Origin of the sequence: Serratia sp. BNK-17 (assembly GCF_048684935.1) — a bacterium.
GTDB lineage: Bacteria > Pseudomonadota > Gammaproteobacteria > Enterobacterales > Enterobacteriaceae > Serratia > Serratia nematodiphila.
On record NZ_JBLQTR010000001.1, the window covers coordinates 3,350,465 to 3,406,316 of the forward strand.

Annotated in this window: 51 protein-coding genes and 1 tRNA gene (2 of these 52 cut by a window edge); 34 read left to right on the top strand and 18 right to left on the bottom strand. The window is 62.1% G+C overall.

All coding sequences use genetic code 11. From position 1 onward, the window contains the following. The 4 genes in view from ACMGF7_RS15905 to ACMGF7_RS15920 are tightly spaced (at most 10 nt apart) and all read left to right on the top strand, a layout consistent with a single transcriptional unit that may run on beyond the window. Positions 1 to 343, top strand: partial view of an ABC transporter permease subunit gene (locus ACMGF7_RS15905; RefSeq protein ID WP_004928592.1) — the final stretch only. The gene continues 572 nt to the left of window position 1, outside the view; only the last 343 of its 915 coding nucleotides appear in the window; the start codon falls outside the window, past its left edge; the stop codon is at positions 341 to 343. 10 nt (positions 344 to 353) lie between these two features. Further along, positions 354 to 1,640: a high-affinity branched-chain amino acid ABC transporter permease LivM gene (gene livM, locus ACMGF7_RS15910; RefSeq protein ID WP_015378468.1), complete on the top strand. Its 1,287-nt coding sequence runs from the start codon at positions 354 to 356 to the stop codon at positions 1,638 to 1,640. Next, positions 1,637 to 2,512, top strand: coding sequence for an ABC transporter ATP-binding protein (locus tag ACMGF7_RS15915; protein WP_004928596.1), 876 nt, complete (start codon positions 1,637 to 1,639; stop codon positions 2,510 to 2,512). Before livM ends, ACMGF7_RS15915 begins: the two co-directional genes overlap by 4 nt. Next, positions 2,509 to 3,225: an ABC transporter ATP-binding protein gene (locus ACMGF7_RS15920; protein WP_004928599.1), complete on the top strand. Its 717-nt coding sequence runs from the start codon at positions 2,509 to 2,511 to the stop codon at positions 3,223 to 3,225. The genes ACMGF7_RS15915 and ACMGF7_RS15920 overlap by 4 nt, the downstream gene beginning before the upstream one ends. A gap of 30 nt (positions 3,226 to 3,255) precedes the next feature. Here ACMGF7_RS15920 and ACMGF7_RS15925 read toward each other — a convergent pair whose 3' ends face one another. Continuing rightward, positions 3,256 to 3,678, bottom strand: coding sequence for a winged helix-turn-helix transcriptional regulator (locus tag ACMGF7_RS15925; protein WP_049242462.1), 423 nt, complete (start codon positions 3,676 to 3,678; stop codon positions 3,256 to 3,258). Positions 3,679 to 3,764: 86 nt separating this feature from the next. Here ACMGF7_RS15925 and ACMGF7_RS15930 point away from each other — a divergent pair, with 86 nt between their 5' ends. Further along, positions 3,765 to 4,697 carry an aromatic alcohol reductase gene (locus tag ACMGF7_RS15930; protein WP_197763391.1) on the top strand — a complete coding sequence of 311 codons (933 nt, stop codon included), beginning with the start codon at positions 3,765 to 3,767 and terminating at the stop codon, positions 4,695 to 4,697. 17 nt (positions 4,698 to 4,714) lie between these two features. On the opposite strand, the gene ACMGF7_RS15935 is transcribed toward ACMGF7_RS15930, so the two are convergent. After that, entirely contained in the window at positions 4,715 to 5,401 is a 687-nt protein-coding gene (locus tag ACMGF7_RS15935; protein ID WP_197763393.1) for an aspartyl/asparaginyl beta-hydroxylase domain-containing protein, read from the bottom strand. 260 nt (positions 5,402 to 5,661) lie between these two features. Between ACMGF7_RS15935 and ACMGF7_RS15940 the strand changes: the two genes are divergently transcribed. The 6 genes from ACMGF7_RS15940 (at position 5,662) to ACMGF7_RS15965 (ending at position 12,581) form a co-directional block, all read left to right on the top strand. Beyond that, on the top strand, positions 5,662 to 6,852 hold the full coding sequence (locus ACMGF7_RS15940) for a sugar transporter (protein ID WP_004928615.1): 1,191 nt from the start codon (positions 5,662 to 5,664) through the stop codon (positions 6,850 to 6,852). Positions 6,853 to 7,023: 171 nt separating this feature from the next. Continuing rightward, positions 7,024 to 8,421, top strand: coding sequence for an MFS transporter (locus ACMGF7_RS15945; protein ID WP_004928618.1), 1,398 nt, complete (start codon positions 7,024 to 7,026; stop codon positions 8,419 to 8,421). Between the two features lie 142 nt (positions 8,422 to 8,563). Further along, positions 8,564 to 9,394: an alpha/beta fold hydrolase gene (locus tag ACMGF7_RS15950; protein WP_420286512.1), complete on the top strand. Its 831-nt coding sequence runs from the start codon at positions 8,564 to 8,566 to the stop codon at positions 9,392 to 9,394. A 9-nt stretch (positions 9,395 to 9,403) separates the two neighbouring features. Beyond that, positions 9,404 to 9,829: a DoxX family protein gene (locus tag ACMGF7_RS15955; protein WP_049242458.1), complete on the top strand. Its 426-nt coding sequence runs from the start codon at positions 9,404 to 9,406 to the stop codon at positions 9,827 to 9,829. Then, entirely contained in the window at positions 9,822 to 11,432 is a 1,611-nt protein-coding gene (locus ACMGF7_RS15960; RefSeq protein ID WP_273874366.1) for an MFS transporter, read from the top strand. The genes ACMGF7_RS15955 and ACMGF7_RS15960 overlap by 8 nt, the downstream gene beginning before the upstream one ends. Positions 11,433 to 11,528: 96 nt before the next feature. Further along, complete coding sequence (locus ACMGF7_RS15965; RefSeq protein ID WP_332069953.1) at positions 11,529 to 12,581, top strand: NAD(P)H-dependent flavin oxidoreductase; 1,053 nt, start codon at positions 11,529 to 11,531, stop codon at positions 12,579 to 12,581. A gap of 167 nt (positions 12,582 to 12,748) precedes the next feature. Here the strand turns inward: ACMGF7_RS15965 and ACMGF7_RS15970 are convergent, their stop codons facing one another. From ACMGF7_RS15970 to ACMGF7_RS16005, 8 genes are all read right to left on the bottom strand, one after another. Further along, complete coding sequence (locus ACMGF7_RS15970; protein ID WP_072265420.1) at positions 12,749 to 13,024, bottom strand: hypothetical protein; 276 nt, start codon at positions 13,022 to 13,024, stop codon at positions 12,749 to 12,751. 15 nt (positions 13,025 to 13,039) lie between these two features. Continuing rightward, complete coding sequence (locus tag ACMGF7_RS15975) at positions 13,040 to 15,070, bottom strand: S-type pyocin domain-containing protein (RefSeq protein WP_239504334.1); 2,031 nt, start codon at positions 15,068 to 15,070, stop codon at positions 13,040 to 13,042. Positions 15,071 to 15,313: 243 nt separating this feature from the next. Beyond that, positions 15,314 to 16,456, bottom strand: a complete 1,143-nt coding sequence (locus ACMGF7_RS15980; RefSeq protein ID WP_049242452.1) for a tail fiber domain-containing protein — start codon at positions 16,454 to 16,456, stop codon at positions 15,314 to 15,316. 424 nt (positions 16,457 to 16,880) lie between these two features. Next, the gene (locus ACMGF7_RS15985) at positions 16,881 to 18,263 is read right to left on the bottom strand and encodes a serralysin family metalloprotease (RefSeq protein ID WP_273890010.1); all 1,383 of its coding nucleotides are present in this window, start codon (positions 18,261 to 18,263) and stop codon (positions 16,881 to 16,883) included. A 501-nt stretch (positions 18,264 to 18,764) separates the two neighbouring features. After that, positions 18,765 to 20,054 carry an alginate export family protein gene (locus ACMGF7_RS15990; protein WP_049242447.1) on the bottom strand — a complete coding sequence of 430 codons (1,290 nt, stop codon included), beginning with the start codon at positions 20,052 to 20,054 and terminating at the stop codon, positions 18,765 to 18,767. Positions 20,055 to 20,095: 41 nt separating this feature from the next. After that, on the bottom strand, positions 20,096 to 20,995 hold the full coding sequence (locus ACMGF7_RS15995) for a VOC family protein (protein WP_420286513.1): 900 nt from the start codon (positions 20,993 to 20,995) through the stop codon (positions 20,096 to 20,098). 524 nt (positions 20,996 to 21,519) lie between these two features. Further along, entirely contained in the window at positions 21,520 to 23,715 is a 2,196-nt protein-coding gene (gene katG / locus ACMGF7_RS16000; protein WP_049242443.1) for a catalase/peroxidase HPI, read from the bottom strand. A gap of 259 nt (positions 23,716 to 23,974) precedes the next feature. Next, on the bottom strand, positions 23,975 to 25,399 hold the full coding sequence (locus ACMGF7_RS16005) for a coniferyl aldehyde dehydrogenase (RefSeq protein ID WP_420286514.1): 1,425 nt from the start codon (positions 25,397 to 25,399) through the stop codon (positions 23,975 to 23,977). Between the two features lie 199 nt (positions 25,400 to 25,598). Here ACMGF7_RS16005 and ACMGF7_RS16010 point away from each other — a divergent pair, with 199 nt between their 5' ends. The 3 genes from ACMGF7_RS16010 (at position 25,599) to ACMGF7_RS16020 (ending at position 28,149) form a co-directional block, all read left to right on the top strand. After that, positions 25,599 to 26,429 carry an alpha/beta fold hydrolase gene (locus ACMGF7_RS16010; RefSeq protein WP_049242437.1) on the top strand — a complete coding sequence of 277 codons (831 nt, stop codon included), beginning with the start codon at positions 25,599 to 25,601 and terminating at the stop codon, positions 26,427 to 26,429. Between the two features lie 119 nt (positions 26,430 to 26,548). Beyond that, positions 26,549 to 27,424 (top strand): glyoxalase III HchA, encoded by an 876-nt coding sequence (gene hchA / locus ACMGF7_RS16015; RefSeq protein ID WP_197798987.1) that lies wholly within the window; start codon positions 26,549 to 26,551, stop codon positions 27,422 to 27,424. Next, positions 27,421 to 28,149 (top strand): PA1136 family autoinducer-binding transcriptional regulator, encoded by a 729-nt coding sequence (locus ACMGF7_RS16020; protein WP_197763400.1) that lies wholly within the window; start codon positions 27,421 to 27,423, stop codon positions 28,147 to 28,149. Before hchA ends, ACMGF7_RS16020 begins: the two co-directional genes overlap by 4 nt. Here ACMGF7_RS16020 and ACMGF7_RS16025 read toward each other — a convergent pair. Further along, positions 28,146 to 29,036, bottom strand: coding sequence for a LysR substrate-binding domain-containing protein (locus ACMGF7_RS16025; protein WP_197763402.1), 891 nt, complete (start codon positions 29,034 to 29,036; stop codon positions 28,146 to 28,148). The two genes, ACMGF7_RS16020 and ACMGF7_RS16025, sit on opposite strands and share 4 nt — an antisense overlap. Positions 29,037 to 29,164: 128 nt before the next feature. Here ACMGF7_RS16025 and ACMGF7_RS16030 point away from each other — a divergent pair, with 128 nt between their 5' ends. Beyond that, positions 29,165 to 29,737 (top strand): hypothetical protein, encoded by a 573-nt coding sequence (locus ACMGF7_RS16030; protein ID WP_049242427.1) that lies wholly within the window; start codon positions 29,165 to 29,167, stop codon positions 29,735 to 29,737. A 50-nt stretch (positions 29,738 to 29,787) separates the two neighbouring features. On the opposite strand, the gene ACMGF7_RS16035 is transcribed toward ACMGF7_RS16030, so the two are convergent. Next, a complete protein-coding gene (locus ACMGF7_RS16035; RefSeq protein WP_004928658.1) occupies positions 29,788 to 31,494 on the bottom strand; it encodes a hypothetical protein in 1,707 nt (568 codons plus the stop codon). Between the two features lie 453 nt (positions 31,495 to 31,947). Here ACMGF7_RS16035 and ACMGF7_RS16040 point away from each other — a divergent pair, with 453 nt between their 5' ends. Next, positions 31,948 to 32,838 (top strand): oxidoreductase, encoded by an 891-nt coding sequence (locus ACMGF7_RS16040; RefSeq protein ID WP_273874372.1) that lies wholly within the window; start codon positions 31,948 to 31,950, stop codon positions 32,836 to 32,838. Positions 32,839 to 32,983: 145 nt separating this feature from the next. On the opposite strand, the gene ACMGF7_RS16045 is transcribed toward ACMGF7_RS16040, so the two are convergent. From ACMGF7_RS16045 to dpiA, 3 genes are all read right to left on the bottom strand, one after another. Next, positions 32,984 to 33,059: transfer RNA gene (locus tag ACMGF7_RS16045), tRNA-Asn, on the bottom strand. Between the two features lie 114 nt (positions 33,060 to 33,173). Further along, on the bottom strand, positions 33,174 to 36,263 hold the full coding sequence (locus ACMGF7_RS16050) for a beta-galactosidase (protein WP_420286516.1): 3,090 nt from the start codon (positions 36,261 to 36,263) through the stop codon (positions 33,174 to 33,176). Positions 36,264 to 36,365: 102 nt separating this feature from the next. Further along, positions 36,366 to 37,052 carry a two-component response regulator DpiA gene (gene dpiA, locus ACMGF7_RS16055; protein ID WP_004940807.1) on the bottom strand — a complete coding sequence of 229 codons (687 nt, stop codon included), beginning with the start codon at positions 37,050 to 37,052 and terminating at the stop codon, positions 36,366 to 36,368. A gap of 313 nt (positions 37,053 to 37,365) precedes the next feature. On the opposite strand from dpiA, the gene citC reads away from it, so the two are divergent. From citC to dhbA, 13 genes are all read left to right on the top strand, one after another. Next, positions 37,366 to 38,436 (top strand): [citrate (pro-3S)-lyase] ligase, encoded by a 1,071-nt coding sequence (citC, locus tag ACMGF7_RS16060; protein WP_028127715.1) that lies wholly within the window; start codon positions 37,366 to 37,368, stop codon positions 38,434 to 38,436. Continuing rightward, positions 38,436 to 38,744 carry a citrate lyase acyl carrier protein gene (citD, locus tag ACMGF7_RS16065; RefSeq protein WP_004940811.1) on the top strand — a complete coding sequence of 103 codons (309 nt, stop codon included), beginning with the start codon at positions 38,436 to 38,438 and terminating at the stop codon, positions 38,742 to 38,744. Before citC ends, citD begins: the two co-directional genes overlap by 1 nt. After that, positions 38,728 to 39,648: a citrate (pro-3S)-lyase subunit beta gene (gene citE, locus ACMGF7_RS16070; protein ID WP_049242419.1), complete on the top strand. Its 921-nt coding sequence runs from the start codon at positions 38,728 to 38,730 to the stop codon at positions 39,646 to 39,648. Before citD ends, citE begins: the two co-directional genes overlap by 17 nt. Next, a complete protein-coding gene (gene citF / locus ACMGF7_RS16075; RefSeq protein WP_028130661.1) occupies positions 39,648 to 41,153 on the top strand; it encodes a citrate lyase subunit alpha in 1,506 nt (501 codons plus the stop codon). Before citE ends, citF begins: the two co-directional genes overlap by 1 nt. Positions 41,154 to 41,156: 3 nt before the next feature. Then, positions 41,157 to 41,705, top strand: coding sequence for a citrate lyase holo-[acyl-carrier protein] synthase (citX, locus tag ACMGF7_RS16080; protein ID WP_049242416.1), 549 nt, complete (start codon positions 41,157 to 41,159; stop codon positions 41,703 to 41,705). Then, a complete protein-coding gene (citG, locus tag ACMGF7_RS16085; RefSeq protein WP_049242413.1) occupies positions 41,686 to 42,570 on the top strand; it encodes a triphosphoribosyl-dephospho-CoA synthase CitG in 885 nt (294 codons plus the stop codon). The genes citX and citG overlap by 20 nt, the downstream gene beginning before the upstream one ends. Positions 42,571 to 42,595: 25 nt before the next feature. Beyond that, entirely contained in the window at positions 42,596 to 44,059 is a 1,464-nt protein-coding gene (locus ACMGF7_RS16090) for an anion permease (protein ID WP_004940821.1), read from the top strand. Between the two features lie 146 nt (positions 44,060 to 44,205). After that, positions 44,206 to 45,435, top strand: a complete 1,230-nt coding sequence (gene agp / locus ACMGF7_RS16095; protein ID WP_176062935.1) for a bifunctional glucose-1-phosphatase/inositol phosphatase — start codon at positions 44,206 to 44,208, stop codon at positions 45,433 to 45,435. Positions 45,436 to 45,554: 119 nt separating this feature from the next. After that, positions 45,555 to 45,845, top strand: a complete 291-nt coding sequence (locus tag ACMGF7_RS16100; protein ID WP_049242409.1) for a nucleotidyltransferase family protein — start codon at positions 45,555 to 45,557, stop codon at positions 45,843 to 45,845. Beyond that, positions 45,842 to 46,213, top strand: coding sequence for a DUF86 domain-containing protein (locus ACMGF7_RS16105; protein WP_049242408.1), 372 nt, complete (start codon positions 45,842 to 45,844; stop codon positions 46,211 to 46,213). Before ACMGF7_RS16100 ends, ACMGF7_RS16105 begins: the two co-directional genes overlap by 4 nt. Continuing rightward, positions 46,206 to 46,940, top strand: a complete 735-nt coding sequence (locus ACMGF7_RS16110) for a 4'-phosphopantetheinyl transferase family protein (RefSeq protein ID WP_197842715.1) — start codon at positions 46,206 to 46,208, stop codon at positions 46,938 to 46,940. The genes ACMGF7_RS16105 and ACMGF7_RS16110 overlap by 8 nt, the downstream gene beginning before the upstream one ends. A gap of 189 nt (positions 46,941 to 47,129) precedes the next feature. Next, positions 47,130 to 48,320, top strand: coding sequence for an isochorismate synthase (locus tag ACMGF7_RS16115; RefSeq protein ID WP_044030878.1), 1,191 nt, complete (start codon positions 47,130 to 47,132; stop codon positions 48,318 to 48,320). Positions 48,321 to 48,420: 100 nt separating this feature from the next. After that, complete coding sequence (gene dhbA / locus ACMGF7_RS16120) at positions 48,421 to 49,179, top strand: 2,3-dihydro-2,3-dihydroxybenzoate dehydrogenase (protein WP_031300685.1); 759 nt, start codon at positions 48,421 to 48,423, stop codon at positions 49,177 to 49,179. A gap of 1 nt (position 49,180) precedes the next feature. Here the strand turns inward: dhbA and rarD are convergent, their stop codons facing one another. Further along, the gene (gene rarD, locus ACMGF7_RS16125) at positions 49,181 to 50,059 is read right to left on the bottom strand and encodes an EamA family transporter RarD (RefSeq protein ID WP_049242401.1); all 879 of its coding nucleotides are present in this window, start codon (positions 50,057 to 50,059) and stop codon (positions 49,181 to 49,183) included. 139 nt (positions 50,060 to 50,198) lie between these two features. On the opposite strand from rarD, the gene alkB reads away from it, so the two are divergent. Continuing rightward, a complete protein-coding gene (gene alkB / locus ACMGF7_RS16130) occupies positions 50,199 to 50,846 on the top strand; it encodes a DNA oxidative demethylase AlkB (RefSeq protein WP_016927095.1) in 648 nt (215 codons plus the stop codon). Here alkB and ACMGF7_RS16135 read toward each other — a convergent pair. Beyond that, positions 50,829 to 51,764, bottom strand: coding sequence for a LysR family transcriptional regulator (locus tag ACMGF7_RS16135; RefSeq protein ID WP_197799982.1), 936 nt, complete (start codon positions 51,762 to 51,764; stop codon positions 50,829 to 50,831). The two genes, alkB and ACMGF7_RS16135, sit on opposite strands and share 18 nt — an antisense overlap. Positions 51,765 to 51,850: 86 nt before the next feature. Between ACMGF7_RS16135 and ACMGF7_RS16140 the strand changes: the two genes are divergently transcribed. Continuing rightward, on the top strand, positions 51,851 to 52,480 hold the full coding sequence (locus ACMGF7_RS16140; RefSeq protein WP_197800078.1) for an alanyl-tRNA editing protein: 630 nt from the start codon (positions 51,851 to 51,853) through the stop codon (positions 52,478 to 52,480). A 13-nt stretch (positions 52,481 to 52,493) separates the two neighbouring features. Here the strand turns inward: ACMGF7_RS16140 and ACMGF7_RS16145 are convergent, their stop codons facing one another. Next, positions 52,494 to 52,736, bottom strand: coding sequence for a hypothetical protein (locus ACMGF7_RS16145; protein WP_004940831.1), 243 nt, complete (start codon positions 52,734 to 52,736; stop codon positions 52,494 to 52,496). 241 nt (positions 52,737 to 52,977) lie between these two features. Between ACMGF7_RS16145 and ACMGF7_RS16150 the strand changes: the two genes are divergently transcribed. The 3 genes in view from ACMGF7_RS16150 to ACMGF7_RS16160 are tightly spaced (at most 9 nt apart) and all read left to right on the top strand, a layout consistent with a single transcriptional unit that may run on beyond the window. Next, the gene (locus ACMGF7_RS16150; RefSeq protein WP_228009830.1) at positions 52,978 to 54,537 is read left to right on the top strand and encodes a TIGR04028 family ABC transporter substrate-binding protein; all 1,560 of its coding nucleotides are present in this window, start codon (positions 52,978 to 52,980) and stop codon (positions 54,535 to 54,537) included. A 9-nt stretch (positions 54,538 to 54,546) separates the two neighbouring features. Continuing rightward, positions 54,547 to 55,491 carry an ABC transporter permease gene (locus ACMGF7_RS16155; RefSeq protein ID WP_004940833.1) on the top strand — a complete coding sequence of 315 codons (945 nt, stop codon included), beginning with the start codon at positions 54,547 to 54,549 and terminating at the stop codon, positions 55,489 to 55,491. Continuing rightward, positions 55,488 to 55,852: the start of an ABC transporter permease gene (locus tag ACMGF7_RS16160; protein ID WP_049242395.1), read on the top strand. 526 nt of this gene lie beyond the right edge of the window; only the first 365 of its 891 coding nucleotides appear in the window; the start codon lies at positions 55,488 to 55,490; its stop codon lies off the right edge, out of view. Before ACMGF7_RS16155 ends, ACMGF7_RS16160 begins: the two co-directional genes overlap by 4 nt.

A 55,852-nucleotide genomic window follows, 5' to 3' on the forward strand; every position in this document is an offset into this window, starting at 1 on the left:
GATTCTCGGCATCAATACCGATCGGGTGATCTCGCTGGTGTTCGTGATCGGCGCCGCCATGGCCGGGTTGGCCGGGGTGCTGATCACCATGAACTACGGCACCTTCGATTTTTACGTCGGCTTTATCATCGGCATCAAGGCCTTCACCGCCGCGGTGCTGGGCGGCATCGGATCGCTGCCGGGCGCGATGCTGGGCGGGCTGCTGCTCGGCGTGGCGGAGGCGCAGTTTGCCGGCATGGTGAATTCGGATTACAAGGACGTGTTCTCCTTCGGGTTGCTGGTGGCGATCCTGATCTTCCGTCCGCAGGGCCTGCTCGGCCGGCCCCTGATCGCCAAGGTTTAAGGAGAACGCCATGTCGCAATCCGTAATCAACGGCGGGCTGAACGTCAAACGCAGCCTGCTGGACGCTGTCTTGGCCGGGCTGATCGCCCTGATCGTGTTCGGGCCGATCGTCGGCATCGTGCTGAACGGCTACAGCTTCAACTTCGAGCCGCACCGGCTGGTGTGGATCATCGTCGCGGTGATGGCCGGGCGGCTGCTGCTGAGCCTGTTCCTGCAAACCGCGCCGGGGCGCAGGGTGTTGGCGCGCTTCGACGGCGGCAACGACGGCGTTTACGTGCGGCCGCTGGGCTATAAATCCAACCTGCGCTGGATCCTGCCGCTGATGGCGGCGATCGCGCTGCTGTTCCCGTTTGTCGCCACCAAATACCTGCTGACGGTGGCGATCCTCGGCCTGATCTACGTGCTGCTCGGCCTGGGGCTGAACATTGTGGTCGGGCTGGCGGGGCTGCTCGATCTGGGGTACGTGGCGTTTTACGCCATCGGCGCCTACGGGCTGGCGCTGGGCTACCAGTATCTCGGGCTGGGGTTCTGGGCGATGCTGCCGCTGGGCGCGCTGATGGCGGCGCTGGCCGGCGCATTGCTGGGCTTCCCGGTGCTGCGCATGCACGGCGACTACCTGGCGATCGTTACGCTGGGGTTCGGCGAGATCATTCGGCTGGTGCTGAACAACTGGATGTCGCTCACCGGCGGGCCGAACGGCGTCTCGGTGCCGGCGCCGACGGTGTTCGGCCTGGAGTTCGGCCGGCGCGCCAAAGACGGCGGGGTGCCGATCCACGAGTTTTTCGGCATCGATTACAACCCGAATCTCAAGTTCATTTTCATCTACGCGGTGCTGTTTTTGGTGGTGCTGCTGGTGCTGTATATCAAGCACCGGCTGACGCGCATGCCGATCGGCCGCGCCTGGGAGGCACTGCGCGAGGATGAGATCGCCTGTCGTTCTCTCGGGCTCAATCACGTGCTGGTGAAGCTGTCGGCGTTTATGCTCGGCGCTTCCACCGCCGGGCTGGCGGGGGTGTTTTTCGCCACCTACCAGGGCTTCGTCAACCCGACTTCGTTCACCTTCTTCGAGTCGGCGCTGATCCTGGCGATCGTGGTGCTGGGCGGCATGGGCTCCACCCTCGGCGTGGTGCTGGCGGCCTTCGTGCTGACGGTGGCGCCGGAGCTGCTGCGCAGCTTCGCCGAATACCGGGTGCTGCTGTTCGGCGTGCTGATGGTGGCGATGATGATCTGGCGGCCGCGCGGGCTGGTGCGCATCAGCCGATCCAGCTTCGCCGAACGCAAGGGGGTGGCGCCATGAGCGACGCCATTTTGCGGGTGGAACACCTGATGATGCACTTTGGCGGCATCAAAGCGCTGAACGACGTCAATCTGGAGGTGGAACGCGGTTCCATCACCGCGCTGATTGGCCCCAACGGCGCCGGCAAGACCACGGTATTCAACTGCCTGACCGGCTTTTACCGCGCCAGCGGCGGCGCGATCCTGCTCAATACCCACAAGCGGCCGACCGACGTGATCCAGGTGCTGGGGCAGAAGTTCCGCGCCGGCGACTGGATACGCCCAAAGCGGCTTGGTTCGCGCCTCTACTACAAGATGTTCGGCGGCACCCACCTGGTGAACCGCGCCGGGCTGGCGCGCACCTTCCAAAATATCCGTCTGTTCCGCGAAATGTCGGTGGTGGAGAACCTGCTGGTGGCGCAGCACATGCAGAGCAACCGTAACCTGATCGCCGGGGTGCTGAATACGCCGGGCTACCGCCGGGCGGAGAGCGCCGCGCTCGATCATGCCTTCTACTGGCTGGAGGTGGTGGACCTGGTGAGCTGCGCCAACCGGCTGGCGGGAGAGATGTCTTACGGCCAGCAGCGGCGGCTGGAGATCGCGCGCGCCATGTGCACCGCGCCGGAGATGATCTGCCTCGATGAGCCGGCCGCCGGGCTGAACCCGGTGGAAACGGCCACGCTGAGCCGCATCATTCGCTTCCTGCGGCAGCATCACGGCATCACGGTGCTGTTGATCGAGCATGACATGGGCATGGTAATGGAGATCTCCGATCGGGTGATCGTGCTCGATCACGGCGATGTGATCGCCCGCGGCACGCCGCAGGAGATCCAGCACAACGAGGCGGTGATCGCCGCCTACCTGGGTGCGGACGAAGAGGAGCTGGCGGGATGAGCGAAGCGATGTTGGAATTTCGCGAAGTGGATGTGTTTTACGGGCCGATCCAGGCGCTGCGCCAGGTGTCGCTGCAGGTGAACGCCGGGGAGACGGTGGCGCTGATCGGCGCCAACGGCGCGGGCAAGTCCACGCTGTTGATGTCGATCTTCGGCCAGCCGCGCATCGCCGGCGGGCAGATCCTGTTTGGCGGCGAGGACATCAGCCGTCGCTCCACGCACTTTGTTGCCAGCAGCGGCATCGCGCAGGCGCCGGAGGGGCGGCGCATCTTTCCGGACATGAGCGTGGAGGAGAACCTGCTGATGGGCACCATCACCGTCGGCAATCGCTACCTGGAGGAGGATTTGCCGCGCATGTTCGAGCTGTTTCCGCGCCTCAAGGAGCGGCGCAATCAGCGGGCGATGACCATGTCCGGCGGCGAGCAGCAGATGCTGGCGATCGCCCGCGCGCTGATGAGCCGGCCGAAGCTGTTGCTGTTGGACGAGCCGAGCCTGGGGCTGGCGCCGATCGTGGTGCGGCAGATCTTCGGCGTACTGCGCGAGCTGACCCGCAGCGGCATGACGCTGTTTCTGGTGGAGCAGAACGCCAACCACGCGCTGAAACTGTCCGATCGCGGCTATGTGATGGTCAATGGCCAGATCCGCCTCACCGGCAGCGGCCAGGAGCTGTTGAACGATCCGGAGGTGAGAAAGGCCTATCTGGGCGGCGGCTGAGCGCCGCCCCACGGGCAGGGATGCCCGCGTTCATTTTTCAGCGTCGTTGCGCTCTTGGCCATCGTAGTGTGAACGGGCCGCTCTGAAGGCGTCGGCGGAGGCGATAATCCACGACCAGAGCGGCAGCATGTTGAGCAGCATCTCTTCCCCCGCGTCGGTGATGGTGTAAACCACGCGGGGCAGTTTCTCCTGATAATCGCAGCGCGATATCAGCCCGTCCCGCTCGAGATGGCGCAGCGTCCGCGTCAGCATTCTCTGCGTCACGCCCGCCAGTTGGCGGCTTATCTCGCCGTGGCGCAGCGGCCCGTGAGTGCCCAGGATATGCAATACCCCCAGCGACCAACGGTTGCCCGCATGCGCGAGGATCTCACGCTTCAATCCTTCATCGTCGTTGCTCAGTTCTTCACAGAACGCCTGCGAAAATTGCAGCAGCGCTTCCCGATCGCTCGTCATATTCCTCTCCGGTATCACGCGTGTACCTAATTGAACCCGTTTTTGTCAGCTGTCAGGATGACGCAGTGTCAAGACAGGAGGCAAGCATGAAATCCACAAATCCATCGATCAATACCGTGCTCATACTCGGCGCCGGTGAACTGGGGTTGCCGGTACTGCGAGCGATGAGCCGGCAGGCTCGGTTATCTCCATCTTTAAAAATCAGCGTGCTGCTCCGGCCGGAGGCTGCACGCGCCGTCAGCGGCCCGCTCCGGGCGCGGCGGGATGCGCTGGCGCGGCTCGGCATCGCCGTGGTGGAAGGCGATCTGCAGCAAAACGGCGTGGAGGCGCTGAGCGCGCTATTCCGTTCCTTCGACGCGGTGATCAACTGCAGCGGCTTTGTCGGCGGGGCGGGCACGCAGATAAAGATCACCCAGGCCGTCTTGCTGGCGGGCGTGGCGCGCTACTTCCCGTGGCAGTTCGGCGTGGACTACGATGTCGTGGGTAAAGGCAGCGGGCAACAGGTGTGGGATGAACAGCTTGAGGTGCGCCACCTGCTGCGTGCGCAGAAGGCGACGGAGTGGGTGATTGTTTCCACGGGCATTTTCACCAGCTACCTGTTTGACCCCGGCTTTGGCGTGGTGGACGCGGTAAGCAAAACGGTGCGCGCGCTGGGCGACTGGCGCTACGCGGTGACGCTGACCACCCCTGAGGACATTGGCCGGCTGACGGCCGCGATTTTTTTCCATCGGCCCGCGTTTCGCAACCAGGCGGTTTATATCGCCGGCGACACGCTGACCTACCGCGAGCTTGCCGATCTTATGCAGGCGTACTGGGGCGTGGAGGTCAACAGGATCCTGTTGGACAAAGAGCGGCTGCAGGCGGAGGTGCGCAATCATCCGCATGACGTCGGCGCCAAATACCGGCTGGCTTTCGCCCGGCCCGACGGCGTGGCCTGGGATAAGGCGAAAACCTTCAATGCGCGCCAGGGCATAGCCACCGCCACCGCCGAGCAGTGGCTGGCTTCTCAGGGCGGTTAATCGCCTGAGCGCCGCAGTCAGAACTGGAGCTGCATCCAGCGCACGTTCAGCCGCACCAGCGCGATGATGGCGCCGGAGAGCAGCCGCAGCCCGGCGGGCATGTCGCGGCGGCGGATGTCCAGCAGCAGCACGGTGCGCACCTGCGGGCTGTCGTTCCACACCTCGTGTTCGAAGGTATCGTCCCACAGCATGAACTCCCCCTCGTGCAGCCGGTATTCGCGGCCGTCCACTTTCAGCACCGCCGCCGGCGCGCCGTCGGCGCGTTTGGGCATGTCCAGCACCAGATAGCCGCGCAGAATGCCGCGAAACGGCCCGCGATGGGGCGGCACCTGTTTGCCGGGTGCCAGGAAGGAGAGCGAGGCGGACAGCACGTCAGGCGACGAAGCGATCAGCGCCGCCAGCGTCGGGCAGCGCGCCAGGTTGCGGGGGATGGGCTGGCCGTAGGCCTTCATGATGAACATGCGCCAGTCGCGCGCGTCGTTGGCGGAGATCGACGCCTGCTGGCTCATGATCTCGTGAAAACGGGGAATATTGTGCAGATCGTGGGCGACGGTCAGCGCCTCTTCGCGGATCTGCCGCCATTGGGCGGTGAAGCGTTCGGCGTCGGGGAACAGCGCGGCGCTGTCGAGCACCGGCTGGCCCTGGATGCGGCGATCGTAAACATTGCGCAATGCGAGCACGGACCAATCATAAATCGCGGACATCATAATGACCTCGCCTCAGGAAACGCCAAAGGGACACTGCGCGCTTCTTCGGCGCGGCGCGTGGACGGCCTGGGAAGAACGGCAGGAAAAATTGGTACGCTTCAATAGATTAGCACAGCATTTTGGCAACCGTGCGTCGGTGAGCGTGTCGATGGGCGGTGAAAAAAACCACACAATTAAAGTGTGACGTATATCGCATTTAGCGGGCCGGTTGGTTAAAATATCGCGACTTGCCCGCACCTGTCCGGATTTTGTTTACCATGGAACACGCTCCCGTTTCGCGCTCAACCGCCTGGTTGCGCGTGGTTATCCTCGCCGTCTCGGCCTTTATCTTCAACACCACCGAGTTTATTCCGGTCGGTCTGCTGAGCGATATCGCCGCCAGCTTCTCGATGCAAACCGAACAGGTCGGCTTGATCATTACCATTTACGCCTGGATCGTCGCCGCCGCCTCGTTGGCGTGCATGCTGCTGACCAGCAAGATTGAGCGCCGCAAGTTGCTGATCGGCGTGTTCGTGCTGTTTATCGCCAGCCACGTGCTGACCGCCGTGGCCTGGAACTTCACCACGCTGGTCATTTCGCGCGCCGGCGTGGCGCTGGCGCACTCGGTGTTCTGGTCTATCACCGCCTCGCTGGCGATCCGCGTGGCGCCGCCGGGCAAGAAAGCCCAGGCGCTGAGCCTGCTGGCGGGCGGCACCGCGCTGGCGATGGTGCTCGGGCTGCCGCTCGGTCGGGTGGTCGGGCAGCTGCTCGGCTGGCGCATGACCTTTATCGGCATCGCGGTGTGCGCCACCCTGGCGCTGGTGCTGCTGTGGCGCCTGCTGCCGGTGCTGAAAAGCGAGCATTCCGGTTCGCTGGCCAGCGTGCCGCTGCTGTTCAAGCGCCCGGCGCTGGTGGCGCTTTACATGCTGACCATCATTGTGGTGACGGCGCACTTCACCGCCTACAGCTACATTGAGCCGTTTATCCAGACCGTGGCCGGGCTGTCGGAGAACTTCACCACGCTGATGCTGCTGCTGTTCGGCGCCGCCGGCATCGTCGGCAGCCTGCTGTTCAGCCGCTACAGCGAGCGGTTTCCTTCCGGCTTCTTCATCGGTGCCATCACGCTGCTGGCCTTGAGCCTGCTGCTGCTGTTGCCGGCGGCCGGCAGTGAAAGCCACCTGACGGTGCTGTGCATCTTCTGGGGGATGGCGATCATGGCGATCGGCCTGTCGATGCAGGCCAAAGTGCTGAGCCTGGCGCCGGACGCTACCGACGTGGCGATGGCGATTTTCTCCGGCCTGTACAACTTCGGCATCGGCAGCGGCGCGCTGCTGGGCAACCAGGTGAGCCTGCATCTGGGCATGGGCAACATCGGCTTCGTCGCCGCGCCGCTGGCGCTGATCGCCCTCGGCTGGTGCCTGTTGAGCGTCTACCGCAGCGAACGGCTGCAGCAGCACCACAGCCGTTAACCTGCCGATTCGGGATGCCGCTGCGGCATCCCGCGCTACATTTTCCTGCTATAAAACAGGCTGCTGCAGCGTTTTATGCTTAACTTTTTTTCATAGTCTGCTAATTAAAAATTTAACTCCGACGCCGCTTCGCTAGCATAGAAAGTCATCAAAAATGTTAATGCGAGGTTAATGGTGAGTGAATCTGTAGCGGCGTCGCCGATCCATGCGCGGGATTTGGCGGCCAGAATCGACGCCTTGCCCGCGTCGGCCGGCCTGTGGCGCTTTATCATTCTGCTGTCGCTGGGCGGCTTTTTCGAACTCTACGATCTGTTCCAGACCGGCTATATCAGCACTGGCCTTATCGCCGACGGCATTTTCCACACCGGCGCGCAGGGCGTTTTCGGCGTGTCGGATCAGGCGGCCTTTGCCTCCGCCACCTTTCTCGGCCTGTTCGTCGGCGCCAGCCTGCTGAGCCCGTACGCCGATCGCTTCGGCCGGCGCGCCACCTTTATGTTCGCCCTGATCTGGTATGGTGCCTTCTCGCTGCTGTTGGCGTTTCAACAGCAGGCGGAATGGGTGATCTTTCTGCGTTTTCTGGTGGGCGTCGGGCTCGGCATCGAGTTGGTGACCATCGATACCTACCTGACGGAGTGGGTGCCCGCGCACTTGCGCACCCGGGCTTTCGCCTTCGCGTTCTTCGTGCAGTTTCTGTCGGTGCCGGCGGTGGCGCTGATGTCCTGGTGGCTGGTGCCGCAGACGATTTGGGGGCTGAGCGGCTGGCGCTATGTGGTGATCGCCGGCGCGCTGGCTTCGCTGGTGATTTGGCTGGTGCGCAAGGGGCTGCCGGAGTCGCCGCGCTGGCTGGTGCAACAGCGGCGCTATGCGCAGGCCCGGCAGGTGATGCGGGACATGGAGCGGCGCTGCGGCGTGGCGGCCGCGGACTTCCCGTCGCGCCCGGTGGACGATGCCGAGGGAGCGCCGCTACGCGGCCGCTTTCGCGACATCTGGGCGCCGCAATATCGCGATCGCACGCTGATGCTGGTAGTGATGAATTTCTTTCAGGCCATCGGCTTCTTCGGCTTCGGCAACTGGCTGCCGGCGCTGCTGTCGGGCAAGGGCGCTTCGGTCACCCACAGCCTGCTGTACGCTTTCTTTATCACGCTGGCCTACCCGCTGGGCTCGCTGCTGTGCAGCTTCTACGCCGACAAGATGGAGAACAAGTGGCAGATCGTGTTGTCCTGCCTGGTGACGGTGATCTTCGGCTCGCTGTTCGCACTGCAGAACAACCCGCTGTGGCTGATCCTGTGCGGTTTCTTCATCACCTGGTCCAACGCCTGGCTGACCTACAGCTACCACTCGTATCAATCCGAGATCTTCCCGACCCATATCCGCGCCCGCGCCGTCGGTTTCTGCTACTCCTTCAGCCGGCTGTCGACGGTGTTCAGCAGCATCATCATCGGCATTATCTTGCAGTACGGCGGTTCGCTGGGGGTGATCGCGTTTATCGTCGCCAGCATGCTGATCGTGATGCTGGTGATCGGGCTGTTCGGCCCAAAAACGCGCGGTATCGATCTGGAAAACATCTGACGTTTTGCGCCGGCGGCGACGCCGGCTTCTTCAGCAAAAAAACTCGCGATCATGCGAAAATTATTCCGTTATCACTGCCTTTACGCCTGCCGTACTGTTAACCCGTACAAAATCCAATTCGATACCGAGCGGGGAACACGCCATGAGCACCCTTACCGCGCCCGATGGCGCACGCATTTTCTATAAGGATTGGGGCCGCGGCCAGCCGATCCTGTTCTCCCACGGTTGGCCGCTGTCCGCCGACGCCTGGGACAACCAGATGCTGTTTTTCGGCCAGAGCGGATTCCGCGTGATCGCCCACGATCGCCGCGGCCACGGCCGTTCGGAGCAAACCTGGCACGGCAACGACATCAACCAATACGCTGACGATCTGGCCCTGCTGATCGAAACGCTGGATCTGCGCGATCTGATCCTGGTCGGCCATTCCACCGGCGGCGGCGAAGTGGCGCGCTACATCGGCCGTCACGGCAGCGATCGGGTGGCGAAGGTGGTGCTGGTCGGCGCCGTACCGCCGCTGATGCTGCAAACGCCGGTCAACCCTGAGGGTACGCAGATGGCGGCCTTCGACGGCATTCGCAGCGGCGTGGCGGGCAACCGCTCGCAGTTCTTCAAAGATTTGGCGGTGCCGTTCTATGGCCTCCACTGCGACGAGGTGGAGAGCAATGCGGGGCTGATCGACCACTTCTGGCTGATGGGCATGCAGGGCGGCGTGAAAGGGCAGTACGAGTGTGTGCGCGCGTTCTCCGAAGTGGATTACACCGCCGACCTGCTGGCGATCGACAAGCCGACGCTGCTGGTGCACGGCGACGCCGATCAGATCGTGCCGATCGGCGCCTCGGCGCTGAAAGCCGCTAAGCTTATGCAACAGGCGGAGCTGAATGTTTACGCCGGCGGTTCGCACGGTTTGGCGCAGATCGATCCCGATCGCTTCAACGCCGATCTGCTGGCCTTCATCCAAAATTCGCCGTTTTAAGGGGGCGCGATGAACCTGACTGCTATCGCCGCCCGCTGCGCACAGCGGCTGCATGCGCCTGTGGTGCGCTGGCTGCTGCTGCTCGCCATTTGCGCCGCCTATATTCAGGGCGGGTTGGTCAAAGCGCTGAACGTCGAAGGCGCGGTCGCCGAGATGAGCCACTTCGGCCTGCAGCCGGCGGCGCTGTTCGCCGTGCTGGTGACGCTGTTCGAACTGGCGGCGTCGGCGCTGATCCTGAGCGGCTTTTATCGCTGGCTCGGCGCGCTGGCGCTGGCCGGTTTTACCCTGATGGCGACGCTGATGGCCAATCCGTTCTGGCAGTTCGACGGGGCGGAGCGCGGCCAGATGATGAACGGATTTTTTGAACACCTTGGGCTGGCCGGCGCGCTGTTGCTGGTGGCATTTAACGATTTGAAGGAGCGAACAGATGGCTGAGCAGACGGAAAACAAGGCGGCGGCGGGCGGCTTCGCGCCGCTGAAAATCCCATTATTTGCGGTGCTGTGGGGCGCGACGGTGCTCGGCAACGTCGGCAGCTTTATGCGCGACGTCGCCAGCTCGTGGTTGATCACTGACCTGTCGAGCAACCCTTCGGCGGTGGCGCTGATGCAAACCGCCGCTACGCTGCCGGTGTTCCTGCTGGCGATCCCGGCCGGGGTGCTGTCGGACATTCTCGATCGGCGACGCTTTCTGATCTTCGTGCAAATTCTGCTGGCCTGCGTCAGCGGCAGCCTGCTGGTGCTGTCGCAGACCGGCGCGCTGACGGTGGAATACCTGCTGGCGCTGACCTTCGTCGGCGGCATCGGCGCGGCGCTGATGGGGCCGACCTGGCAGGCGATCGTGCCGGAGCTGGTGCCGCGCGCCGAGCTGAAAAACGCCGTGGCGCTGAACTCGCTGGGCATCAACATCGCTCGCTCCATCGGCCCGGCGGCCGGGGGGCTGCTGCTGGCCAGCTTCGGCGCCGGCGCGGCCTACGGCGCGGACGTGATGAGCTATGTGCTGGTGATCGCGGCGCTGCTGTGGTGGAAGCGGCCGAAGGTTGAGGACAGCGGCCTGTCGGAACACTTCTTCGGCGCCTTCCGCGCCGGCCTGCGCTATGCCCGCTCCAGCCGCGAGTTGCACGTGGTGCTGCTGCGGGCGGCGGTATTTTTCGCCTTCTCCAGCTCGGTCTGGGCGCTGTTGCCGCTGGTGGCGCGCCGCATGCTGGGCGGCAGCGCCGGCTTTTACGGCGTTTTGCTGGGGGCGGTGGGCGCCGGGGCGATCCTCGGGGCAATTGTGCTGCCGCGCCTGCGTCAGCGGCTGAATGCCGACGGGCTGGTGTTGCTGGCGGCGGTGTTGACGGCGGCGGTGATGGCGGCCCTGTCGCTGGCGCCGCCGCAGTGGCTGGCGGTGGTGCTGCTGTTGGTGCTGGGCGCAGGCTGGATTATCGCGTTGACCACGCTCAACGGTGCGGCGCAGGGCGTGCTGCCCAACTGGGTGCGCGGCCGCGGCCTGGCCATCTACCTGATGGTGTTCAACGGCGCGATGGCGGCGGGCAGCCTGCTGTGGGGGCTGGTGGCGCAGGAGCTGGGCGTGGCCGCCACGCTGCTGGTCGGCGGCGTCGGCCTGTTGGCGGCGGGGCTGTTGTTCCACCGCCTGCGTCTGCCGACCGGTGAGGCCGATCTGCAGCCGTCGAACCATTGGCCGGAACCGTTGGTCAACACGCCGGTCGAAAACGATCGCGGCCCGGTAATGATTCAGGTGGAGTACCGCATCCGCGAACAGGATCGCCCGCAGTTCTTGCGCACGCTGCTGATGCTGGAGCGGGCGCGCCGCCGCGATGGCGCTTACGCCTGGGGTATCACCGAGCATACCGGCGATCCGGAATGCATCATGGAGTGGTTCCTGGTGGAGTCCTGGGCGGAGCATCTTCGGCAGCACCAGCGGGTGTCGCACGCCGACGCCGATCTGCAGCAGGAGGCGCTGCGCTTCCATATTGGCCCGGAGAAACCGGTGGTGCATCACTTCCTGTCGTTGGACAGGCGGAAGGTGAAGCATTAACTGCACGGCCAGGCGGTGAGAAGGTGCTATGCTTTTGGTCGGTTCGGCGGCGCGGCCGCCGTAAGACGAATGTAGTCAGTACAGGGAGACACATTGATGACGGCACCTTCTGCTTTTGCCCGCGAGCTTGGGCTGCGCTATCCGATCGTTCAGGGGCCGATGAACGGCGCGTCACCGCCGGCGTTGGCGGTGGCGGTGAGCAACGCCGGGGCGCTGGGATCGTGCGCGGCGGCGCTGTTTTCACCGGCGCTGATCCTCGAACGTGTGCAGCAGATCCGCGCGCAGACCGCCGCGCCGTTCAACATCAATCTGTTTCTGCTCAATGAGCAGCACCCGGATCTCGCCGAACTGAAGCGCGCCCAGCACCTGTTGCGGCCGTTCCGCGAAGCGCTGGGGCTGAGCGAGCCGCCGCTCCCCACTCAATTCGCCGAAAACAACCGCGACCAGATCGCAGCCTTGCTGGAGGCTGCGCCGCCGGTGGTCAGCTTCACCTTCGGTGTGCTGCCGCGCGCCACGGTCACGCAGTTCAAGAAGGCCGGTTCACGGGTGATCGGCACCGCCACCACGGTGGCGGAAGCCCGCGCCTGGGAAGAGGCGGGCGCCGACTTCGTTTGCGTCTCAGGCTCGGAGGCGGGCGGCCACCGCCCGACCTTCCTCGGCGATATCGAACAATCCTGCGTCGGGCTGATGGCCCTGCTGCCGCAGGTGGCGGCGGCGGTGAAAATCCCGGTGATCGCTGCAGGCGGCATCATGAACGGGCGTGGCATCGCGGCGGCGCAATTGCTGGGCGCGCAGGCGGCGCAGCTCGGCACCGCGTTTCTGTGCAGCCCGGAGTCGGGCATCGCCGAAGCCTGGCGGGCGGCGCTGAGCAACGCCGGCGATGACAGCACGCGCCTGACGCGCGCCTTCAGCGGCCGCCCGGCGCGCGGCATCGTCAATGATTTCATGCGGCAGATGCGCGCGGAAGAGGCGCAGATCCTGCCTTATCCGGTGCAGAACGCGCTCACCGGCGATATCCGCCAGGCGGCGGCCAAGGCCGGGCGCGGGGAGTTTATGTCGCTGTGGGCCGGGCAGGGTGTCGGCCTGGCGCGGCCGATGCCGGCGGCGCAGCTGGTCGCCACCCTGGCGGCGGAGCTGGCAGCGGTGTGAGCTCGTCTGCGCGATTTGGGGGGAGCAACGGAGCCAAAACCGTTGTTTTCTGACCTTGGGCTGGACTGAAAACCAATCTGGCGTGGAATTAGCCATCAACGAAAACGTCCAACAAACTCTCGTTTGTTGGACGCTGCTTAAAACGCACTTATGGAAGGCACTGGTAATTACTCAATACCGTATTTTTTCTCGGTTACGAATGCGGGTTCTTTCCAGTTTGGACCTTTTTTATAGCCACCTTTTCCATTAGATGATACATCCCCTTTTTCTCGCATACTTTTCACTAATGAAATCAGTTCAATGTTTGATATGCGTTTATTACCATACATAGTGCAATACCCATCTAATTGAGGATGAGATATCCCGTTTTCTTTTCGTCCCGACAAGAATAAAACTATGTCTCGGATTTGTTCATTTTCAAACATAGGTTTAAAATCAATCATATATAACCTCTAGATTTATTCATCACCAGCTTTTAATGCTTCTGGTGTATATAACAGAGAGCGATCGCTACTTAATTTGTAATCTTCCAACGTCGCCGTATGAGTGTTATTCCACGTAGCACCATCGTCATCAGGTGATATTCCATCAGGAACACCAACTGCTCTATAACGCTCCAATTCCCTGATTTCGTGGGTGTAAAAACGCTTGTCGGTATCGGTGGGCTGTACTTCTCCCTTCAGGATTTTTTCCAGGCGGTCAATCATCACCTTGTTATCGGGAGATTCGCCAAACCGCCCGGTATGCAGCTTCACCTTGTCCACGCCGGCACGGTCAATGGTGGCGGTTTTCCAGTCCAGATTCTGAATTGGGCCACCGGCCTTGTCCGTGTTGTAGTCGCGACCACTGTATTGCCCTTTAGCGTTGGTTTCACCATAGATACCACTGAGCATGACATAGACAGGCTCAACGCCGGTCCCCGTTGCATCAGGCTGCCAGTAGATAAAATCCTGCAGTGGCATGTCATCTGCAGGGAACGTCGTCGTGACGATACTGTCGGCCTGCTTTATCTCCGTACCGGTATGCACCGGCGTTACCGGCGCTGCAGGCGCAGGATTGCCGGTATGCCACGGCCCCGACGGGGCAGCGCCCGGGTTTATCAAAATGGTTCGCCCCGGCGCACCGGCCACCGCCGGCAAGGTGATCCGGTCCAGACCGGTTTTTTCATCGCGAACCGGCCGATACACCGGCACGGTAGCGGAGACGCCGCCCGTTCCTGTTTTGACCAGTATTACCTCTTGCTGACCGTTATTCCCCCGGCGAATAAACCCGCGCACCGGCAAATCGACCGTGGTCATTTCCGGCTGAATCTGTGTTTTCCCTGCGGCAACCAGGCTGGCCGGAACGGTAAACATCTGTGTCAAATCACGACCCAACAATTTATCAATATCGCTCTGACTTTCACCGGCTTTCCCCGGCCAGAATCCGACAACGAAGGCGCCGACTGCCGGAGCTACCGCACTGAGCGTGGCAACCCGGGAAACTTCGACGGCGCCGCGCCACACTCCACCGGATACCCAGCCGGCCAGCTCACTGGCGCTGGTCATCACGCTGTTGATCCATGTCGATAATTGTACCATACCGCCCGCGCGGTTGAGCACCATGACCCCGGCCGTGGCCATCGCGGCATTGGCCGCTTTTATCATGCCGGGTGTATAGACCGGGGCGTCCAGTACGCCGGCTTTGGCGAACAGCGCTTTCCGTACAGCCTCAGCTTTGCGGGCCTCTTCGGCTTTGCGGGCTTCCTCTGCCTTACGGGCTTCCTCAGCTTTGCGGACCTCCTCTTCCTTCTCACGCTGTTCACTTTCTAAATGTTCAATATTTTGTTTGGCTGCGTCAATTTCTGATTGTATTCTCTTCTCTTCTTCCAGTTTTTTACCCATTTCCTTTCTGTTTAATGATTGCTGCTCCCTAACCCAGGAGGTGGGCTTTTCTCTAGAGAAGAACCAGTCTTCATTATTCAGCTTTAAATATTCCTGATGTACTTTTCGTTTATTAGCTTCATTTCGAAGTATGGTAAGGCGCTCTTTACTTACCTTTAACTTGCTAATAATTACTTTTAGGTTTGCTTTCTCGAACTCAGTCAGTTGACTACTTTCAGCTTTCTTGCTTAATGCGTCAATATCCTTTTGAATTTCTTTAATTTGGTTGTCAATTTCATTTGCTTTATTAGCTGCAAACTGAATGGCTGCATCTGAATCCTCACGGTAACTCTCTTTTGCTTCATTACTGAATGGCGTGATATCATCATCTTCAGGATCAAAAGCACTTATCGGTTTATTAATATCGGAAATTTTTTGATCCCAGATATGGGTAATACTACTTAATTCCTTCTGTCTATCAGGTAAACCCTCGCCAACCCATGCTTCTACAACCATATTGTTATCTGATAAGTCAAACCCTCGTTGCCACCCATGTCCATTCCAGTTGTATCCCATTGAAGTCATTACATCGCGTTCATACTGCGTTGTATCTTCATATCGTGTCATAATCCGATCCCTCTTCAAATAGAACGATGTAATCGATGCGCTACCGAGCTGCGAATAACGCAGACATTACTGAACCGGGAAGCAGCTTCTGCATTTACACCGCCTTGACGTTTCCTTCCTTTACCATCACCGTAATTAAATCCATTCATCATTGAGTTCCTTTTCGTCATCGTATTGTAAGCGCGGTACTCGCCTGTAAAGGCGCTGAGAGGTATTCAGTGCAAACCACTGCAATATTGTTAATCAGGCGCGTTCAATGCCTTTTTCCAAAGCAACCAGTCGTCTTTCAAAAGCCTCTCGCTCTGTTTCGCGCAGTGAGCGTTCTTCCTTAAGCGCTTCAACCAGCAACGCCACTACGCCATTGATATTGATGCTGCGGGCGTCTTTCAGCACGCTGCCGTCATTGAGTTTCAGCTCGGTCTGGGTCACAGATTGGGGGAGAATTTCTTCCACTTCCTGTGCAATCACCCCGGCTTCCGGCACGCCCTGTTTGAGGTAAGTGTAACCACCGATATTGGCCAGCTTGTCCAATGCGCCGTCAATTGTTGTGATATCGGTTTTCATGCGGACATCTGAGCTGCTGTTCCAGGCGCCATTGGTGTAGGCATGGCCATCATTGCGGAATTCATACCAACCATCAGCGCCGCCATTGGCCACGTGCAACGCGAGCATGTGGTGTTTGCCGATGCGCTCGTAGTGGTACAAATCGGCTGACAGGTCGCCTGCACCCTGTATATGCATACCGTTGGTAATGCGGTCTGCATTATTGTTTACATTCTGGTTACCGGCCGCCCAAATCCATCCATTAGCATTACGCTTAATCAGTTGTCCTACTGACAATTCGGCATTCGGCCTGACCTGGAGTTCGTTCCAGTTTCCCTGCCAGTCGCGGTAAGAGAGCAGGCCATAATCCTCTTTGCCGGCGATCACGCGTGACCCCATCAACATGGCCGTAGTGACGTTACCGCTGGTGAAATTGGTATGTACGGCAGCCGCATCATAGATTTGCCCATTAATAAGTGGTGCTGGACCGGTGGTCGCGGTGGAGATGCCGGCATTATGCGATACCATCGCACCACCGGAAATATCAACGCCGTTGCCGAGTGCAACCCTGCCGGAAGCCAGGCTGAAAGCGAAAGGACGCGAGGTGTTCCATTGTCCGTTTTGAGCTTGCCCAGCCTGAGTTGTCAGTAAGTAGAAAGCCTCGCCGTCGTTACGCAGCATCACTCCGGTATTGCCATTTGCCAGCCGAAAACCGTTGGCCGATTTGGAGACGATTTCATCGTCGCTGATGACCCGTTTGCGAAGGGTGGTGAGTGATTTAAGTTCGGTGATGTCGTCGTTGACGCCACTCTGTACCTGGGCATTTTTCTTTTGTTCAGCCATGATAATTCCTCAGTTTATTAATAAGTTCCTGCCATGGAAATGGCGCATGGTAACGCCTTAAAGACAGTTAACGACGCTGCGCATTTAAGGCGAAGATGGTTAAAAAAGCACGAAGGCTGTGTGTATGAACAGTAGTTTGTGAGCATCAAGAATAAATATCAAATGATAATGATAATCGTTTGTTGTGTGGTGGATGAGACAAGAAAGTAGAACGGATGATTTCTGGCGATGACGTGATAACTTACTAATTTATAGATGAATAGTCATTTAAATTGACTGCTTAAGTGCGTTTGTTGTTCCGTTGCTCCCCACATCCATTTACTGCTTTGGCGATGGATGTGGGAACCGCGTAAAAAACGCCAGCGGCAGGCCTGAAAAGAAATAAACAGTCCGGCGTGAAGGCCGGACTGCGGGTTTGCCTTGGCTAGACGAGAATATCGGCGGAAGCGTCGACATGCCCAACGATTTTTACAAGTAAATCAGGCAGTTGATTGCCGGAGAGATTGATGGCCAGATCGGTGACATTCTGCTGCGCGTCATAATTCAGCGCCGCTTCATACAACGAGCCGCTTAAACTATCCACGAAGTGCAACTCGCTCCCTTCGGCCTTAGCCGTCTGGTTGAGCCACGACAGGTCGATTTTATCCTCCGCGGTCTGGAAATCGCGGATCCAATCCGGCGTGGTGGCTCGGCTGTCGCCGGCTTCGCGGAAGACGAAGGTGTCCGCGCCTGCATCGCCCCAAAGCTGATCGGCGCCGCCGGCACCGTAAATGATGTCGTTGCCTGCACCGCCTTTTAGCGTATTGTTCAGCGCGTTGCCCACAAGAATGTCGGCACCGCTGCCGCCGATGATATTTTCAATCTGCGCGCCGTAGGCGATGGCTATATTCGCCTTCAAGCCGCCTACATCAGAGAATGCGCCTTCGTTAATGTTGATGCGCTGATCCTGGCTGTAGCCTGAAAAATCCAGCGTGTCATTGCCGCCGGCATCCCAGATAGCCGCCACGATTTTGTCCGTGGACGCTTTAACGCTCAGAAAGTCTCTGTCCGTATTCGAGTTGAAACCATAGGTGGTATCGCCGGTGCGCGTGGTGGTATTCGCGCCGTAAAGCTTCTGTATGGCGGTAATATCATCCAGCTGCGGTCCTGATGGCCAAACGCCTTTATAATCAGCGCTGGTGTATTGTTCGTTAAAATAGCTCATCAAAGAATATTGATGGTCGTCTTCATAATACTTCGCCGAGTTGGCGTAGGTGGGGTAGGTGGCATTTGACGCATCATAATTGCCGGGATGAGAAAGCCCCAACGCATGCCCTATTTCATGGGTAAGCGTATCCCTGGCGTAGTTATTGGTTTGCGGATTGGAGGCGTCGTAGCCGTTATTACCGCTGATCCAAATGGTGCTTTTGAGATCGCTCTGCGTACTTTCATACGAGGTGTAATTGCCCCCGCTGGCCGCCTTATAAAAACCAAACTTTATATCTGCATTTTTCGCGTCGTTGCCTTTAACCTCGGTGAACGTGATGTTGGCCACATCCGACCAGGATTGCAATGAAAGCTTGGTTTGGGCTTGCTGAGCGGCGGTAAGCTGCGCGGCGCCCGTCTTGTCGCTGCCGGTATAGACGGGGAAAGAGTAGGTCAAGGTAGCCGCATGGTCTGTCACGCCTTTGCCATTGGCGGAATAATGGCTTCTCAGCAGCAGATCTGAAACCTCTTGCGTGGTATATGACGGTTTACTGCTCTCCGCGTGATCGCCTCTTTCATAACTGGTTAAATAATCGGAAATCTTATCGGTAGCTAATGACATATCAAACTCCTTTGGACGTTGACAATATTGCACCTAACGCTCTATATGCTCGTACACAGGTTTGAAAATCAGGGATAATTAATGTGATATCATTGGCTTGCCTCCTTGGTCTGGCTTGAATATTGCGTTCAAGCGGAATATATCCTTATCATTAATCACGGTGAGGAATTAATTGTGCACTGCGATTGAGTTAAAGCAGTATAAACACAATTATTTTATTAATTAGTTATTCTTATATGAATCTTTTACATAAGATATGAGTAAAAGACTTGTTTAAATAACTCGTTGGAATTAAATCTTTATTTAATATTTCTCTGTAATCGGCGCGCGGCATTTGCGTTGCTGATTTATCTTTCTGTTTTTCCAGCTTTTTATCTGTGAAATGCGGTGAGTAGCCGCCATTGCCGTAACGCATAGAGGCGGCCGCACGCCGGCTGTCGTCATTAATCGGATACGGGATTATTGAGGGTGCCCGCGTACACCGATTAACTTGCCTGATGCTTAAAAACTGTAGGTGCCCTGCGCCAGCACGAAGTTCATATCTTTCAGCCCGGCATGGTGCTGCAGGCTGTGGCCGACGTCGAAGTAGACATAGGCCACCTTGAACTGGAGATCGCTTCTCGGCGTCCAGGTGGTTTCGACCTGGTACTGGTTGCCGATAAAGCGCGATCCCTGTTCGCTGCCTTTCACCGGGCGCATTGGTCCGAGATAGAAGGCGTCCTCACGGCGTTGCCGCCATAAGGCGTCCCAGCTGAAATCGATGGCCAGGGTTTGCCACGGCGTAATGGTGACCGAAGGATGGATGGCGATCAGGTTAGCCGGCGCCACCAGCCCGTTTTCGGTCAGGTAGGGCAGCTTGGGGTACATGGCGTTGAAGGTGTTGAGCTGCCCATCGTGACCGTTTTTGTCGCCGCTGGCGATGCCAATCTTGCCGCCAAAGCGCGGCCGCCAGCGCCAGTCGCTCACCGTATAGCCGGCGTGCGCCGACGCCGACCAGGCGCGGATATCGCGCTGTTCTGCGCTGCCGAACTGCCAGGCAGCTTCATTATCCCAGTCGAACCCCCGCGCTGCGCCGAAGATGCGTGCGCCGACGGTATAGCGCCGCTCTTGCCCGCTAAGCTGCGCGTAGTGGGCGTCGTTATCCTCAAAGCCAAAGGTGTAGAGATCGAGCGAAGAAGCCAGCGGCGTCAGCGGCGTGGTGCCGTACAGTCCCCACACCTTTTGGCTGTTGTCGGTATCGTCGTCGAAACTGCCGGTTTTAAGGGTGACGGGATGGCCGATAAAGGCGTCGAGGCGGTTTTTATCCTTGACCCAGCTGGCGCGGATAGCATCGAAGGAACGGCGCACGTTGGGGCCGTCGCGGGTGCCCAGCAAGTGCAGCGAGCCCAGCGCAATCTCCTGGCGGCCGACCCGCAGGGTGCCGAGGCCGTAGGCAGTGGGCAGTTTCATATCCACATAGCCCTGCCCGAGGTAGGCATGATCTTCGTCGGTCGGCTTGCGCCCGCGATCGCGCGGCGTGGCCAGCGACGATCCCACTTGCACATAGGCGCCGAAATAGTCGCCGTAGTCGAGGCGCGCGCCAACCAGCAAGCGCTGCATGAAAGTGTCGTCGCGTCCGCCGCTCAGATCCCGTTGATCCGTCCATTCATAGCGCTCGCGCAGTGAACCGTCGAAAGATAAGGTGGCCGCATCGCCCAACGGGATGTTTTTCCAGGGGGAAGCGGCGGGCTCCGCCGCCAGTGCGGGGAGCGTGGAGAACAGCAACAGTGCGGGTAGCGTGCGTTTCATCATGAATATCCGAAGAAAAAAGCGCGCCGCAGCGCGCCTTGGGTTTATTTGGCTGTCTGGTGAATTTCGGCGATGTAGCCGCCGGGGAAACGCACCAGCGCCGAGGCGCGGTGTTCCGCCGCCGTCGAACGCCACAGCACCTGCGCGCCGCTGGCCGTCGCTTTGGCCAGCGTGGCCTGCAGATCCTCGACGCCATAGCCGGTGCGCTCATGGCCGAACGGATAAGGCAGATGCCCATCGGTGACGAAAATGCGCGTTTTGCCAAAACGCGAGTCCAGTTCGATCTGGCGGATCTTGCCGTTATCGTTGCGGCCGATCGCCGCATCGCTGACCTGCTCGTCGCGCACGACTTTGCCGTGCGAGAACGTCTGATAGCTTTTCAGGAAGTCTTCGACGCGGTAAGCGGAGAGATACAGGCGGTTTTCCGGCACGCTCAGCAGCGGCTTATAGTTAGGCGCTTTGGTGTGCCAATAGAGTTGCATGTTGACGCCGCCGGGCCATTGGATCACCGCGTCGCGCCCAATCGGATCGTCGAAGGGGGCGACCAGCACATCGGCGCCGGCGGCCTTGGCTTGTTGAATGGCGGCATCCATATCCCTGACCAGAAAACCGTTGCGCTCGGCGCCGAACGGGTGCGGGATCGGCGTTTTGAAATCGAACACCGAGAAGCTGCCGGCCGGCGTCAGTATCAGCTGGGAATAGGTTTCGCTCGGCGTGGGCGTGACGTTGACCAGCACGCGTTCGGTGCGGGTGCCGCCGAAGGTTTTCAGGATGCTGTCGACAAAGGCATCCATCTTGCCGCGTTCGACGTAGACATGGGTGGTGTCATATTGCGGCCCCACGGCGAGAGATGCCGTATCGGCCGCCCATGATACGGCAGGGAGCAGCAGCGCAAGGGCCGATATCCTCAGCCGACGAGAAGAAATACCGATAATGTGTTGCATGATGACCTCCAGGTAGCGGTTATTTTCCTGAGTGAAACGTTATTTCCTATGAGCTTTCCCGTCGGCTGAAAAATAAAAGCTAAAAACGCAACGCGCGTGATGAAACGCTAAATAGGGGCGAGGTTCTGACGCCCCGGCGAATATGGCGCAGGCGCAGAACATTTATTCTTATTGGCGTAAACGGTGAGGCGCCGGGCCAGCAGGCCCGCTATCGCTAAGGGACGGCGCTGATAATACGGCCCGCCTCGCCGCGTGTTGAAGTGAATTGAGGATAATCCATAACGGTGTTCTCCTTGATGGGATATATCGTATTAGCGCGCTGAGTTTACGCTCTTCATTGCCCTCTAAATATAAATACAGCATTAAAAGAATTGCTGCCCATCAAATTTTTATATGACTTGTTGAGTAAATACGAATAAGCGGGAAAAGAAATATAACGACGTGCGCTACGGCTGGCGCTGAGCGGAGGCAGTGTTGCTCTCGGGAGGAAAAACGGCCTGCCGAAGCAGACCGTTGCGGGGGGTTTACGCCAGATCGAAGCGATCGAGGTTCATCACTTTGTTCCAGGCGGCGACGAAGTCATGGGCGAACTTCTCTTGCCCGTCGGCGCTGCCGTAGACTTCGGCCAGTGCGCGCAGCTGCGCGTGCGAACCGAACACCAGATCGACGCGGGTGCCGGTCCATTTGACCGCGCCGCTGCGGCGATCGCGGCCTTCGAACAGGCCGTCCTCACCCACCGGGTGCCAGGTGGTGCCCATGTCGAGCAGGTTGACGAAGAAGTCGTTGGTCAGCGCCTGCGGGCGATGGGTGAACACGCCGTGCTGCGTGCCGCCAACGTTGGCGCCGAGCACCCGCAGCCCGCCGACCAGCACCGTCATTTCCGGCGCGGTCAGGGTCAACAGCTGTGCCTTGTCGACCAGCAGCGTTTCGGCCGGCACGCGGTATTTGCCCTTCAGGAAGTTGCGGAATCCGTCGGCGAGCGGCTCCATCGCCTCGAAGGAGTCCACGTCGGTCTGTTCCTGCGAGGCGTCCATGCGGCCCGGGACGAACGGCACCGTCAGGGTCAAGCCGGCGTTCTTCGCCGCCTGTTCCACGCCCGCCGCGCCGGCCAGCACGATCAGATCCGCCAGCGAGACGCGCTTGCCACCGGTTTGCGCATCGTTGAAGGCGCGCTGGATGCCTTCCAGCGTGGCCAGCGTCGCGGCGAGCTGCGCAGGTTGGTTGACCGCCCAGTCCTTCTGCGGCGCCAGGCGAATGCGCGCGCCGTTGGCGCCGCCGCGTTTATCGGAACCGCGGAAGCTCGATGCGGAAGCCCAGGCGGTGGAGACCAGCGCGGACACCGGCAGGCCGGAGGCCAGCACCTTGCTTTTCAGCGCGGCGATGTCCTGCTCGTCGATCAGCGGATGATCGACCGCCGGGATCGGATCCTGCCAAATCAGCTCTTCCTGCGGCACTTCCGGGCCGAGGTAGCGCGCGCGCGGCCCCATGTCGCGGTGGGTCAGCTTGAACCAGGCGCGGGCGAAGGCGTCGGCCAGCTCTTCCGGGTGCTCATAGAAGCGGCGCGAAATCTTCTCGTAGGCCGGATCGAAGCGCAGCGACAGGTCGGTGGTCAGCATGGTCGGGCGGCGCTTCTTGTTCGGGTCGAAGGCGTCGGGAATGGTTTCGCCGATGTCTTTCGCCACCCACTGGTGCGCGCCGGCCGGGCTTTGGCTCAGCTCCCATTCGTATTCGAACAGGTGGCGGAAGAAGTCGTGGTTCCACTGAGTCGGGGTGGTGGTCCAGGTCACTTCCAGGCCGCTGGTGATGGCGTCTTTGCCGACGCCGGTGCCGAAGGTGCTGTGCCAGCCGAGGCCCTGCGACTCCAGTCCGGCCGCTTCCGGATCGGCGCCGACGTGAGACGCCGGGCCGGCGCCGTGGGTCTTGCCGAAGGTGTGGCCGCCGGCGATCAGCGCCACGGTTTCTTCGTCGTTCATCGCCATGCGGGCGAAGGTTTCACGGATGTCGCGCGCGGCGGCCACCGGATCAGGGTTGCCGTCCGGGCCTTCCGGGTTGACGTAGATCAGGCCCATCTGCACCGCCGCCAGCGGGTTTTCCAGATCGCGGTCGCCCGAGTAGCGGCTGTTCGGCCCGCCGCTCAGTTCCAGCCAGATCTTCTCAGACCCCCAGTAGACGTCGTCCGGCTCCCAGGTGTCGGCGCGGCCGCCGGCGTAGCCGAAGGTTTTGAAGCCCATCGATTCCAGCGCCACGTTGCCGGTCAGGATAATCAGATCGGCCCAGGAGATGTTGCGGCCGTATTTCTGCTTGATTGGCCACAGCAGGCGGCGCGCCTTGTCGAGACTGACGTTGTCCGGCCAGCTGTTGAGCGGGGCGAAGCGCTGTTGGCCTTCGCCCGCGCCGCCGCGGCCGTCGCCGATGCGGTAGGTGCCGGCGCTGTGCCAGGCCATGCGGATGAACAGGCCGCCGTAGTGGCCGAAGTCCGCCGGCCACCATTCCTGCGAATCGGTCATCAGGGCGTGCAGATCCTGTTTGACCGCCGCCAGATCGAGGCTGTTGAAGGCATCGGCGTAGTTGAAGTCTTTATCCATCGGATCGGACAGGGGGGAGTGCTGATGCAGCGGTTTCAGGCTGAGCTGATTAGGCCACCAATCCTGATTGGTGGGGCCGTTCTGCGGTGCGGGCTGCTTGCCGCCCGAAAACGGGCATTTGCTTTCAGTTGTCATAATGCGCTCTCTGCTTCCGTAAAGATGCTCCAGCCGCCGGGCGTGGAGCGGTTAACAAGGCATGCGGGTAAGGCTTGCGTCGGGTGTTGCGCTAAATAACTGAACTCAATCGATTTACGTCACCCCCGTCGCCAACGGACAAAGGGTGACTCATGGCTAAGCTTAGTCAGCGGCGGCGGAGAGATAAAATAGGAATGAGTGAATATTGTGATAGCTTGCGGCGATTCATGGCTGTGCTATTGATTGTCAGCACACCACTTTATCGGCGCCGCAACATGAACGTGAGCACCGCGTCCGCCAGTTTGCCGAACGGCGCGCGCAGCAGGCCGGTAAAGTGCCAGCGGCTCTGGATGAAAACGCCCTTGGCGTGGCTCAGCGCCCGAAATCCTTCGATGCCGTGACAGACCCCCATGCCGCTGGGGCCGATGCCGCCGAACGGCAGATCGTCCTGGGCGAAATGCAGCAGGGTGGCGTTGACGCTGACGTTGCCTGAGGTGGTGTGCGTCAGCAGCCGATCCTGCTGCGCGCCTGCCGGGCCAAAGTAATACAGCGCCAGCGGGCGCGGCCCGGCGTTGATAACGTCGATCGTTTCATCAAAGGCGGCGTAGGTGCGCACCGGCAGCAGCGGCCCGAAGATCTCTTCTTGCATGATCCGGCTGTCGTCGAGGGTGCCGACGATCAGCGTGGGAGCCAGGGTTTTCGGCCGTTCAGACGCCGAGTCCGGGCGATGGCCGACCGGAATGATTTGCGCGCCCCGCGCCAGGGCATCGGCCAGCAGGTCTTGCAAACGCTGATAGTGCCTGTCGCTGATGATGGCGCCGTAGTCGTTGCCGGTTGGCCCGTCGGGATAAAAGGTTTTGACCGCCGCGTCGTAGAGCGCAATGAAGCTCTCCACATCGTTCTGATGGATCAGCAGGTAATCGGGCGCGATGCAGGTTTGGCCCGCGTTCGACAGCTTGCCGAACGCCAGGCTGTTAACGATTCTGGCGGTGAGCGCGCCGGGCGCCACGACGGCAGGGCTTTTGCCGCCCAACTCGAGCGTCAGCGGCACCAGATTTTTAGCGGCCGCCTGCATGACCTGACGGCCGATCGCCGTACTGCCGGTGAACACCAGATGGTCGAACGCCAGCTCGCTGAATCTGGCTCCGATCTCCGGCCCGCCGGTCACCACGGCGATCTCGTCGGCGGGAAACTGCGCCGCCAGCATCGTCTCGATGAGCTGGCTGGTATGCGGCGTGAGCTCCGAAGGTTTCAGCATCACGCGGTTGCCAGCGGCCAGGGCGGTGGCCAGCGGGATGAAGGTCAACGATAAAGGGTAGTTCCACGGCGCCATGACGCCGATCACGCCCTTGGGCTGATATTGCACATAGGCGCGCGCAGCCTGGTACGGCAGGGCGACGTGGCGGCGCTCCGGTTTCATGAAGCGTTTCAGGTTGCGCAGCAGGTAATCGATCGCCTGCACGGTGACCAGAATCTCCAAAATGTCGGTCTCGTAAGGCGAGCGGTGGCCGAAGTCCGCGCTGACGGCCGCCGCCAGCGCGCCGCGCTGGGCCAGAATGGCGCTCCGCAAGCGGCGCAGGACGGCCTTGCGCTGATCCATCGTCGGCGCGCCGTCGCGCAGGAAGGCGTGGCGCTGGGCGGCAAGCCGTTGCTCCATCGTCGTGGCGGTGTCATCTCCTTGCACTTGAATACTCCTGATGCCGATCGAAAGCGGGAATGCGGTTTGCCGAATTGGGTTTGACCTTAAAGTGAGCTTTAAACCTATACTCGTTAAACGATCAACGCAAGATCGTCGGCCAGCCGGGATGAGGGAGCCAGAGATCCCGGCGCCGCGCGCAGTATAAACCTTCTTTTTTAACCATAGTGTAAATGGGAGAAACGACATGGGTTATGTAACGACCAGCGATGGCGTCGAGATTTTCTACAAGGATTGGGGCCCCAAAAACGGCAAGGTTATCTATTTCCACCACGGCTGGCCGCTGTCCAGCGATGACTGGGATGCCCAGATGCTGTTCTTCGTGAACCAAGGGTTCCGCGTGGTTGCGCACGATCGCCGCGGCCACGGCCGCTCCAGCCAGGTGTCGGAAGGGCACGACATGGATCACTACGCCGATGATGTCGCCGCGGTGGTGAAACACCTGGGTGTACAAGGCGCGATGCACGTGGGCCACTCGACGGGCGGCGGCGAGGTAGTGCGCTATATCGTGCGCCACGGCGAGGACAAGGTGTCCAAAGCGGTGTTGATCAGCGCGGTGCCGCCGCTGATGGTGAAAACCGACGCTAATCCGCAGGGCACCCCCAAAGCGGTGTTCGATGATTTCCAGGCGCAGCTGGCCGCCAACCGGGCGCAATTCTATTACGACGTGCCCGCCGGTCCGTTCTACGGCTATAACCGTCCGGGCGCCAAACCGTCGGAGGCCATTATCTGGAACTGGTGGCGCCAGGGCATGATGGGCGGCGCCAAGGCGCACTATGACGGCATCGTCGCCTTCTCGCAGACCGATTTCACCGAAGATCTCAAGAAGATCTCCATTCCGGTGCTGGTGATCCACGGCGACGACGATCAGGTGGTGCCTTATCAGGATTCCGGTGTGCTCTCGGCCAAGCTGGTGCAAAACGGCACGCTGCATACCTACAAGGGCGCGCCGCACGGCATCCCGACTACCCACGCCGATCAGGTCAACGCCGATCTGCTGGCGTTTGTGAACAGCTAAGAACAGCGCCCAGGGGGACTCCGCCGCCTGGGCGCTGCTTGAGGGATATCCCTCATTGCGGCCCTGCCGGCGGTTATTTAAGCTGAATGGGCAATGCAACGGTGAATATGGAGATAATCATGACTGATTCAGTGTCCAACGATCGTAATCCCACCCCGGATGTGGCGGAAGACAACGCGTTCTTCCCATCCCCTTACTCCCTCAGCCAGTACACCTCGTCCAAAACCGACTTCACGGGCGCCAGCTACCCGAACGCCTATCGCGGCGGCAAGTGGAAGGTGCTGATGATCGCCTCGCAGGAGCGCTACCTGCTGATGCAAAACGGCAAGTTCTTCTCCACCGGCAATCACCCGGTCGAGATGCTGCTGCCGATGTATCACCTGGATCTGGCCGGTTTCGAGATCGACGTCGCTACGCCGTCCGGCGATCCGGTGAAGCTGGAGATGTGGGCGTTCCCGCATGAAGACCCAGCGGTCAAGGCCACCTACGAGAAGTACCGCAGCCAACTCAAGCAGCCGAAAAAGCTGACGGAAGTGGTGAAGGATCTGGATGGCGGCAACTACCTCGGCGTTTTCATTCCCGGCGGCCACGGCGTGCTCAACGATATCCCGTTCAGCGAAGAGGTGAAAAAGACGCTGCACTGGGCGCATGACCACGATCGCTACGTGATCTCGCTGTGCCACGGGCCGGCCGGTTTGCTGGCGGCGGGCATCGGCGAGAGCAAAGACGATTTCCTCTATCGCGGCTATGAGATGTGCGTGTTCCCGGATTCGCTCGATACCGGCGCCAACATCGATATCGGCTACATCCCCGGCCCGATGCCCTGGCTGGTGGGCGAACGCCTGCGCGAGTTGGGCGTTAAGATCGTCAATGCCGACATCACCGGCAAGGTGCATAAAGATCGGCGCCTGCTGACCGGCGACAGCCCGCTGGCTTCCAACAACCTCGGCAAACTGGCGGCAGAAACGCTGCTGGCCGACGTCGCCGCGCGATGAGCGACGAGATCGCGCAGCGCGCTTTCCAGACGGCGTTGGCGATGGACCACGAGCGCACCTTGTCCGCCATTCAGGGGCGGGTTCGCGCCTTCGCCGCGCCGTTCGGTTTCAACCGCTTTGTGCTGTTTTCCGCCTCCGCGGCGGCGGAGGCGGGGATCGAGCATATTTATTGGGTCGAGGGCGACTGGTTCGGTGAGGGGGAGGCGGTCGATGCGCTGACCTACGTGCGGCACTGCCCGGTGACCCGGCACATGCTGCGGGCCGCCGAACCGTTCTTCTGGACCAAAACCCGGGCGCAGCAGGGCGAGCGCTATCGGATTGTGCGCACGCCGCGCGGCGCCGGTCTGCACGGCGTGCAGATCCCGGTATTCGGCCCCGCCGGGTTGGAGGGGGCGGTCAGCCTGGGGGGCGAGCGCATCGACGCCTCGCCGCCGGTGCGGCTGGCGCTGTCGCTGGTGGGCGCGGCGGCTTTTCTGGCGGCGCGGCGGCTGTTCGAACCTGCTGCTGGTGAACGGGAGGGCCGGCTGTCGGCGCGCGAGCGCGAGGTGCTGAGCTGGACCGCCATTGGCCGGCGGCAGGCGGATATCGCCGCGATGCTCGGCCTGTCTGAACGCACGGTGGAAAACCACCTGCGGCGCATTCGCCAACGTCTCGGCGCCGCCACCACCGCGCAGGCGATCAGCGTGGCGATCCGCCTGGGGGAAATCGCCCCCGAGAGCCGTTAGCCCGCCGCCATTTGCCGCAGCAGCCACGCGCGCAGCGCCATGATATCGGGGCGCTGCGCGGTCTCTTCGGTGGCCACCAGATAGTAGTTGGCGCCGGGCAATGACATCTCGAACGGCGCCGCCAACACGCCGCGCTGCAACAAATCGCGCGCCAGCAGCCGGCTGGCGATCACCACCCCCTGGCCCGCCACCGTCGCCTGCAGCGCATGGGTCTCGTCGCTGAAGGTCAGCCCGGCTTCTACGTTCAATCCTTCCGGCCCGTAGCGCCGCCGCCAGTTCTCCCAGGTCGGTGAGTCGGCGGGCACCTGCCGATGCTCCACGTGAAACAGCGTCACCCGCAGCAAATCTTCGATGCGCTCCAGCGCCAGCGCCGGGCTGGCCACCACGATAAAGCGATCCTCATGCAGCAGGGTGCAGTGCAGATCGCTTTCCGGCGTTTCACGGTAGCGGATGGCGACGTCCACGGTGCGCTGGCTGAGATCCACCCGCTCGACGCTGGTGTGCAGGCGCAGATCGATGGCGGGAAACTCCGCCTTGAAATCCGCCAGGCGCGGCACCAGCCAGTGGGTGAGAAAGTTGGAGGTGGTGGTGACGGTCAGCGCCGGCGGCTGCCGGGCGCGGGTGATTTGGGCGACGGACTGCTCCAGCGCGGCGAAGGCGCGCTGGGTGCCGGCATACAGGATCTCGCCGGTTTCGGTCAGGCTGACGCCCTGCGCGCTGCGCTCGCACACCCGGCATGCCAGCACCGACTCCAGCAGCTTGATCTGATGGCTGATCGCCGTTGCGCTGACGCCCAGCTCCTCGGCGGCCAGTTTGAAGCTGCGGCAGACGGCCACGGCGTGGAAAGCGCGCAGCGCGCCCAGCGGCGGCAAACGGGTTTTTCTCATGGCTGAATTATTCTCATCCAAGGCTGAAAACTATGAGTTTGTCTTACCGATTATACAAGAGATAGGCTACTGACATGTGAACAGGGAAATGAATTTATTTCATCATTTCCATCATGTCGGAGTGAACGATGAGCCCCTATATCAACAACGGCGCCCTGGGCGCCATGGAACACACGGGAACGGCGGCGAGCACCCTGGCGCTCAGCGTGCCGGTCGCAGCGGGCGCCTTGCTGCTGAGGACCGAAAATCTGCTGGGCATCGGCGCTACCCTGATGCTGCTGACGGCATTGGCGCTGGCGTTTCTCGGCGGCGCCGCGCTGGCCCGCTGGCGGACGCTGCGGAACCGGCCTGCGCTGGCTATTCTCCGCCACGGCTTTTTACTGGCGGCGGCGGGATGGCTATTGATGCTGCTGATGCTGTTCGGCGGCCACGGCTGGCCGGCCCTGCTGCCGGGCCTCGCCCTCGGCGGCCTGGGCCAGGGCGTCGCCTACCGCACGGCAGTGGGGGAGAAAGGCGCACTCGCCGTGGCGTACCGTTTGACGACGGTGGTGACTCTCGTGGCCGTAGTGGTTGCCGCTTCGCTGGTGCAAACCTATGCCGCGCCGGGGATAAAGGGAGCCTGTTTCGCGCTGGCGCTGCTGGTCGATCTGGCGTTGCTGGGGGCGTTGATGGCGCGGATTGCGGAGCGTGACAGGGAGTGAGCCGCCGCGCCGCAGGTAAACAGCCCGCCGGTAAACCCGGCGGGCTTCGCTTAGGCGGCTGCCAGCTCTTGCGGGGCAATGGTTTGCAAACCGACAAGCTGAATGGCCGGCTGCTCCAGATTGATGCCAAAGTATCCTTGATCCCAATTGTAGATATTGACGACGTGCTGATTGAGCGCGCTTTCGCCCTGCATGAATATCGACAGATCCTGCGTATGGGTTTGCGCGTTGTAATTCAGTGAGAAGCTGCTGTTTGATCCTTCGGCGCCGAAGGCCAGCAGGTGGTTATCGATAGACAGGGAGGAGGCCTGTAAAAAGCCCAGCTCGAAGCTGTCGTCGATGTAGATATTGTGGGTCTGCTTCACGGGAATGTTCAGCAGGCTGTTGGGGAAGGGCACATCGTTGGACAGCATGCTCAGGTTTACGCCGAGATAATCCTGCGGTGCACTCCCACCCGGCGCGGTGGTATAGCCGTGCTCGAAGCGAATCTCGCTGGAGCCTTTGCCCAGGTTGACCTCCAGGCCGTTGGCCGGCGTTAGCACCCGATCGTTAAAGGTGACGTTATCCTTAAAGTCCGTCAGCTTCACCGCCTCAATGTTGTACAGCCCGTCCTTGAAGCCATACAGCCCGATGCCGTTTTTCTCGATTACCCCGCGCCCGCCATAGCTGCCCTGGGCGTCAAACTTCAGGTTTACCCCGTGCGACAGGCTGGAATAATCGACCGTATCGTGGCCGCTGCCGCCGTCGATCACCGTCCAGCCGTAGTTGCCGGCGTTGTTTTGCCAGCCGCGCGGCACGCTGATGGTGTCGTCGCCGCTGCCGGTGTTAACGGCGATATTGCCGAACGCCAGCGTGAAATCGTCGTCATGCAGCGTACCGACGCGGTACAGATTAGGCGTGGACAGCACGTCGGCAATGTCGTTGAAAATCGCCGAGCCGATATCCAGCTTGCCGGGGATAATGCTGCCGCCGCCGGTCACGCTGCTGCCGTAGGACTCAGTGTAGAAATCACGCGCCGCCTCGGCGGCCAGGCGGATGGTCTCGTGGCCAATGCCGAGGGTGGTCAAATAGGTGGGCACTTCGCCCGCCAGCAGCGTTTCAACCACGTAACTGAGGTTTTTCATCTGCATGGAGACCTGCGCTGCGGCAATCAGATCGTAAGTCCCGCCTTCCACCTTAAAGGCCGAGGTGTCGTTGGTCGCCACCCATTCGGTAAAGAACGAGGTGTCGCCTAAATAAGAGAACAGCGTGGTGCCGGCCCAGGGGGAATAGTTGGGGGCACCGGTCGAGGAGGCGTCGGTGAACACTTCGGACGCCGCCGCACCGGCGTCGATCAGGCCAACCTCGTGAATATCCGGCACTTTGGCGCTGGTGGGCGGGGCATCCGGCAGCGGCGCATTGGGATCGCTGCTCAGATCGACGCCAAACAGCGTTTTGGCGAAGTTTTTGGCGATGTTGTCGGAGGCATTCTGAATGCGCGCCTCCCAGTCATCGGGCACATGCCCGGTGCGCAGCTCATACTGCAGCTTGGTTTGGTCGCGAATGTAATGGGCAAACGCCCCCTGATTCGAGTTCACGCCATAGGCGCCTTTGATCCAGGTATACACCGCGATATCCACGCCCTCAATGGGTTGGTTGGCATGGTTGGGATCGGTGAGCGCATCGACGGATGCGGCATACACGGCCGGCCAGTCGCCGGCTTTGGCGGCCTCCCAAATCGCTTGCAGTTTTTCTCGGTCGGTAATGACGTAAGCCATATAAACACTCCTTGTTGCTGAGAGATTGCTTTGAAATTCAACATGATGAATGGAAGCGCGCGATGGAATAAACCGAAACCCGAACAGCCAGAAACGCGCATGCCGCGATCTGCAGCGAACGATGGGCAGCAGGCACCCATAGCGAAAGGATAGACGTAACTTACCGAGCGCGAACAATTCGCTTATCGATTGTTTTTACAGGATTATTGCTGTAAATCGGCGGGTTAACCCGCGTATTGGTGCCAGGGAGGGATTTCCGTCAGCTGGGTTAGGAATCTTCTTAGATAAAAGAGTGGGTTTCGCTGGTGGGAGGGGCCGGATAGTTTCCTACAGCTGCGTTTATCTCCTTGCCGCCGTATCATTTACCCTGGCGCCCGCTTATCCTGCATCAGCATTAGCGCGTAACAGAAACAGCGGGCTGATGAACGGTTAATCCAACCTGGAGGACTCGCTATGTCCGATCGCCCTACCATTGCGCTTATCGGCCCCGGCGCCATCGGCACCGCCATCGCCGCGGCGCTTCATGAAGTGGGCCGCACGCCGCTGCTTTGCGGGCGTACGGCCCATCCGCAATTAATTCTGCGCCACGATGAGGGAGAAGTGGTGGTGCCGGGGCCGGTTTTAAGCGATCCGCGTACCGTCGCCCATCCCTACGATCTGGTTTTTGTCGCCGTAAAAACCACTCAGGTGGCCGACAGCGCGGGCTGGCTGGCGGCGTTGTGCAATAAAAACACCGTCGTGTGTGCGCTGCAAAACGGCGTCGAGCAGCAATCTCTGCTGGCGCCTTACGTCAATGGGGCGACGGTGCTGCCCTCCGTGGTGTGGTTTCCGGCGCAGCGCGAGCAAGATGCGTCCGTCAGGCTGCGCGCCACGCCGCGCCTGACGCTGCCGGATGCGCCACAGGCGCAAGCGATCGCCGACGCGCTCTGCGGTTCACGCTGTGCGGTTGAGCTGTCATCGGATTTTCTCTCGATTGCCTGGCGTAAGCTGTTGCAGAATGCGGCTGCGGGGCTGATGGTGCTGGCCAATCGCCGCGCAGGCATGTTTTCGCGCGCCGACATAACGCAACTGGCCCTGGCTTATCTGCGTGAATGCCTGGCCGTCGCGCGCGCGCAGGGTGCGGTGCTTCACGATAACGTGCCGGAGGCGATCGTGGACGGCTTTCAGCGTGCGCCCGCGGATTTGGGCACCTCTATTCTTGCCGACCGGCAGGCCAACCGGCCACTGGAGTGGGACATACGCAACGGTGTCGTGCAGCGTTATGGGCGCTTGCAGGGCATGCCTACGCCGATTAGCGATATCCTGGTGCCGCTGCTGGCGGCGGGCAGTGAAGGGCCAGGGTGATAGCCGGCGGCGCAGGCGTTCGTCGGGCAAGGGTATTTTCGCTGTCAATGCGGTTGGCATTCAGACAGCCGGTTGCCTGCCGCAGCCCAAACCCGCCAACAGCAAAAAGCCCGCTCAGGTTTCCCTGAGCGGGCTTCTCTAAATATGGCTCCTCTGACTGGACTCGAACCAGTGACATACGGATTAACAGTCCGCCGTTCTACCGACTGAACTACAGAGGAATCGTTGGAACGGGGCGAATAATAGCGAGGCGCCGTCGGCATGTCAAAGGAGGATTACACATTCTGTGACTGTTTGCTTACAGAATGCGCAACCCGTTGAGTTTTTTGGCAGATTTAGCCCTCTGGCGCCCGCTGCAGGCGCAGCTGATAGCGGTAAACGCCGGCGGTGAGCAGGTAATCCCGGTGCACGCTCGGGCTCCAGGAGTCGTCGCCGCCTACCCCCATATGGAAACCGTCCAGGTGCAGCCAGGTGCCCGCTTCCGGCTGCAGCAGATGCTGGTGGCTGCAGGCCATCAGCTGTTGCAGGCCGTAGCGGCTGAGCGAGAAGTGGAAGCGGCCGTCGATGCGCCAGCCGCCGTAGCGCAGGCTGCGGGTGTCGCAGCGCAGGCCGTTCTCGCCGGGGAAAATATACGGCGTGTGCAGATCCGCCAGCGGCAGGCGCCAGCGCCCATGCTGCGCGGCCAGGCGGCGATCAGGGTAGTTCTCGTGCGGGCCCAGACCCAGCCATTCCGCCTGCGGCTGCACCGTCGCCAGTTGGCAGTTCAGGCCGATGCGCGCCGGCGGCGGCAGGGCGTCGGCCACCTCGACCTCCACATTCACGCTCACCGCGCCCAGCGCGTCGAACAGCCACTGCTTGCGGCTAATCAGCAGAATCTGCCCGTCCACGCCGAACTGGTGTTCGCTCACCACCCGCACGCCGTTTTGCAGCGCATCCGCCTGCAGCCGCACGCAGTGCTCCTCCAGCCGGTACAGGCCCGCCAGCTTCCAGCGTTCGACCCAGGCGTTGGGATCGATATGGTCCGCCTCGCTGACGCCGATGTCGTTATCGATCGGCGCGCGCGCAAAGCCGTCGCGCAGCGGCGTCAGCAGCTGCGGCTGCTCATTCTGCCACCACTGCGTCAGGTGGCCGCTGCTGCGCTCGAAGCGCCAACGCTGGTCGCCGTGGGTGAGCGTCAGCCCCTGATCGTCTTCAATCAGCGTGGGCGGCACGCCCTGTGCGGACGGCGGCGCGGGATGCAGCGCGCGCGGCACCCGCCACTGATCCCAGGCGCAGCGGTGGTGCGCTTCGGACCAGTCGGTGGCCTGCGGTTGCACCACCTCCACGTTCAGCCACAGCTCGCCGGGCTGATGCAGCATAGGCAGCCGATCGAGCAAGATGAAGCTAGCGCTGCCCTGCGGCGCCAGCGCCAGATCGAAGCTGCCGCTGGCGCGCTCCACGCCGTCCAGCTCCAGCCGCCAGTTGAGCTGTTCGTTGTCGGTGTGGCGGAACAGGTAATCGCTGGTGACGGTCAGCGTCAGCGAGGCGGCGTCGAAGGCGAAGCGGAACAGCTGCTGCGCCCGCTGCGCTTCGAACAGCGCCGGGTGCGGGGTGCGATCCGCGAACACCAGCCCGTTCAGGCAGAACTGGCGATCGTTGGGGGTATCGCCGAAGTCGCCGCCGTAGGCCCAAAATTCCTCGCCGCGCTCGTCGCGCTTGATCAGCGCCTGATCGACCCAGTCCCAGACAAAGCCGCCCTGCAGGCGCGGATGTGCGTGGAACGCGCGCCAGTAGCGCTCAAAGCCGCCGAAGCTGTTGCCCATCGCATGGGCGTATTCGCACAGGATCAGCGGCCGCTGTTCCTCCGGCAGGCCGATCCACTTGCCGATCGCCCATTTGGGCACCGCCGGGAACGGCTGATCCTGATCCACTCGCGCGTACATCGGGCAGATGATGTCGGTGGCGGCGGTGTCGGCGCCGCCGCCTTCATATTGTACCGGGCGGGTCGGATCCTGGCTTTTCACCCAGCGGTACAGCGCGTCGTGGTTCACGCCGTGGCCGGACTCGTTGCCCAGCGACCAGATAATGATGCAAGGGTGGTTGCGATCGCGTTGCACCATGCGGGTGACGCGCTCGCTCATCGCCGGCAGCCACAGCGGATCGTCAGCCAGGCGGTTCATCGGCTGCATGCCGTGGGTCTCGATATTGGCTTCGTCCACCACGTACAGCCCGTAGCGGTCGCACAACCGATACCACAGCGGGTGGTTGGGATAATGCGAGCAGCGCACCGCGTTGAAGTTGTGTTGCTTCATCAGCAGGATGTCGTGGCGCATCGTCGCCTCGTCCATCACCTGGCCGTGGCGCGGATGATGCTCGTGGCGGTTAACGCCGCGGATCAGCAGCGGCTGCCCGTTGAGCTTCAACAGCCCGCCGCTGATTTCCACCTGGCGGAAGCCAACGTCAGAGGCCTCCACCTCGATAATTTCTCCTGTGGGCGAGAGCAGGGCGACGGTGGCGCGATACAGCGCGGGCGTTTCGGCGCTCCACAGCGCCGGGCGTTCCACCGGCAGGCGCAGCGTGACGCGATCGTCATAGGCGCCGCGTTCGTCCACGATCTCGCCGCCGAGCGGCTGGGTGCGCTCGGCCACCCGCGCACCATCGCGCCACAGCTGCACCTGCACCTGCAGCGGGCCGGGCCGGCTGGCGCGCGCCGTCACCACCAGTTCGCCGCGGGTAAAGCCGTCATGCAGCGGGGTGGTGATGCGCACATCGCTCAGGTGCGCGGCGGGTTTGTGCAGCAGGCTGACGTCGCGGAAGATGCCGCTCATGCGCCACATGTCCTGATCTTCCAGATAACTGCCGTCGCACCAGCGCAGCACCATCACCGCCAGCCGGTTTTCACCCGGCTGCAGCCACGGGCTGAGATCGAACTCCGCCGGCAGGCGGCTGTCCTGCGAATAGCCCACCCAGTAGCCGTTGCACCATAAATAGAACGCCGAGTTGACGCCGTCGAAGATGACGCGCGTCTGGCCGGCGGCCAGCCAGGCCGGATCGACGCTGAAGGCGCGCGAGTAGCAGCCGGTCGGGTTGTCTTCCGGCACGCGCGGCGGATCGACCGGGAACGGGTAGCGCACGTTGGTGTAGATTGGCGCGTCGTAGCCGGCGAGCTGCCAGTTGCCCGGCACCGCCAGCGGGGCGGCGTCCGGCAGATCTTGCTGCAGCCAGCCTTCCGGCGCCGCCTCTGGGCGCGGGAAGTAGCTGAAACGCCACTCGCCGTTCAGTGACCGGCGGCTGGCGCTGGGGGCATCGTTGCGCGCGTCTTCCACCGTGCGCCAGCTGGCGAACGGCGGGTGGGCGTCCAGCCGGCGGTAGTGGGTGCAGGCGGGGTTTTGCCAGTCACGGCGGGCGAGGATCTCGGACAGGGAAGCTAGGGGTTCAGCGGGCATCGGCGATCGTCCAGTCGGCTAGGTGATGCTCACCAAGATGCTGACCGGCGCATAAAAAGTAAAGCGGTTACACGCAACCTTGCAAGGGCGATCAAATAACCGCTAATGCGGCTCGCCGGCGCGGTAGATCCGCTGTGGGCGGCCCACCTTGCCGTAAATGATCTCGGCGCGCAGCTGCTGCGCGGCGGTGCAAAACTCCAGATAACGGCGCGCGGTGGTGCGGCTGAGCCCCATTTTTTGCGCAACGCTTTCAGCGGTGTGGCGCGCGGCGGGCTCGGCGAACAGCGCGCGGATCTTGCCGAGCGTCAGCTCGTCGATGCCGGCGGGCAACGCCGCCTGCTGTTCGCCGCGGGCGTAGGTGTTGAACATCTCGTCAATGCGGCGCTGGTTGAGGCGCGCTTTGTCTTTCAGCGCTTCGCGGCGTTGGCTGAAGCGCTGCAGGGTCTGGCTCAGCCGGTCATAGGCCAGCGGTTTGATCAGGTAGTCGAACACGCCGTAGCGCAACGCCTCGGCCACGGTGGCCATGTCGCTGGCGGCAGTGATGAACACGATGCCGCCACGATAGCCGCTCAGCGTCAGTTCGCGCAGCAGGGTGATGCCCTGGCCGTCGGGCAGAAAGTTGTCCAGCAGGATCAGGTCCGGCTTGAAGCGTTCGGTCATGGCGCGCGCCTGCGCCAGCGTGCCGGCCAGCCAAATCTGGCGGCAGCCGCCGTTCTGGCGGATAAACTCCGCGTGCATCTCCGCCAGCGGCGTTTCGTCTTCAACGATCAGGATGTTCAGCCATTCCATAGTGCGACCCGTAATTGCAATAAAAATGCTAAGTGAATGTAAGTGAATTGCGGCGCCAAATAAAGATTATCTCAATAATAAACACCATAAGATTAATTAAGTAAATAAAGAACATTAAATAACTTATTAACCGGGATCGGTTTGTGAAATAGGTCAATAATCGGCGTTTTTTTTCTGCTTACCATGGGCTTATTGAATGAGAGGGTGATTTTATCTTTATGGTTTTTAAGGTTTTAATTGCCATTTCTGATGTTAATTAAAATGCCTTTTTGTATTTCATTTGTTGTTTGCCAGTTAACCCAGAGAGCGTGTTATGTTAGGCGATGCCGTATTTAATCGGGTAAAGCGATCGGATCATAAAGCGATTTCAGAAATAAGCGCCTTCTTGCGCAGTAACGATCTGAATATCGATACCACGGTTGAAATATTTATTACCGTTACCCAGCACGACAAATTGGTCGCCTGCGGCGGCATCGCCGACAATATTATCAAATGCGTCGCCATCAGCCCGCTGATGCGCGGCGAAGGCTTGGCGCTGGCGCTGGCGACCGAGCTGGTGAACCTGGCCTATGAGCGCCATCACACCCAGCTGTTTATCTACACAAAGGTGCAGAACGAGCCGCTGTTCCGCCAGTGCGGTTTCTACCCGATCGCCACCGTGCCGGGCATCGTGGTGCTGATGGAAAACAGCCCGTGCCGCCTGAAGCGCTACGCCGCCCAGCTGGCGAGCCAGCGCCGGCCGGGCGAGACCATCGGCAGCATCGTGATGAACGCCAACCCCTTCACTCGCGGGCATCAGTATCTGGTGCGTCAGGCGGCCAAACGCTGCGACTGGCTGCACCTGTTTCTGGTGAAGGAAAACACCTCGCGCTTCAGCTATGAAGACCGGCGCCGGCTGGTGCTGGCCGGCACCGCCGATATCCCCAACCTCACGGTACACGAAGGCTCGCAGTACGTGATCTCGCGCGCCACCTTCCCCTGTTACTTCATCAAGGACCAGGGCGTGGCCGACGACTGTTACACCGAAATCGATCTGAAGATCTTCCGCCAGTATCTGGCGCCCGCGCTGGGCATTACCCACCGCTTCGTCGGCAACGAGCCGTTCTGCGCGGTGACCGCGAAATACAACCGCGACATGCGCTACTGGCTGGAAACGCCGGCGCTGCCCAGCCCGCCGATCGCGCTGGTGGAAATCGAGCGTTTGCAATATCAGGGCACGGCGATCTCCGCCTCCTGGGTGCGCAAGCTGCTGGCGGCGGGGGACTTCCACGCTGCCGCGCCGCTGGTGCCGCCGGACACCCTGTACTACCTGCAGGATCTGCAAACGCAGCGCCGGGCCAAGGCGGCCCCGCATCCTTTTGAGTCCGCACAATCAGGTGAATGATGAAAATTATCCGAGAAGCAATGGCCGGCACGCTGGAATCCAGCGATGTCATGGTGCGCATCGCGCCCGCCGAGGGGCCGCAGCACGATCTGCTGATCGCCAGCAGCGTGGAAAAACAGTTCGGCGCGGCGATCCGTCGCACCCTGCTGGAAGTGCTGCAGCGTTATGAGGTGGAACCGGTGCAGGTGATCGTCGACGACAAAGGGGCGCTGGACTGCGTGCTGCGCGCCCGGCTGGAAACCGCGCTGATGCGCGCCTGCGAGGGTGGCCAACTGCCGTGGGAGGCGAAAGATGAAAACGCTGAATAAAACCCGGCTGCGCCGCAGCATGTTGTTCGTCCCCGGCGCCAACGCGGCGATGGTCAGCAACGCCTTTATCTATCAGGCCGATGCGCTGATGTTCGATCTGGAAGACTCGGTGATCCTGCGTGAAAAAGACGCGGCGCGCCGGCTGGTGTACCACGCGCTGCAGCACCCGCTGTACCAGGAGGTGGAAACCATCGTGCGCGTCAATGCGCTCGACTCCGTCTACGGCCTGGCGGACCTGCAGGCGGTGGTGCGCGGCGGCGCGGACATCGTGCGCCTGCCGAAGACCGACAGCGCGCAGGACGTTATCGACATGGAGCGCGAGATTGCCGCCATCGAAGCGGCCTGCGGCCGGCCGGTCGGCAGCACCGGGCTGCTGGCGGCGATCGAATCGGCGCAGGGCATCACCAACGCGGTGGCGATCGCGCACGCTTCGCCGCGTCTTATCGGCATCGCGCTGGGGGCGGAAGACTATGTACGCAACCTGCGCACCGAACGTTCGCCGGAAGGCATTGAGCTGCTGTTCGCCCGCTGCTCGCTGCTGCAGGCGGCGCGCGCCGCCGGCATTCAGGCGTTCGACACCGTCTACTCCGACGCCAACAACGAGGCCGGTTTCCTGCAGGAGGCGGCGCTGATCAAACAGCTCGGCTTCGACGGCAAATCGCTGATCAACCCGCGCCAAATTGAGCTGCTGCACAACCTGTACGCGCCGACCGCCAAAGAGGTGGCGCACGCGCAGCGGGTGGTGGACGCCGCCGAAGCGGCGGAGCGGGAGGGACGCGGCGTGGTGTCGCTGAACGGAAAAATGGTCGACAGCCCGGTGATTGAACGCGCCCGGCTGGTGCTGGAGCGCGCCGCGCTGTCCGGCTTACGGGAAGAACCGGCGCAGCACGGGGAGGAAGCATGATGAACCGCCAACAACGATTGATGACCTTTGCCAACCCGGCGGATCTGCCGGGCTATCAGGACGTTTCCAAAGCCAACCTGCAGGCGCGCAAACCGCGCGATCTCAAGCTGTGCGACTCCTTGCAGGAAGCGGTGCGCCGCAGCGGGCTGCAGGACGGCATGACCATCTCCTTCCACCATGCGTTTCGCGGCGGCGATCTGGCGCTCAATCAGGTGATGGAGACGCTGGCGGCGATGGGGTTCCGCAACCTGACGCTGGCCTCCAGTTCGCTGACCGATTGCCATGCGCCGTTGGTTGAGCATATCCGCCACGGCGTGGTGAGCCGCATTTACACTTCCGGGCTGCGCGGCCCGCTGGCGGACGCCGTTTCGCGCGGGCTGCTGGCGGAGCCGGTGCAAATTCATTCGCACGGCGGCCGGGTCAACCTGATCGAATCCGGCGAGCTGAAGATAGACGTGGCCTTCCTCGGCGTGCCGGCCTGCGATGAGTTCGGCAACGCCAACGGCTACAGCGGTGAAGCCTGCTGCGGCTCGCTCGGCTATGCGCGGGTGGACGCCGAGGCGGCGGGCACCGTGGTGCTGCTGACCGAGCAACTGGTGCCGTATCCGCATCATCCCGCCAGCCTGGCGCAGGATCGGGTGGATCTGATCGTGCAGCTGGAGCGGGTGGGCGATGCCGACAAGATCGGCGCTGACGCCACGCGCATGACCTCGAACCCGCGCGAGCTGCTGATCGCCCGCCGCGCCGCCGAGGTGATCGCCGGTTCCGGCTACTTCACCGAAGGCTTCTCGCTGCAAACCGGCACCGGCGGCGCCTCGCTGGCGGTGACCCGGTTCCTGGAGGACAAGATGCGCGCCCGCGGCATTCGCGCCGCGTTCGCCCTCGGCGGCATCACCTCGACCATGGTGGATCTGCATGAGAAAGGGCTGATCGGCAAGCTGCTGGACGTGCAGAGCTTCGATCGGGCGGCGGCGACCTCGCTGGCGCGCAACCCGCGCCATATCGAAATCAGCGCCAACCAGTACGCCAACTTCAGCTCCAAGGGCGCCTCGGTCGATCGGCTCGACGTGGTGGTGCTGAGCGCGCTGGAAATCGACACCGGCTTCAACGTTAACGTGCTGACCGGCTCCGACGGCGTGCTGCGCGGCGCGTCCGGCGGCCACTGCGACACCGCCGCCGCCGCGCGGCTGGCGATCATCGTCGCGCCGCTGGTGCGCGGGCGCATCCCGACGCTGGTGGAGCAGGTGACCACCTGCGTCACGCCGGGCTCCAGCATCGACATTCTGGTGACCGACCACGGCATCGCCGTCAACCCGGCGCGGCCGGAGCTGGCGCAGCGCCTGCGGGAGGCCGGGCTCGAGGTGGTGAGCATCGACTGGCTGCGCGCCCGCGCGCTGCAGCTGACCGGCGAACCGCAGCCGATCGCCTTTACCGACAAGGTGGTGGCGGTGGTGCGCTACCGCGACGGTTCGGTGATCGACGTGGTGCATCAGGTGGCGGAGTAACCGATGGCCGCCGTCGATCCTCAACTGGCCGCCGAACGCGCGGTCAGCCTGCCGGAGCTGCTCACCAGCCGTGAATGCCGCCAGGCGCGCCAGCAGGCGTGGCTGGCGCAGCACCAGTGCACGCTGCTGGTGCTGACGCTGGTCGTCCCCGGCCCGGTGAAGGACAGCGCGCTGACGCGCGGCATCTTCAACCTCGGCTGGGCGGCGCTGCTGCGGCTGTGCGCCGAACAGGGCTGGCCCAGCCCGCAGGCCGAAGCGCTGGCGCTCGCCACCGGCTGCGAAGGGTTTGTGGCGCTGCGCGCCGACGCCCAGCGGGTGAAAGATTGCGCCATGCAGCTGGAGGTGAGCCGCCCGATCGGCCGGCTGTGGGACATCGACGTGCTGGATACGCAGGGGCGCATTTTGTCGCGCCGCGATATCGGCATGCCGGAACGGCGCTGCCTGCTGTGTGGCCAACCGGCCAAGATCTGCGCCCGCCAGCGGCGGCATAGCAGCGAGCAGCTGCTGCATGAAATGGAAAGGATGTTCAACGATGCGCTCTCTGCCGATTAATCTGCCCGCCCCCCGTGCCGAACCGGCCTGCGACTTCGCCCGCGCTGCCTTTCGCGCGCTGCTGGTGGAAGTCAACCTCACGCCCAAGCCGGGGCTGGTGGATCGCCATAACACCGGCGCCCACCGCGATATGGATCTCGGGCATTTCTACCGCAGCGCCCGCGCTATCGGCGTGTGGCTGCCGCGCTTTATCCAGCGCGGGCGCGAAGACGCGGCTCTGCCGGCAGTGCAGCAGCTGGCGCGGCTGCGGCCGCTCGGCCTGGCCTGCGAAAACCAGATGTTTCGCGCCACCGGCGGCATTAACACCCACAAGGGCAGCGTGTTCTCGCTCGGGTTGCTGTGCGCCGCCTTTGGCCGCCTGCAGCAGCAGGGGCGCGCCATCGGCGCAGCGGCGCTGTGCGCCGAAACGGCGGCGATGTGTCGGGGGCTGGTGGACCGCGAGCTGCGGCGCAACAACGCCGGGCAGACCGCCGGTCAGCGGCTGTTCGCTGCCTACGGCCTCAGCGGCGCGCGCGGCGAGGCGGAGGCCGGTTTTCGGCTGGTGCTGGACGGCGCGCTGCCGCTGTATCGGCAACGGTTGGCCGCCGACGGCGACGAACAGCGGGCGCTGCTGGACAGTCTGCTGTGGCTGATGGCCCACAACGGTGACACCAACGTCGCCTCGCGCGGCGGCATGCACGGACTGCGTTGGCTACGGCGCCGGGCGGCGTTGCTGCTGGCGCAGGGCGGTTCGGCCGGGGAGGCGGGCCTGGCACGCCTGCGGCGCTTCGATGCCGACTGCATCGCCCGCAACCTCAGCCCCGGCGGCAGCGCCGACCTGTTGATAGTGACCTGGCTGCTGGCGCAGCTGGGTGCCCAAGAATAATAACCAAGCCTTCAGGAGAGTCCCTATGTCCCAAACCCAGGAAAAGATCTGGAAAGCGATAGCGCCGCTGGCGGTGCTCGCGATCCTGTTATTGATACCGGTGCCCGACGGCATGCCGCCGCAGGCCTGGCACTACTTCGCCATCTTCGTGGCGATGATCGTCGGCATGATTCTGGAGCCGATCCCGGCCACCGCCATCAGCTTTATCGCGGTGACCGTCAGCGTGCTCAGCGCCAACTGGGTGCTGTTCGGCGCGCAGGAACTGGCGGAGCCGGGCTTCAAGGCCGGTAAAGAGGCGCTGAAATGGGGGCTGGCGGGCTTCTCCAGCACCACCGTCTGGCTGGTGTTCGGCGCCTTTATCTTCGCGCTGGGCTACGAGGCCACCGGGCTGGGGCGGCGCATCGCGCTGTTCCTGGTGAAGTTCATGGGCAAGCGCACGCTGACGCTGGGCTATGCGGTGGTGATCATCGATATCCTGCTGGCGCCGTTCACGCCGTCCAACACCGCGCGCACCGGCGGCACGGTGTTCCCGGTGGTGAAAAACCTGCCGCCGCTGTTCGACTCTTTCCCTAACGATCCCTCCTCGCGCCGCATCGGCGGTTACCTGATGTGGATGATGGTGGTCGGCACCAGCATCAGCTCCTCGATGTTCGTCACCGGCGCCGCGCCGAACGTGCTGGGCATCGAGTTCGTCGGCAAGATCGCCGGGGTGCACATCAGCTGGATGCAGTGGTTCCTGGCGTTCCTGCCGGTCGGCCTGCTGCTGCTGATCATCGCGCCGCTGATCTCCTACTATCTGTACAAGCCGGGCGTGACCCACAGCAGCGAAGTGGCCGCCTGGGCGGATACCGCGCTGGGGGAAATGGGCAAGCTGACGCGCAAGGAATACACGCTTATCGGCCTGGTGCTGCTCAGCCTGTGCCTGTGGGTGTTCGGCGGCAAAATGCTGGACGCCACCGCGGTGTGCCTGTTGGCGGTGTCGCTGATGCTGGCGCTGCACGTGGTGTCGTGGAAAGAAATCACCAAATATTCCAGCGCCTGGAATACGCTGGTTAACCTGGCGACGCTGGTGGTGATGGCCAACGGCCTGACGCGCTCCGGCTTTATCGACTGGTTCGCCCAGACCATGAGCACCCATCTGGACGGCTTCTCGCCGAACATGACGGTGGTGGCGCTGGTGCTGGTGTTCTACTTTGCCCACTATCTGTTCGCCAGCCTGTCGGCGCACACCGCCACCATGCTGCCGGTGATCCTGGCGGTCGGCAAAGGGTTGCCGGGCGTGCCGATGGAGCAGCTGTCGATGCTGCTGGTGCTGTCGATCGGCATCATGGGCGTGCTGACGCCGTACGCCACCGGGCCGGGGGTGATCATCTATGGCTGCGGCTACGTGAAATCGAAAGACTACTGGCGCCTGGGCGGCATTCTCGGCGTGGTGTACATCGCCGCGCTGCTGCTGATCGGCTGGCCGATCATGAGCCTGTGGTACTGAGTTGACGCACAGCGGCCGCCGCCCGGTGGCCGCTGGTACGATCTTTTCCCGTGAACCCTGTCACACACTTGTCACACTAACCCCGCCATCATACTCAGGCAAACGCTAACACCTTAAAAATAATCATTTTCCGGGAGCCTCTGCGGATGAGAAAAAAAACGTTATTGCTGTGCCTGCCCTTGTTATTCACCGGGAACGCGCTGGCGGACGCCGGCGGTTATCAACTGGAACAGGTGCTGGTGATGAGCCGCCATAACCTGCGCGCGCCGCTGGCCAACAACGGCAGCGTGCTGGCGCAGTCCACGCCGAAGGCCTGGCCGGCCTGGGAAACGCCGGGCGGCCAGCTGACCACCAAGGGCGGGGTGCTGGAAGTGTACATGGGGCACTACTTCAACGCCTGGCTGAAGCAGACCGGCCTGTTGCCGCAAGAGGGCTGCCCGACAGCCGGCAGCGTGTACGTCTACGCCAACAGCCTGCAGCGCACGGTGGCCACCGCGCAGTTCTTCAGCAACGGCGCGTTCCCGGGCTGCGACGTCAGCGTGCACCATCAGGACAAGATGGGCGAGATGGATCCGACTTTCAACCCGATCATCACCGACACCAGCGAAGCCTTCAACCAGCAGGCGCTGGCGGCGATGAACGCCGCGCTGGGATCGCTGAAGCTGGACGCCTCTTACCAACAGCTGGCGAAGCTCATCGACTACAAGGATTCCGCCGCCTGCAAGACCGACAAACACTGCGATCTGACCAAAGAAGCCAGCGTGATGAGCGCGGTGCCGGGCAAAGAGCCGGGCGTCTCCGGCCCGCTGCGGGTGGGCAACTCGCTGGTGGATGCCTTTATGCTGCAGTACTACGAAGGTTTCCCGATGAAAGAGGTGGCCTGGGGCAAAATCGTCACTCCGCAGCAGTGGAAGCAGCTGGCGCAGTTGAAAGACGGCTATCAGGATTCGCTGTTCACCTCGCCGGTGGTGGCGCAAAACGTCGCCAAGCCGCTGCTGACCTACATCAACAACGCGTTGCTCGGCGAGCGTAAACCGGACGCGCCGAAGCTGACGGTGCTGGTCGGCCACGATTCCAATATCGCCTCGTTGCTGTCGGCCATGCAGTTCCAGCCGTATCAGCTGCCGCAGCAGTACGAGAAAACGCCGATCGGCGGCAAACTGGTGTTCCAGCGCTGGCGCGACGCGCAGAACAGCCGTGAATTGCTGAAGATCGAGTACGTCTATCAGTCCACCGAACAGCTGCGCAAGGCGACGCCGCTGACGCTGCAAACCCCGCCGCAGCGCGTGACGCTGGCGCTGAAAGGCTGCCCGATCGATAAAGACGGTTTCTGTGCCTGGAGCGATTTCGAAAAGACCATGAAGGGCATCTTGTAATACTGAGCCTCTCTTCCGACCGCGGGGGAGAGGCGCAGGTGCGGCTGCCGGGGGATTGTGCTTGAATCCCCTCAACCGATCACCTAGCATTTCGTTAGGTGTAACGGGGAGAGAAAACCATGCGGCCATCCATTGTTCTTGCAGAGCATCGCCAGGCGATCCGAGAAACGGTTGGGCTGTTCCCTGCGGCTAATCCGCGTATTTTCGGCTCGGTGCTGCATGGCACCGATCGTGAGGGCAGTGATTTGGATCTGTTGGTCGATGCGTTGCCGGGCGCCACGTTGTTTGATCTGGGAGGGCTGCAGTCGGAACTGGAAGCGCTGCTGGGCATACAGGTGGATCTGCTGACGCCGCTCGATTTACCGCCGGCCTTTCGCCAGCAGGTTTTGGCGGAGGCCCAGCCGGTATGAAAGATGCGCGGTTGGTCGATTATCTGAGTCACATGCAACAGGCGGCGCAGGATGCCTGCGATTTCGTTGATGGCTTGACGGCGGCAGATTTTATCGAAGATAAACGCACTCAGCAGGCGGTCATTATGAGCCTGATTATCATCGGTGAAGCCGTGACGAAAATCATGGATGGCAGCCCCGCGTTTACGCAACGCCATCCTGAAATCCCCTGGCGAAACATGCGCGGCATGCGTAATCGCATTGCGCACGGTTATTTTGATATCAACCTTGAAGTGGTCTGGGCGACGGTGCAAACGGCGTTGCCGGAACTGCTTATACAGCTGGTGGCGGTACGCCAGGATGCTGAGAAGTTAAACGACGGTGATTAAGCTTTCTTTGGGCAGTGACTCTGGTTCCTGCCGGCTACCCACTTTTATCCGCAATATCGACTTTTTCACGCCGAACGGCTATCCGGGCCAGGTGGCGCGCTGCCAGTTTGCGCTGGCGGATTACCGCGACGACAGTTTTTCTGAGGCGGGCTTTGCGCTGCCGAACCATCTGGCGCGCGCGGTGCCGAAACGCCGTGCGGAGTATCTGGCCGGGCGTGTTCTGGCGCGCCAGCTGTTGGCGCCGCTCGGTTTCGCCGACTTCACCCTGGCGCGCGGCGAAGACCGCGCGCCGCAGTGGCCGCCGGGCATTGCCGGGGCGTTGAGCCATAATTCGCATACCGCGCTGTGCGCCGTGCACCGCGAGAGCGGGCTGGGCGGCGTTGGGCTGGACGTGGAGACGCTGCTGTCTGACGAGCGGGCGGAGGAGCTGTGGAGCGCGATCGTTTCACCGGCGGAGCGCGAGGCGTTGCTGGGCGAAACGCTGCCGTTCAACGCGCTGCTGACGCTGACGTTTTCCGCCAAAGAGAGCCTGTTTAAGGCGCTGTATCCGCAGGTGCGTTGTTACTTCGATTTTCTTGATGCGCGCATGACGGCCGTGGATGTGCAGCGGCAGACGTTCGTATTAGAGCTGCTTAAGACATTGACGCCGCATTGCGCCGCCGGGCGCCGGTTCAGCGGGCATTTTTGGCGTGAAGGTGACGACGTCACGACCTTTATTTTTTGCTAAAACACAATAATAACAATGTGTTATTTCTTTTCGTGCCGTAACGCGGATTTGACGCAGCGGGCGGAAAGATTCATTCATCGGAGATTGACCCACGGTGGGGAACCGGTGTAATTTACCATCCCTTTATGGCTAATGATAACTATTCGCATAAACATTATCATTGGTGAGGCGCAACAAAGGAGTGGTCTTGTGGCGACACTGACGACAGAAAACCAAACCTTCCCCGGGTTTGCGTACGCCGAACAATCGACCTTTTTGTACCGGTCAGAATTCCGTTCCCTCTCCGCCAGCGGCGTGTTCGAGCGTATTGAGACGCCGGCGTTCGGCGGCGAGCAGGAAGACAGCGCGCTGGCGCAGCATATCCGCCAGGCGTTGGCGCGCGCCAAAGCCGCCGGTCAGGCGGCGCCGGTGGTGGTGGGCGCCATTCCGTTCGATACGCGCCGGCCTTCCAGCCTGTACGTGCCTGAAAACTGCCAGTTTGTCGCCAACGACAGCTTTACCCGCGCCGCGCGCCCGATGCTGCAACAGCCGCATCGCCTGGTCGCCTGCACCAGCATTCCGGACGAGCCGCGCTTTAAGCACGCGGTGGCGGAAGCGGTCAGCCGCTTCAAACAAGGCAAGCTGGACAAGGCGGTGCTGTCGCGCATCCTCGACATCGAGCTGGAGCAGCCGGTGGCGGGCCACCACATCCTCAATAACCTGATGGTGCAGAACCCGACCGGATACCACTTCTCCCTGCCGCTGGCCGATGGCGGCGTGCTGCTCGGCGCCAGCCCGGAGCTGCTGATCCGCAAGCAGGGCGGCGAAATCCACACCAATCCGCTGGCGGGGTCGGCGCGCCGTCAGGACGATGCGCGGCAGGATCGCCTCGGCAGCGAGCGCCTGATGCGCTCGACCAAAGACAAATACGAACACAAACTGGTGATCGACGACATTCGTCGGCGCCTGGCGCCGCTGTGCGCCAGCCTGAGCGTACCGAGCGGCCCGTCGCTGCTCAGCACCGGCACCATGTGGCACCTGTCCACCCGCATTCGCGGCGAGTTGCTGAATCCGGCGCTCAACGTGATGCAGCTGGCCTGCCTGCTGCATCCGACGCCGGCGCTGTGCGGTTTCCCGACCGAGAGCGCCCGCCAGCTGATCGCCGATCTGGAGCCGCACGATCGCGGCCTGTTCAGCGGCATCGTCGGCTGGTGCGACGCCAACGGCGACGGCGAGTGGGCGATCGTCATCCGCAGCGGCCTGCTGCGCGGCAACCGGGTGCGGCTGTTCGCCGGCGCGGGGATCGTCGCCGCCTCGACGCCGCAGTCCGAGTGGATGGAAACCGCCGCCAAACTGGGCACCATGCTCAACGCTTTCGGCCTGAACAGCGGCGCGCTGTAGGGCCACTTTGCGGCGCAGCGCGACGCATCACATGCTTTTCGCAGGAGACAACGATGAACAACAACATGACCCGGCTGTGCGCCCGGATGGCGGTGCGCGCATGAGCATTCAGATGGATTTCACCGGCAAACGCGTGTGGGTGACCGGCGCGGCGCGCGGCATCGGCGAGCAGATCGCCCGGCATTTTTTGACGCAGGGCGCCGAGGTGGTGGGGTTTGACCGCGAGTTCGCCAACCCTGATCTGCCTTACCCTTGCGTGACGCTGGACATCAGCCGGCCGGAGCAGGTGGAGGCGGTGTGCCGCCAACAGCTGGCGGAAAACCCGCGACTGGACGTGTTGGTCAACGCCGCCGGCATTTTGCGCATGGGCAATACCGAAGATCTGAGCGTGGATGACTGGCACCAGTGCATCAACGTCAACGCCTCGGGGGCGTTTTACCTGTTCCGCGCCGTGCTGCCGCACTTCAAGGCGCAGCGCAGCGGCGCGATCGTCAGCATCGGCTCCAACGCCGCGCACGTGCCGCGCGCGCAGATGGCGGCCTACTGCGCCTCCAAGGCGGCGCTGACCAGCCTGAACCACTGCGTGGGGCTGGAGATGGCGCCGTTCGGCGTGCGCTGCAATCTGGTGTCGCCGGGCTCGACCGACACGCCGATGCAGCGCGGCATGTGGCAGACCGACGATGCACAGCAGCGCACCATCGCCGGCTTCCCCGAGCTGTTCAAACTGGGGATCCCGCTGGGTAAAATCGCCCGCCCGGACGAGATCGCCAACGCGGTGTTGTTCCTGGCCTCCGACTTGGCCAGCCACATCACCATGCAGGATATCGTGATCGACGGCGGCGCCACGCTGGCCGCCTGAGTCAGACCCGCTGGCGGCGCAGCAGGTGTTGCGCACCTTCCGCCGCCAGCAGCAGCACCGCCAGCCAGATCGCCAGATAGGTTGGCCATTCGCTTTGGCTGATGCTCTCGCCGAGCAGCAGCGCGACGATCACCAGCAGCACCGGTTCCACATAGCTCAGCAGGCCGAACAGGCTGAACGGCAGCAGGCGGCTGGCGAGGATGTAGCACACCAATGCCACGGCGCTGATGACGCCGAGCAGCGGAATGCGCCAATACAGCTCGGTATTGATCTGCAACGCCGCGGCGCCACCGTCGCCGAAGGCGAACCAGGCCGCAGCCGGCAGCATCAACGCCAGCTCGCACCACAGCCCGCCGAGATTGTCGGTGCCGAAACGCCGCCGCAAAATAAAGTAGAGCGGATAACCCAGCGCCACCACCAGCGTCGGCCACGACACGCCACCCGCCTGATACAGCTCATTGCCCACCCCCACCATGGCGCATGCCACCGCCAGTTTTTGCAGCAGCGACAGCCGATCGCGGTAAATCAAACGGCCCACCAGCACCATCGTCAGCGGCAGCAGAAAATAGCCGAGCGACACGTCGAGCGCCTTGCCGTGCAGCGGCGCCCACAGGAACAGCCACAGCTGCACCCCCAGCAGCGCCGAGGTGAGCAGCAGGCCCAGCAGACGCGGCGGCCGTTGGCCGATCCAGGCCAGCGTGTCGCCCACCTTGCGCCAATCGCCGGACAGCGCCATGAACAGCGTCAGGAACGGCAGCGTCAGCAGCGTGCGCCAGCCGTAGACCTGCTCGCCGTTCAGCGGGGTGAGGGTAGAGGTGAAGTAATACATCGCGCCGAACAAGATGGAGGCGACGACTGAAAGAGTGATGCCCTTAATCACACGCATTCCTGGTGAGTGATTGATTTTATGGCGGCTACTGTAGAGAAATTTGCCGCCAACAACAATGGCGCCGCCGGGCGCTGGACAATCGGCGGCGGCGGATTACAATGGATACTGTGTATTCATACAGGTTTTGGCGATGACAATCGATCTTTTTGAAGACGCGCTGCCGCCGCCGTGGCGCGAAGAGATCGCCCCCGGCGCGGTGGTGATGCACGGCTTCGTGCGCGATCACGGGCCGGCACTGCTGGCGGCGGTGCAGGGCGTGGTGGCCCAGGTGCCGTGGCGGCATTTGACCACCCCCGGCGGGCACGTGATGTCGGTGGCGATGAGCTGGTGCGGCAACGGCTGGACCAGCGACAGCCGGGGCTACCGCTATTCGGAACGCGACGCGCGCAGCGGCAAACGCTGGCCGGCCATTCCGCCGATCCTGATGGCGCTGGCGGACGAAGCTGCGCAGCAGGCGGGCTTCGGCCCCTTCGTGCCGGATTCCTGCCTGATGAACCGTTACGATCCGGGCAGCAAGCTGTCGCTGCATCAGGATAAAGACGAGCACGACTTCGGCGCGCCGATCGTCTCGGTGTCGCTCGGGCTGCCGGCGGTGTTTCAGTTCGGTGGCCTGCAGCGCAGCGACCGGGCGCGGCGCATTCCGCTGGCGCACGGCGATGTGGTGGTGTGGGGCGGCCCATCTCGGCTCTGTTTTCACGGCATCCTGCCGGTCAAGGAAGGCTACCACTCGCTGGTGGGGCCGCACCGCATCAACATCACGCTACGCAAGGCGCTTTAGCTGCGGCTCCTGCGCCAGGCAGGCGACGAGATAGTCGATAAACACCCGCAGTTTGGGCGGCAGATACTGGTTGGGCGCGTAGAGCAACCACAGGCCGCCGTGATAGCTGCTGAGGAAATCCCATTCCGGCAACACCTGCACGATCTCGCCGTCGTCGAGCGTCTGGCGGGCGGTAAAGTACGGCAGGCTGCCGATGCCGATATGCCGTTTCACCGCGTCCAGCCGCACGCCGGTGTGGTTGGCGGCGTAGCGGCCGCGCACGTTGACCGTCACCGTTTTGCCGCTGCGGCGGAATTTCCATTGCGCGTCGCTCGGCGTTTCCCCCAGATAGATGCAGCTGTGCGCCGCCAGATCGTGCGGATGCTGCGGTGTGCCGTGCTGCGCCAGGTAGTGCGGCGTGGCGCACAGCAGATGGTCTATTCTCATCAACTGGCGGCCGATCAACCCGGGCGAGGGGCGATCGGTAATGCGCAGCGCCAGATCGACCCGATCGTCTATCAAATCCATGTAGCGATCTTCCAGCCGCAGCCTCACGTCCACCTTCGGGTAGCGGCGCAGGAACTCCGGCATGTGCGGATGCAGCACGAAGCGGCCCACCGCTTTGGGTACGCTGACGCTGACCAGTCCTTCGGGCTCCGCGGCGCCGCGCCCGCCGATCGCCATGACCGCGTCGGCCGCCGCCAGCAGGGTGCGGCAGTGCGCAAACACCTCTTCGCCGCTTTCGCTCAGCCGCAGTTTGCGGGTGGTGCGGTGCAGCAGCTGCAGCGTCAACGCCTGTTCGAGCTTCGCCACGCTGCGGCTGACGGCGGAAGGCGAAGCGCCCAGCTTGCGGGCGGCGGCGGAAAAGCTGCCGCTCTCTACCACCTGAACGAAAACGGCCATTTCGGCCAACAGCGCGTAAGAAAGATTTGTGCTCATGACGCAAAAGTCCATTGTGATGGCGGCGGATTATCCTCCGATTATGGCATGAATATAATGGCTCTCCGAACCGAGGAGAAAAAATGATGACCGAGCGACGTTATTACTACAGCGACGATTTACAGGGCCAGGCGCGGGTGTTGAGCTGTGCGCCGGCCGAGGCGGGCGCTTACGCCGTGGAACTGGACGCCACGCTGTTCCACCCGCAGGGCGGCGGCCAACCTTCCGATGTGGGGGCGTTAGGCGGCGTTACCGTGCTGCGGGTGCAGCAGCAGGGGGATACCGTGGTGCACTTTACCGCCGCGCTGCTGCCGAACGGGCCGGTTACGATGCAAATCGATGAAGCGCAGCGTCGGCTGCACGCCCGCTGGCACTCCGCTGGGCATCTGATCGGCTGGTTGGGCGAAACCCGGGGCTGGCGACCGGTCAAGGCGCATCATTGGCCGGGGGAAGGGCGCATCACTTTCGCGCCGGGACCGGATGCGCAGACGATAGAAGCGGACTTTTTGCAGGAGGAGCTGATGCGTTTGATCGCCGCCGATCTGCCGCGCCGCCAGCAGGCGGTGGACGGCCTGCGCCAGGTCGGCTTCGGCGAGCTGCCCGCCTACGGCTGTGGCGGCACCCATGTCGCCGCGCTGGGCGAGGTGGGCGCGATCGCGATTACCGGCCTAAAGATGAAGAAAGGGCAATTGAACGTGCAATATGAGCTGGGTTGAATAAGGGGGCGGCTCAGCGCCCGGCCTGCCGCAGCTGGGTGCAGAATGCGCATTGGCACCCCGCCACCGGCACCGCCGCGCAGCTGCCGATGCTCACCGGCTGGGCGTCCATGGCGTGAAAGCCGTAAAACAGATTTTCGATGTTTTGTTCCGCCACCCGCGCCTGCTCCGGGCGCGGTTCGGGCACTTTCGACTGAAACGCTGCGGCCTTGCCGGCCAGCAGGCTGAGAAACAACAGCGACAGCTGGATTTTCATCGTCGTCTTCCTTTGGCTGAGGTTTTGATACTTTATAACAGATTGCATTCGCCGCCAAGCGACGCGTCTTGTGCGATTTACACCATTGGTTAGCGAAATTAGTTCGTTCAATTCCCCGCCGATTTGGTTTGTTATCTAACCCATAACTTTCAGAAATAATATGGGTGCGGCACTAATGTTTAAGTTTTCTTTCAAGGTATTAACCGGTGGAATAGCGGTGGCGTTAGGAGGGGCGGCGGCGATGAGCCCGGCGTTGGCGGCGGTGCAGGGCGGCACGCTGATCTACCTCGAACAACAGGCGCACACCAATCTTTATCCGCCTTCCGGCGGGTTTTACCCCAACGGCGGTATTCTCAATCAGATCACCGACAAGCTGACTTACCAGAACCCCAAGACGCTGGAGATTGAACCCTGGATCGCCGAGTCCTGGAGCAGCAACGCCGACAAAACCGAATACACTTTCAAGCTGCGCCCCGGCGTGACTTTCTCCGACGGCACGCCACTGGACGCCAACGCGGTGGCGAAGAACTTCGACACCTACGGGCTGGGCAACAAGGAGAAACGCCTGCCGGTTTCCGAGGTGATCAATAACTACCAGCGCAGTGAAGTGGTGGATCCGCTGACGGTTAAATTCCATTTCACGCGATCGTCGCCGGGTTTCCTGCAGGGCACCGCCACTATCGGCTCCGGGTTGGTATCGCTCAGCACGCTGAACCGCAGCTACGACGAACTGGGCGATGCGCGCCATATCATCGGTTCCGGTCCGTTTGTGGTCAGCGGCGAAACGCTGGGGCGTGAGGTCGAGCTTAGCGCCCGTAAGGATTATGACTGGGGGCCGGTCAAATCGCCCCAACAAGGGCGAGCCAATCTGGACGGCATCAAGGTGATCGTCACCGGCGAGGACAGCGTGCGCATCGGTGCGCTGCAGGCCGGGCAGGCGGATTTTATCCGCCAGATCCAGGCCTATGACGAGAAGCAAACGCAGGATCAGGGCTTTATCATTTATGCCGCACCGACGCGCGGCGTCAACGACAGCATCGCTTTCCGGCCGAATAACCCGTTGGTGGCCGATCTGCGCGTGCGTCAAGCGCTGCTGCATGCCACCGACAGCAAGCAGATCGTCGATACGCTGTTCTCCGCCAACTACCCGCAGGCCAAATCGGTGATCGCCTCCTCGGCCGCCGGCTTTGTCGATCTGTCCGACAAGCTGAAATTTGACCCGCAGCAGGCCAACCGGCTGTTGGATGAAGCGGGTTGGAAAAAGGGCGGCGACGGGCTGCGGGAAAAGGACGGCAAGAAGCTGGTGCTGACGGTGTATGAATCGTTGCCGCAGCCGCAGAACAAGGCGGTGTTGCAGCTGGTTTCTCAGCAGTGGGGGAAAGTCGGCGCGCGGCTGAACATTCTGGCGGGCGACGCCGGCAGCCGGGTGGCGGATAATCTCGACCCACAGAAAACCCCGGCGACGGTGGTGGAGGTGGGGCGCGCCGATCCGGACGTGATTAAAAGTCAGTTTTACCCAACCAACCGCGACGGGCTGCTGCAGAAGGGCGGCACCAGCAGCAACAGCAACTTTAGCGATGACAAGCTGAATGCCCTGCTGCTCGGCATTGCCTCCGAGGTTGATGCGCAACAACGCCTGCAGATCGCCGGCGAGGCGCAAAACTACCTGATTGACCAGGCCTACGTGATCCCGTTTTTTGAGGAGCCGCAGGTGTTCGCTGGTGCGCCTTATTTGAAGGGGGTGAGTTTCGAAGCGGTCGGTCGCCCGAGCTTCTACGGCGCCTGGTTAGAGAAACATTAAGGGGGCGCAATGAAGCGATATCTGGCGGGGCGCATCGGGCAGGCGGCATTGGTGCTGTGGGCGGCCTTTACCCTGTCGTTCATCCTGCTGCAGGTGCTGCCGGGCGATGCGATCCTGATCAAATTCCAGAACCCGGACATGGGGCTGAGTCCGGCGCAGATCGCCGACATGCGCGCGGCCTATGGCGCGGATGTCCCCCTGTGGCGGCAGTATCTGCATACCCTGGGCAGCGTGCTGCATGGCGATCTGGGCTTCTCAATGCAGGCCGGGGTGCCGGTTACCGCGCTGCTGGCGGCTAATCTGCCCGCCACGCTGCAGTTGGCGGTGCTGGGTTTTGCGGTGGCGTTGCTGCTGGCGCTGATTATCGCTTTTGTTTCCAACCTGACCGGCTTCGGCTGGCTGCGTTCGGCGCTGCAGATGCTGCCGTCGCTGTTCGTTTCAGTGCCCACCTTCTGGCTGGGCATTGTGCTGATTCAGCTCTTTTCGTTCCGCCTGAAGCTGATCCCGATCATTAACCCCGGCGAGTGGCAGGGGGTGATTTTGCCGATCGCGACGCTGGCGCTGCCGATCTCCGCGCCGCTGGCGCAAATTCTGATCCGCAGCATCGATGCGGTGCAAACCCAGCCGTTCGTCGCGGTGGCGCGGGCCAAGGGCGCCAGCCGCAGCGGGGTGCTGTGGCGGCATGTGGCGCGCAACGCCATGCTGCCGGCGCTGACCATCGCCGGCATGCTGTTCGGCGAACTGATCGCCGGGGCGCTGATCACCGAAACCGTGTTTGGCCGCAGCGGCCTGGGGCAATTGACCCAGCAAGCGGTGGTCAATCAGGACGTGGCGGTGCTGCAGGCGATAGTGCTGATCTCGGCCGCCGCTTTCGTCATCATCAACTTGCTGGTGGATCTGCTGTTCCCGCTGCTGGATCCGCGGCTGAAAACCCAGGCAGGAGCATCCCTATGAGCAGTATCTCCTTTGAAAAAGCCACGGTTCCGGAGCGCGATCTGTCCGGCGCTGAAAGTGAAGGCGCGCTGCCCGCCAGTCGTTCGAGCCGCCGCCGTGTCCCCCTGACGCTTTTGCTGGCCTGGGCGGTCATTGCGCTGGTGGTGCTGTGGGCGTTGGCGCCGCAGCTGTTTACCGCCTACAGCGGCACCGAAGGCATTGCCGGCGCGCAGCGACTGACGCCCGGCGGTGAGCATTGGCTTGGCACCGATCAACTGGGACGCGACCTGTATGCGCGCATGGTGTACGGCGCGTCGCAAACCCTGGCCGGCGCGGTAGTGGCGGTGGCGCTGGGGTTGGTGTTCGGCACCGCGCTCGGCCT

What these genes read in the sequence shown, in the direction of transcription:
- livM (WP_015378468.1), top strand. Translation starts at nt 354, where the DNA reads ATGTCGCAATCCGTAATCAACGGCGGGCTGAACGTCAAACGCAGCCTG.
- ACMGF7_RS15915 (WP_004928596.1), top strand. Translation starts at nt 1,637, where the DNA reads ATGAGCGACGCCATTTTGCGGGTGGAACACCTGATGATGCACTTTGGC.
- ACMGF7_RS15920 (WP_004928599.1), top strand. Translation starts at nt 2,509, where the DNA reads ATGAGCGAAGCGATGTTGGAATTTCGCGAAGTGGATGTGTTTTACGGG.
- ACMGF7_RS15925 (WP_049242462.1), bottom strand. Translation starts at nt 3,678, where the DNA reads ATGACGAGCGATCGGGAAGCGCTGCTGCAATTTTCGCAGGCGTTCTGT.
- ACMGF7_RS15930 (WP_197763391.1), top strand. Translation starts at nt 3,765, where the DNA reads ATGAAATCCACAAATCCATCGATCAATACCGTGCTCATACTCGGCGCC.
- ACMGF7_RS15935 (WP_197763393.1), bottom strand. Translation starts at nt 5,401, where the DNA reads ATGTCCGCGATTTATGATTGGTCCGTGCTCGCATTGCGCAATGTTTAC.
- ACMGF7_RS15940 (WP_004928615.1), top strand. Translation starts at nt 5,662, where the DNA reads ATGGAACACGCTCCCGTTTCGCGCTCAACCGCCTGGTTGCGCGTGGTT.
- ACMGF7_RS15945 (WP_004928618.1), top strand. Translation starts at nt 7,024, where the DNA reads ATGGTGAGTGAATCTGTAGCGGCGTCGCCGATCCATGCGCGGGATTTG.
- ACMGF7_RS15950 (WP_420286512.1), top strand. Translation starts at nt 8,564, where the DNA reads ATGAGCACCCTTACCGCGCCCGATGGCGCACGCATTTTCTATAAGGAT.
- ACMGF7_RS15955 (WP_049242458.1), top strand. Translation starts at nt 9,404, where the DNA reads ATGAACCTGACTGCTATCGCCGCCCGCTGCGCACAGCGGCTGCATGCG.
- ACMGF7_RS15960 (WP_273874366.1), top strand. Translation starts at nt 9,822, where the DNA reads ATGGCTGAGCAGACGGAAAACAAGGCGGCGGCGGGCGGCTTCGCGCCG.
- ACMGF7_RS15965 (WP_332069953.1), top strand. Translation starts at nt 11,529, where the DNA reads ATGACGGCACCTTCTGCTTTTGCCCGCGAGCTTGGGCTGCGCTATCCG.
- ACMGF7_RS15970 (WP_072265420.1), bottom strand. Translation starts at nt 13,024, where the DNA reads ATGATTGATTTTAAACCTATGTTTGAAAATGAACAAATCCGAGACATA.
- ACMGF7_RS15975 (WP_239504334.1), bottom strand. Translation starts at nt 15,070, where the DNA reads ATGACACGATATGAAGATACAACGCAGTATGAACGCGATGTAATGACT.
- ACMGF7_RS15980 (WP_049242452.1), bottom strand. Translation starts at nt 16,456, where the DNA reads ATGGCTGAACAAAAGAAAAATGCCCAGGTACAGAGTGGCGTCAACGAC.
- ACMGF7_RS15985 (WP_273890010.1), bottom strand. Translation starts at nt 18,263, where the DNA reads ATGTCATTAGCTACCGATAAGATTTCCGATTATTTAACCAGTTATGAA.
- ACMGF7_RS15990 (WP_049242447.1), bottom strand. Translation starts at nt 20,054, where the DNA reads ATGATGAAACGCACGCTACCCGCACTGTTGCTGTTCTCCACGCTCCCC.
- ACMGF7_RS15995 (WP_420286513.1), bottom strand. Translation starts at nt 20,995, where the DNA reads ATGCAACACATTATCGGTATTTCTTCTCGTCGGCTGAGGATATCGGCC.
- katG (WP_049242443.1), bottom strand. Translation starts at nt 23,715, where the DNA reads ATGACAACTGAAAGCAAATGCCCGTTTTCGGGCGGCAAGCAGCCCGCA.
- ACMGF7_RS16010 (WP_049242437.1), top strand. Translation starts at nt 25,599, where the DNA reads ATGGGTTATGTAACGACCAGCGATGGCGTCGAGATTTTCTACAAGGAT.
- hchA (WP_197798987.1), top strand. Translation starts at nt 26,549, where the DNA reads ATGACTGATTCAGTGTCCAACGATCGTAATCCCACCCCGGATGTGGCG.
- ACMGF7_RS16020 (WP_197763400.1), top strand. Translation starts at nt 27,421, where the DNA reads ATGAGCGACGAGATCGCGCAGCGCGCTTTCCAGACGGCGTTGGCGATG.
- ACMGF7_RS16025 (WP_197763402.1), bottom strand. Translation starts at nt 29,036, where the DNA reads ATGAGAAAAACCCGTTTGCCGCCGCTGGGCGCGCTGCGCGCTTTCCAC.
- ACMGF7_RS16030 (WP_049242427.1), top strand. Translation starts at nt 29,165, where the DNA reads ATGAGCCCCTATATCAACAACGGCGCCCTGGGCGCCATGGAACACACG.
- ACMGF7_RS16035 (WP_004928658.1), bottom strand. Translation starts at nt 31,494, where the DNA reads ATGGCTTACGTCATTACCGACCGAGAAAAACTGCAAGCGATTTGGGAG.
- ACMGF7_RS16040 (WP_273874372.1), top strand. Translation starts at nt 31,948, where the DNA reads ATGTCCGATCGCCCTACCATTGCGCTTATCGGCCCCGGCGCCATCGGC.
- ACMGF7_RS16050 (WP_420286516.1), bottom strand. Translation starts at nt 36,263, where the DNA reads ATGCCCGCTGAACCCCTAGCTTCCCTGTCCGAGATCCTCGCCCGCCGT.
- dpiA (WP_004940807.1), bottom strand. Translation starts at nt 37,052, where the DNA reads ATGGAATGGCTGAACATCCTGATCGTTGAAGACGAAACGCCGCTGGCG.
- citC (WP_028127715.1), top strand. Translation starts at nt 37,366, where the DNA reads ATGTTAGGCGATGCCGTATTTAATCGGGTAAAGCGATCGGATCATAAA.
- citD (WP_004940811.1), top strand. Translation starts at nt 38,436, where the DNA reads ATGAAAATTATCCGAGAAGCAATGGCCGGCACGCTGGAATCCAGCGAT.
- citE (WP_049242419.1), top strand. Translation starts at nt 38,728, where the DNA reads ATGAAAACGCTGAATAAAACCCGGCTGCGCCGCAGCATGTTGTTCGTC.
- citF (WP_028130661.1), top strand. Translation starts at nt 39,648, where the DNA reads ATGAACCGCCAACAACGATTGATGACCTTTGCCAACCCGGCGGATCTG.
- citX (WP_049242416.1), top strand. Translation starts at nt 41,157, where the DNA reads ATGGCCGCCGTCGATCCTCAACTGGCCGCCGAACGCGCGGTCAGCCTG.
- citG (WP_049242413.1), top strand. Translation starts at nt 41,686, where the DNA reads ATGCGCTCTCTGCCGATTAATCTGCCCGCCCCCCGTGCCGAACCGGCC.
- ACMGF7_RS16090 (WP_004940821.1), top strand. Translation starts at nt 42,596, where the DNA reads ATGTCCCAAACCCAGGAAAAGATCTGGAAAGCGATAGCGCCGCTGGCG.
- agp (WP_176062935.1), top strand. Translation starts at nt 44,206, where the DNA reads ATGAGAAAAAAAACGTTATTGCTGTGCCTGCCCTTGTTATTCACCGGG.
- ACMGF7_RS16100 (WP_049242409.1), top strand. Translation starts at nt 45,555, where the DNA reads ATGCGGCCATCCATTGTTCTTGCAGAGCATCGCCAGGCGATCCGAGAA.
- ACMGF7_RS16105 (WP_049242408.1), top strand. Translation starts at nt 45,842, where the DNA reads ATGAAAGATGCGCGGTTGGTCGATTATCTGAGTCACATGCAACAGGCG.
- dhbA (WP_031300685.1), top strand. Translation starts at nt 48,421, where the DNA reads ATGAGCATTCAGATGGATTTCACCGGCAAACGCGTGTGGGTGACCGGC.
- alkB (WP_016927095.1), top strand. Translation starts at nt 50,199, where the DNA reads ATGACAATCGATCTTTTTGAAGACGCGCTGCCGCCGCCGTGGCGCGAA.
- ACMGF7_RS16135 (WP_197799982.1), bottom strand. Translation starts at nt 51,764, where the DNA reads ATGAGCACAAATCTTTCTTACGCGCTGTTGGCCGAAATGGCCGTTTTC.
- ACMGF7_RS16140 (WP_197800078.1), top strand. Translation starts at nt 51,851, where the DNA reads ATGACCGAGCGACGTTATTACTACAGCGACGATTTACAGGGCCAGGCG.
- ACMGF7_RS16145 (WP_004940831.1), bottom strand. Translation starts at nt 52,736, where the DNA reads ATGAAAATCCAGCTGTCGCTGTTGTTTCTCAGCCTGCTGGCCGGCAAG.
- ACMGF7_RS16150 (WP_228009830.1), top strand. Translation starts at nt 52,978, where the DNA reads ATGAGCCCGGCGTTGGCGGCGGTGCAGGGCGGCACGCTGATCTACCTC.
- ACMGF7_RS16155 (WP_004940833.1), top strand. Translation starts at nt 54,547, where the DNA reads ATGAAGCGATATCTGGCGGGGCGCATCGGGCAGGCGGCATTGGTGCTG.